The 57,671-nt window shown below is 73.2% G+C and carries 43 protein-coding genes and 2 pseudogenes (1 of these 45 running past the window's edge); 25 read left to right on the forward strand and 20 right to left on the reverse strand.

Translation table 11 applies throughout. The annotated features are described in order from the left end of the window. Window positions 1-149: 149 nt before the first annotated feature. From HW837_RS36135 to HW837_RS36150, 4 genes and pseudogenes are all read right to left on the reverse strand, one after another. Window positions 150-389, reverse strand: a complete 240-nt coding sequence (locus HW837_RS36135) for a hypothetical protein (RefSeq protein WP_193381178.1) — start codon at window positions 387-389, stop codon at window positions 150-152. A gap of 211 nt (window positions 390-600) precedes the next feature. Continuing rightward, complete coding sequence (locus HW837_RS36140; RefSeq protein ID WP_193381179.1) at window positions 601-1,260, reverse strand: dihydrofolate reductase family protein; 660 nt, start codon at window positions 1,258-1,260, stop codon at window positions 601-603. A gap of 238 nt (window positions 1,261-1,498) precedes the next feature. Beyond that, window positions 1,499-1,762: pseudogene (locus HW837_RS36145) on the reverse strand (hypothetical protein); the annotation flags it as partial. A gap of 130 nt (window positions 1,763-1,892) precedes the next feature. Continuing rightward, entirely contained in the window at window positions 1,893-3,698 is a 1,806-nt protein-coding gene (locus HW837_RS36150) for an RICIN domain-containing protein (RefSeq protein WP_256255031.1), read from the reverse strand. Window positions 3,699-4,144: 446 nt separating this feature from the next. Here HW837_RS36150 and HW837_RS36155 point away from each other — a divergent pair, with 446 nt between their 5' ends. The 7 genes and pseudogenes from HW837_RS36155 to HW837_RS36185 all read left to right on the forward strand — a co-directional run bounded on the left by HW837_RS36155 (window position 4,145) and on the right by HW837_RS36185 (window position 14,534). After that, window positions 4,145-5,347, forward strand: coding sequence for a cytochrome P450 family protein (locus tag HW837_RS36155; protein WP_193381180.1), 1,203 nt, complete (start codon window positions 4,145-4,147; stop codon window positions 5,345-5,347). A gap of 166 nt (window positions 5,348-5,513) precedes the next feature. Further along, window positions 5,514-6,080 carry an MSMEG_1061 family FMN-dependent PPOX-type flavoprotein gene (locus tag HW837_RS36160; RefSeq protein WP_193381181.1) on the forward strand — a complete coding sequence of 189 codons (567 nt, stop codon included), beginning with the start codon at window positions 5,514-5,516 and terminating at the stop codon, window positions 6,078-6,080. A 56-nt stretch (window positions 6,081-6,136) separates the two neighbouring features. After that, the gene (locus HW837_RS36165) at window positions 6,137-7,006 is read left to right on the forward strand and encodes an ABC transporter ATP-binding protein (RefSeq protein WP_093789950.1); all 870 of its coding nucleotides are present in this window, start codon (window positions 6,137-6,139) and stop codon (window positions 7,004-7,006) included. After that, a complete protein-coding gene (locus HW837_RS36170; protein WP_193381182.1) occupies window positions 7,003-7,980 on the forward strand; it encodes an iron-siderophore ABC transporter substrate-binding protein in 978 nt (325 codons plus the stop codon). The genes HW837_RS36165 and HW837_RS36170 overlap by 4 nt, the downstream gene beginning before the upstream one ends. Window positions 7,981-8,028: 48 nt before the next feature. Then, window positions 8,029-10,101: pseudogene (locus HW837_RS36175) on the forward strand (iron ABC transporter permease); the annotation flags it as partial. A 126-nt stretch (window positions 10,102-10,227) separates the two neighbouring features. Then, window positions 10,228-13,632: a hypothetical protein gene (locus HW837_RS36180; protein WP_193381184.1), complete on the forward strand. Its 3,405-nt coding sequence runs from the start codon at window positions 10,228-10,230 to the stop codon at window positions 13,630-13,632. Next, a complete protein-coding gene (locus HW837_RS36185; protein ID WP_193381185.1) occupies window positions 13,629-14,534 on the forward strand; it encodes a GNAT family N-acetyltransferase in 906 nt (301 codons plus the stop codon). The genes HW837_RS36180 and HW837_RS36185 overlap by 4 nt, the downstream gene beginning before the upstream one ends. A 7-nt stretch (window positions 14,535-14,541) precedes the next feature. Here the strand turns inward: HW837_RS36185 and HW837_RS36190 are convergent, their stop codons facing one another. The 3 genes from HW837_RS36190 to HW837_RS36200 form a co-directional block, all read right to left on the reverse strand. Beyond that, a complete protein-coding gene (locus tag HW837_RS36190) occupies window positions 14,542-15,765 on the reverse strand; it encodes a PP2C family protein-serine/threonine phosphatase (protein ID WP_052683023.1) in 1,224 nt (407 codons plus the stop codon). 102 nt (window positions 15,766-15,867) lie between these two features. Further along, window positions 15,868-16,632: an IclR family transcriptional regulator gene (locus tag HW837_RS36195; RefSeq protein WP_045560376.1), complete on the reverse strand. Its 765-nt coding sequence runs from the start codon at window positions 16,630-16,632 to the stop codon at window positions 15,868-15,870. A 60-nt stretch (window positions 16,633-16,692) separates the two neighbouring features. Continuing rightward, window positions 16,693-17,547: a glycoside hydrolase family 16 protein gene (locus tag HW837_RS36200; RefSeq protein WP_234442685.1), complete on the reverse strand. Its 855-nt coding sequence runs from the start codon at window positions 17,545-17,547 to the stop codon at window positions 16,693-16,695. A 253-nt stretch (window positions 17,548-17,800) separates the two neighbouring features. Between HW837_RS36200 and HW837_RS36205 the strand changes: the two genes are divergently transcribed. After that, window positions 17,801-18,790, forward strand: a complete 990-nt coding sequence (locus HW837_RS36205; protein ID WP_193381186.1) for an SDR family oxidoreductase — start codon at window positions 17,801-17,803, stop codon at window positions 18,788-18,790. 74 nt (window positions 18,791-18,864) lie between these two features. Here the strand turns inward: HW837_RS36205 and HW837_RS50485 are convergent, their stop codons facing one another. Next, window positions 18,865-19,638 carry a cytochrome P450 gene (locus HW837_RS50485; RefSeq protein WP_390623612.1) on the reverse strand — a complete coding sequence of 258 codons (774 nt, stop codon included), beginning with the start codon at window positions 19,636-19,638 and terminating at the stop codon, window positions 18,865-18,867. Window positions 19,639-19,700: 62 nt separating this feature from the next. Here HW837_RS50485 and HW837_RS50490 point away from each other — a divergent pair, with 62 nt between their 5' ends. Next, window positions 19,701-19,868, forward strand: a complete 168-nt coding sequence (locus tag HW837_RS50490) for a hypothetical protein (RefSeq protein WP_408995502.1) — start codon at window positions 19,701-19,703, stop codon at window positions 19,866-19,868. 554 nt (window positions 19,869-20,422) lie between these two features. Beyond that, window positions 20,423-20,911, forward strand: coding sequence for a DUF5709 domain-containing protein (locus HW837_RS36215; RefSeq protein ID WP_045560379.1), 489 nt, complete (start codon window positions 20,423-20,425; stop codon window positions 20,909-20,911). Between the two features lie 402 nt (window positions 20,912-21,313). Here HW837_RS36215 and HW837_RS36220 read toward each other — a convergent pair whose 3' ends face one another. The 3 genes from HW837_RS36220 to HW837_RS36230 form a co-directional block, all read right to left on the reverse strand. Next, a complete protein-coding gene (locus HW837_RS36220) occupies window positions 21,314-23,638 on the reverse strand; it encodes a S9 family peptidase (protein WP_193381187.1) in 2,325 nt (774 codons plus the stop codon). Then, window positions 23,611-25,395 carry an N-acetylglutaminylglutamine amidotransferase gene (locus HW837_RS36225; RefSeq protein WP_045560380.1) on the reverse strand — a complete coding sequence of 595 codons (1,785 nt, stop codon included), beginning with the start codon at window positions 25,393-25,395 and terminating at the stop codon, window positions 23,611-23,613. The genes HW837_RS36220 and HW837_RS36225 overlap by 28 nt, the downstream gene beginning before the upstream one ends. A 242-nt stretch (window positions 25,396-25,637) precedes the next feature. Next, window positions 25,638-26,828, reverse strand: coding sequence for a carboxylate-amine ligase (locus HW837_RS36230; RefSeq protein WP_093789942.1), 1,191 nt, complete (start codon window positions 26,826-26,828; stop codon window positions 25,638-25,640). A 396-nt stretch (window positions 26,829-27,224) separates the two neighbouring features. Between HW837_RS36230 and HW837_RS36235 the strand changes: the two genes are divergently transcribed. Genes HW837_RS36235 through HW837_RS36255 form a run of 5 tightly spaced genes read left to right on the forward strand, consistent with a single transcriptional unit; the run spans window position 27,225 to window position 31,402 of the window. Further along, a complete protein-coding gene (locus tag HW837_RS36235; RefSeq protein ID WP_045560382.1) occupies window positions 27,225-27,785 on the forward strand; it encodes an RNA polymerase sigma factor in 561 nt (186 codons plus the stop codon). Continuing rightward, entirely contained in the window at window positions 27,782-28,618 is an 837-nt protein-coding gene (locus HW837_RS36240; protein ID WP_045560383.1) for a zf-HC2 domain-containing protein, read from the forward strand. Before HW837_RS36235 ends, HW837_RS36240 begins: the two co-directional genes overlap by 4 nt. Next, on the forward strand, window positions 28,615-29,448 hold the full coding sequence (locus HW837_RS36245; RefSeq protein ID WP_045560384.1) for an ABC transporter ATP-binding protein: 834 nt from the start codon (window positions 28,615-28,617) through the stop codon (window positions 29,446-29,448). The genes HW837_RS36240 and HW837_RS36245 overlap by 4 nt, the downstream gene beginning before the upstream one ends. After that, window positions 29,445-30,827, forward strand: coding sequence for a hypothetical protein (locus tag HW837_RS36250; protein ID WP_045560385.1), 1,383 nt, complete (start codon window positions 29,445-29,447; stop codon window positions 30,825-30,827). The genes HW837_RS36245 and HW837_RS36250 overlap by 4 nt, the downstream gene beginning before the upstream one ends. Then, window positions 30,824-31,402 (forward strand): hypothetical protein, encoded by a 579-nt coding sequence (locus tag HW837_RS36255; protein WP_193381188.1) that lies wholly within the window; start codon window positions 30,824-30,826, stop codon window positions 31,400-31,402. Before HW837_RS36250 ends, HW837_RS36255 begins: the two co-directional genes overlap by 4 nt. A gap of 63 nt (window positions 31,403-31,465) precedes the next feature. On the opposite strand, the gene HW837_RS36260 is transcribed toward HW837_RS36255, so the two are convergent. Beyond that, a complete protein-coding gene (locus HW837_RS36260; RefSeq protein ID WP_237270528.1) occupies window positions 31,466-33,118 on the reverse strand; it encodes a dolichyl-phosphate-mannose--protein mannosyltransferase in 1,653 nt (550 codons plus the stop codon). A gap of 178 nt (window positions 33,119-33,296) precedes the next feature. On the opposite strand from HW837_RS36260, the gene HW837_RS36265 reads away from it, so the two are divergent. Continuing rightward, entirely contained in the window at window positions 33,297-34,151 is an 855-nt protein-coding gene (locus HW837_RS36265) for a GNAT family N-acetyltransferase (protein WP_193381189.1), read from the forward strand. Window positions 34,152-34,331: 180 nt separating this feature from the next. Beyond that, complete coding sequence (locus HW837_RS36270; RefSeq protein ID WP_045560389.1) at window positions 34,332-34,895, forward strand: hemerythrin domain-containing protein; 564 nt, start codon at window positions 34,332-34,334, stop codon at window positions 34,893-34,895. 117 nt (window positions 34,896-35,012) lie between these two features. Here HW837_RS36270 and HW837_RS36275 read toward each other — a convergent pair whose 3' ends face one another. From HW837_RS36275 to HW837_RS36285, 3 genes are all read right to left on the reverse strand, one after another. Next, complete coding sequence (locus HW837_RS36275) at window positions 35,013-35,183, reverse strand: hypothetical protein (protein ID WP_177261872.1); 171 nt, start codon at window positions 35,181-35,183, stop codon at window positions 35,013-35,015. A gap of 87 nt (window positions 35,184-35,270) precedes the next feature. Continuing rightward, window positions 35,271-36,155, reverse strand: coding sequence for an SDR family oxidoreductase (locus tag HW837_RS36280; protein ID WP_093789939.1), 885 nt, complete (start codon window positions 36,153-36,155; stop codon window positions 35,271-35,273). A gap of 407 nt (window positions 36,156-36,562) precedes the next feature. Beyond that, complete coding sequence (locus HW837_RS36285; protein ID WP_234442686.1) at window positions 36,563-37,249, reverse strand: GAF and ANTAR domain-containing protein; 687 nt, start codon at window positions 37,247-37,249, stop codon at window positions 36,563-36,565. Window positions 37,250-37,445: 196 nt separating this feature from the next. Here HW837_RS36285 and HW837_RS36290 point away from each other — a divergent pair, with 196 nt between their 5' ends. From HW837_RS36290 to HW837_RS36315, 6 genes are all read left to right on the forward strand, one after another. Next, entirely contained in the window at window positions 37,446-38,603 is a 1,158-nt protein-coding gene (locus HW837_RS36290; protein WP_078853716.1) for an aromatic acid exporter family protein, read from the forward strand. A 177-nt stretch (window positions 38,604-38,780) separates the two neighbouring features. Further along, window positions 38,781-39,248, forward strand: coding sequence for a hypothetical protein (locus tag HW837_RS36295; RefSeq protein WP_093789937.1), 468 nt, complete (start codon window positions 38,781-38,783; stop codon window positions 39,246-39,248). Window positions 39,249-39,301: 53 nt separating this feature from the next. Continuing rightward, window positions 39,302-41,086 (forward strand): hypothetical protein, encoded by a 1,785-nt coding sequence (locus HW837_RS36300; RefSeq protein ID WP_193381190.1) that lies wholly within the window; start codon window positions 39,302-39,304, stop codon window positions 41,084-41,086. An 11-nt stretch (window positions 41,087-41,097) separates the two neighbouring features. Continuing rightward, window positions 41,098-41,430, forward strand: coding sequence for a hypothetical protein (locus tag HW837_RS36305; protein WP_193381191.1), 333 nt, complete (start codon window positions 41,098-41,100; stop codon window positions 41,428-41,430). Beyond that, window positions 41,427-41,990 (forward strand): hypothetical protein, encoded by a 564-nt coding sequence (locus HW837_RS36310; RefSeq protein ID WP_045560394.1) that lies wholly within the window; start codon window positions 41,427-41,429, stop codon window positions 41,988-41,990. The genes HW837_RS36305 and HW837_RS36310 overlap by 4 nt, the downstream gene beginning before the upstream one ends. Window positions 41,991-42,017: 27 nt before the next feature. Next, window positions 42,018-43,586, forward strand: coding sequence for an AAA family ATPase (locus HW837_RS36315; RefSeq protein WP_045560395.1), 1,569 nt, complete (start codon window positions 42,018-42,020; stop codon window positions 43,584-43,586). A 34-nt stretch (window positions 43,587-43,620) separates the two neighbouring features. Here the strand turns inward: HW837_RS36315 and HW837_RS36320 are convergent, their stop codons facing one another. Next, a complete protein-coding gene (locus HW837_RS36320; RefSeq protein ID WP_193381192.1) occupies window positions 43,621-48,636 on the reverse strand; it encodes a CHAT domain-containing protein in 5,016 nt (1,671 codons plus the stop codon). A 166-nt stretch (window positions 48,637-48,802) separates the two neighbouring features. Here HW837_RS36320 and HW837_RS36325 point away from each other — a divergent pair, with 166 nt between their 5' ends. Then, window positions 48,803-49,573, forward strand: coding sequence for a DUF3168 domain-containing protein (locus HW837_RS36325; protein WP_193381193.1), 771 nt, complete (start codon window positions 48,803-48,805; stop codon window positions 49,571-49,573). Window position 49,574: 1 nt separating this feature from the next. Beyond that, window positions 49,575-50,258: an RES family NAD+ phosphorylase gene (locus HW837_RS36330; RefSeq protein WP_045560398.1), complete on the forward strand. Its 684-nt coding sequence runs from the start codon at window positions 49,575-49,577 to the stop codon at window positions 50,256-50,258. Window positions 50,259-50,565: 307 nt separating this feature from the next. Here the strand turns inward: HW837_RS36330 and HW837_RS36335 are convergent, their stop codons facing one another. The 4 genes from HW837_RS36335 to HW837_RS36350 form a co-directional block, all read right to left on the reverse strand. After that, the gene (locus tag HW837_RS36335) at window positions 50,566-51,741 is read right to left on the reverse strand and encodes a macro domain-containing protein (RefSeq protein WP_045560399.1); all 1,176 of its coding nucleotides are present in this window, start codon (window positions 51,739-51,741) and stop codon (window positions 50,566-50,568) included. 93 nt (window positions 51,742-51,834) lie between these two features. Then, window positions 51,835-53,331 (reverse strand): family 43 glycosylhydrolase, encoded by a 1,497-nt coding sequence (locus HW837_RS36340; protein ID WP_193381194.1) that lies wholly within the window; start codon window positions 53,329-53,331, stop codon window positions 51,835-51,837. Then, window positions 53,328-56,618, reverse strand: coding sequence for a discoidin domain-containing protein (locus HW837_RS36345; RefSeq protein WP_193381195.1), 3,291 nt, complete (start codon window positions 56,616-56,618; stop codon window positions 53,328-53,330). The genes HW837_RS36340 and HW837_RS36345 overlap by 4 nt, the downstream gene beginning before the upstream one ends. A gap of 207 nt (window positions 56,619-56,825) precedes the next feature. Further along, a protein-coding gene (locus tag HW837_RS36350; protein ID WP_045560402.1) for a PP2C family protein-serine/threonine phosphatase crosses the window boundary here: on the reverse strand, window positions 56,826-57,671 show its 3' portion. 288 nt of this gene lie beyond the right edge of the window; the window shows 846 of its 1,134 coding nt (coding positions 289-1,134); its start codon lies off the right edge, out of view — the gene reads right to left on this strand; its stop codon occupies window positions 56,826-56,828.

Below are 57,671 nucleotides of genomic sequence, written 5' to 3' on the forward strand. Positions count from 1 at the left end.
GCACTTCGGGGTCTGGCCCACCACCATCTCCCGACTTGAACGAGGCCTCAGCCGAGACGACGACCTCGCTCACGCCTACCGCGACTGGATCCAGACCGCTTGACAGCAATAGGAGCTTCAATCGGCCGTCCGTTTCGGTGCGGCAGGGGTCAGCGCGTCTCGGTCTCCTGGTCGCTGGCCCACGCGGCGACTTCGGCGTCCGTCAGGTGCAGTACCCGCGTGGGGTGGACGGGCGCGCCGTGGCCATCCGGCACCAGGGCCACGCCGGTCTCCTCCCCGTCCGCGGCCGCCTCGATGTTGCACGGCGGCAAGCCAGCCACCAACACAACCCCGAGGACTGCCCATGCCAGTTGCTCCTGCGCCTCGGCGAGCGCCACGCCGTCGATCACGGCCCTGGGCGCGAAATGGCGTGCCTGCTGTCCGTAATTCCCGCCGCGTGGGTCCGTGACGTTGCTCCCGCTTCCCGTCTGTCCGATGTGCGACCGAGTGGTCAGGAGACAGAAGCGGTGATCTTGTCACCGCTGCCCAGATGAGGGCACACCGTGTATTCACCGTCCGGAGACAGCCGGTGGGGCCCCGTCCTCGGTCCCTCCCCGCGCCTCACCGCCTGATCCGCAGGTCGGTGTGCCCGACGCCGCGATCGGGAGCGCTCATGTCCCCCGTGCCGGGGGTGCCGTCGGCGAGTCCGTAGCGCAGGTACACGGTGCCCTTGGGGCCGGCCGCCGGTGGTTCGAGGAGTGTGAGGTTCGTCGGCACCTCGCCGCCGTCGAACACCTTCTTCCCTACGCCGAGCACGATCGGGTGCACCCAGAGGTCGAGACGGTCGAAGAGCTTCTCGCGCAGGAGGCTCTGCACCAGGTCCAGGCTCCCGACGACCTTCACGTGCTCGTGCCGGTCACGGATCTCGCGCACCGCGGCGGCCAGATCCGGGCCGAGCTGTGTGGACCCGGCCCATGAGAGGTCGGGTTCTCCGCGGGAGGCCACGTACTTGGGCACTCGGTTGAAGAGGTCGGCGATCGCGCCGTCCTCGCCGCCCTTCTGGTGCGGCCAGTAGGCGGCGAAGATGTCGTACGTCCGCCGGCCGAGCAGGAGTGCGTCCGTGTCCTCGTACGCGGCACCGATCTGTGCCCCCGCCACCTCGTCCAGCAGGGGGGCCTGCCAGCCGCCGAACGGGAAGCCCTCCGGGTCCTCGTCGGGGCCGCCGGGCGCCTGTCCGACGAGGTCGAGGGTCGCGAACAGTTCGATGTGGATGAGGCCCATGGCTTACTCCCGATGAGATGGTCGTCCCGGTCACAAGGTAGCCCTCCGGCAGCGGCAGCACCGTGCTCCGTCGGCAGCCGCGCGGGGTGTCGTCGCCCGCCGATGGTCCAGATGGACGGCCGCACACAGCGGGCGGGGACGGCCCCGTTCGGCCGGCGGACGCGCTCGGCTCCAGGGTCGAACGGCGTGCGGGCCAGCGATGCAGATGCCTTCCGTTGACCCAGACGTCCGCGACCTGGTTGACCCCCGCGAACTGCAGGTAGAGCCGCTTGCCGGCCAGGTCGGAGGGCACGGTGCAGTGGCCGCGGTACCAGCCCGTCCCGCGGTGGTGGTCGTTCCCGCCGTCGGCACCGTCGGCACCGTCGGCCGCGTTCCACGTGTGGGGCGTGTTGACCGCCGTCCAGGCGGAGTCGTCGGTGCCGTGTACGTGGCGGCCGAGGAGGCGGCGCGGGCCTGCGGCGGTCCCGCCGGCGAGGCCAGCAGACCTCCTGCCGTACCGCACAGCAGCTGTCTGCAGTGGCGGGGATCCCGTCGTGCGAGAACTCGCCTCCGCGAAGGGGGAGTTGAAGGGGGATGGAGGGGTTCAAGGGGAGGGGAGGTGCTCCCCGCGGGCGCGGGGAGCGGGTGGGGCCTTACTGGACCAGCTCCCAGTCCTGCGAGCCGTCCGTCGACGCCGCCTGCAGCGTCAGCGGGGCCCCGGCGGACGCGCCGGTCAGGTACAGGCTGGTGTTCTTGACGGACCGCAGCCGGTAGAAGCCGTCAGCGGTCTTGACGAGGGTCCAGCTGCCGGTGCCGCTGTTGTCCACCCACTGGCCGATCCGCTGCCCGGCCGTCGCGTTCCCGGTCCAGACGGCCGCCGCGCGCCCGCCCGCCTTGTTCAGCAGGGTCACGCCGCCGTTGGGTTCGGTGACCACGTGCCAGAACTGGGTGTCCGCGTTCGCCGCCGAGCCGGGGGCCTCCAGGCGCACGTCGGGGACGTCGCCGTTGCCGAGGTTGGCGTCGTTGGTCTTGTTGCCGGTGCCGATCACCTGATCGGTCCTGCGGTTCACCAGCTGGTAGTAGGCGCCGTCGCTGCGGCCGAGGTCGACCTCGGCGAACTTGAGGGTGGAGGTGCCCTGGTTGTTGAGGATCGAGACGCGGCCGGTGCCCTCGACGTACTGGAGGCTGCGGCTGTAGCCGGCCTGGGAGGTGGTCTGGTACTCCTTCCACGTCCCGTCGCTGCGCCCGGTCTCGTTGACCCAGACGTTGCCGCTGCCCGCGGCGTTGTAGAGCAGTCGGCCACCGGGGAGTCGGATGATCACGGGGCTGCCGTTCATCGAGAGCGCGCGCGAACCGGTGTCGACCGGCAGCGAGTTGACACCCGTTCCGGTGGGTGAGCCGGTGTAGAACTTCAGCGGGTCGTCGGCGATCCGGTACCGGGTGTTCGCTCCGCCGCCCCAGTACTCGTAGGTGAGCAGCCACTTGCCGTCCGTGGTGCGGACGACGTTGGTCATGCCGGGCCGGCCGCCGCCGATCTCCGTCTTGCCGCCGCCCATGTCCTGGGTCAGCCCGGCGATGTCGACGACAGGTGCGCTCCAGTTCGCACTGCGGCCGTCCCAGGTCTTGTGCACCAGGATCTGGCCCAGGGAGTCCTTGGCCGTGTCGTTGGCGGGGTCGAGGGTCGGGACGCCCGTGGTGGCGTTGAAGCCCGTGTAGTCGTTCTCGTCGGAGTAGTAGCAGACGAGTTGGCCCTTGTGGACCATCAGGTACGGCTCCCAGAGCGGGTCGACCTGCTTGTCGGTGTTGGCGGCGGCGATGTTCTGGCCCGTGGCGCCCGCGCTGCCGCCCTGCCAGCCGCCGGTCGCGACGATGTTGAGGATGGACCAGGTCGCGCCGTCGTCGGTGCTGGAGTACAGGGCGATCGCCAGGTCCTTGCGGTCACCGTCGTTGGACGGCGTCCAGTTCGGGTCGGCGGCCTTGTGCTCCTTGTAGTAGTGGTCGTCGCCCGAGACGACACTCGCGAGGAGCAGGGTGCCCTGCTTCAGGTCCCCGACGTCCTGGGGGAGGACGTAGAGGTACGGGTTGGTCCAGTTGCTGGTGTACTTCGTGTACCTGGCGTCGCCGGAGAGGTACGCCGGTGCCTTGACCTCCGACAACGGCTGCCAGGACGTGCCGTCGTCGTCGCTCCTGTAGACCGGGAGGGTCTGTCTGTCGGCGCTGCCCGTCGCCGTGACGACCGTGGACTTCTCGAACGCGGCCACCAGTCTCCCGCTCGGCAGCTGCGCCGACTTGGGGTAGACGGCGCAGTTGCCGCGGCCCTTCAGGCACGGCTCGCTGCCGAGCTGGTACAGGGTGCCGCCCGTCGGGTTGTACGCCTGCGCGCCGGAGGCGGGGACGGCCAGCAGCGCGGACGCCGCGGCGAACGTTCCCAGCGCCTTTCTCACAGTGCGTCGTTGCACGGTTCCTCCTTCTGGGGATGCACACGGTGGTGCCGGGGCTCGGCCACGAGGCGAGGGTGGGGCGCCGGTGTCGGCGGGAACGGGGACACGCATGTCTCACGGGTCCGGGGCCGAGGCGACGTAGGACGGACCGGATCGTCGTCGCGACGTCGGTCGGTCCACCGGAGTCGGGCACGTGTGCGTTCCCGGCCCCGGTCGTGCGGGATGCGGACGCGGGGGCGTTGTCAGCCGTTCCTCGTCCTGACTGCGCTGTCATGTCTACGCAGTCACAAGGGGTGCGTCAAGTGGTGCGGAAGATATTGGTGAGGTCTCGCGATCCGCCGTTTGACCTGCCGAACAAACACCGCGCCCGACGGGTTCCGAGCGGCCCGGACGACGGACGGACCGGTCGAACTCCTGCCGTCGCGGCGCCGTTTCCGGGCCGGTCCTCACTAGGGTGGAGACCCATGTCCACCACCACGCCCGAACAGCCGCCCCTCGTCGACCCCGCGGAACTCGTCGCGGACCCCTACGCGGTCTACGCGAGGCTCCGGGAGGCCGGCCCCGTGCACCGGATCACCGGGACGGACGGGCTGCCGGCCTGGCTCGTCACGCAGTACGACGACGTACGCCAGGCCCTCGCCGACCCCCGGCTCTCGCTCGACAAACGCAACGCGACCCCCGGTGGCTACCACGGGCTCGCGCTGCCGCCGGCGCTGGACGCGAACCTGCTGAACATGGACCCGCCGGACCACACCCGCATCCGGCGCCTGGTGTCCCAGGCGTTCACCCCGCGCCGCGTCGCCCGGCTGCGCGACCCCATCAGGCGGACCGCCGACGCACTGCTCGACGCCGTCGCACCGCACGGGCGCGCCGACCTGATCGCCTCGTACGCCGCACCCCTGCCGATCGCCGTGATCTGCGACCTGCTCGGCGTCGCCCCGCACGACCGGCACGACTTCCGTTCCTGGACCGACACCCTGATCGCCCCCGACCCGGCACGACCGGAACGCGCGAAGGAAGCCGTCCGCGACATGCTGGGCTTCTTCACCCGGCTCATCGCGGGCAAGCGCGCCGAGCCGTCGGACGACCTGCTCTCCGCCCTGATCGCGGTGCGCGACGACGAGGACCGGCTGAGCGAGGACGAACTCATGTCCCTCGCCTTCCTGATCCTCTTCGCGGGATACGAGAACACCGTCCACCTCATCGGCAACTCCACCCTGGCCCTGCTCACCCACCCCGGCCAACTGCGCGCGCTGCGCGCCGAACCCGGTCGACTGGGCGACGCGATCGAGGAGTTGGCCCGCTACGACGGTCCGGTGCCGCTGGCCATCCGGCGCTTTCCCGTCGAGGACGTCACCCTCGGCGGGGTGGTCGTGCCGGCCGGTGAGACCGTGCTGCTGTCCCTGGCCGCCGCGCACCGGGACCCGCACCGCTTCGCCGACCCCGACCGGCTCGACGTCGGACGCGACGCGAGCGGGCATCTCGCCCTCGGCCATGGCATCCACTACTGCCTCGGCGCGCCGCTGGCCCGGATGGAGACCGAGATCGCTCTCGCCGCGCTCCTGGACCGGTTCCCCGACCTGGCCCTCGACATCGCGCCGGACGAGGTGCGTTGGCGACCGTCCATGCGGGCCCGTGGCCTGCTCGACCTGCCGGTGCGCTTCTGAGTGCCATCGCGGGCCGTGTCCCTCCCGCCCCGCACCGGACGCCCGCGCGTCTCTCCCGTGCCGGCCTCCTCGACGACCCCGACCCGCCCTGAGGTAAGGCTGCCCTAACTTCGGTTAATGTGCGAGGTGCGTCTATCGGTGCACCTACACACCTTGGGGGTCGGCCTTGCCGCGCACGATCGAGACCGGCGCCGGGCGGAGCGGGGACGGGTGGAGTGAGGAGGGGTGGGTCGGGCTCGAGTCGCGCGAGGCCCTGCGTGAACTGCTGGGCGAGCCCTGGCCCGTGGTGATCGAGAAGGTCCACGACCGGCTCACCGACCAGGACCGGGACATCCTGGCCCGCTCCCCGTTCTGTCTGCTGGCCACCTCCGACGCGCGGGGTGGCTGCGACGTCTCCCCGCGCGGGGACGCGCCGGGCTTCACCCGTGTCGTCGGCCCCGGAGTGATAGCCCTGCCCGACCGGCCGGGCAACCGGCGCGGCGACAGCCTCCACAACATCCTCGACAACCCGCACGCCGGCCTGCTGTATCTGATCCCCGGCTCCAAGGAGGTCCTGCGGATCAACGGCCGGGCGCGGATCCTCACCGACGCCCCGTTCTTCGACGCGATGACGCTGGACGACCGGCGGCCCGTCCTGGCGCTGGTCCTGGAGATCGACGAGATCTGTCTGCACTGCCCGCGGTCCCTGCGCCGCTCCGGTGTGTGGGATCCGCGATCGTGGCTGACCGGCTGAATCCGGCCTTCGGGGCCCTCTGTCGGCCATTAATTAGGTTAGGCTAACCTTTGCTTGTGAGATCAGGTGAGGAAGCAGCCGACACCCCGAGGCTCCGCGGGCACGCACTGTCGGCCACGGGCGTGACCGTGTCGTACGACGGCGTCGACGTCGTGCACGATGTCGCGATCGCCCTCCGGCCCGGCGAGGTGACCGTCCTGGTCGGTCCCAACGGCAGCGGCAAGTCCACGCTCCTGCGGACCGTCGCCCGGCTGCAACGGCCGCGCCGGGCCACGCTCAGGATCGACGCCGACACCGACGGACTCGCCCTGAGCTCCCGTGAGTTCGCGCGACACGTGGCCCTGCTGACCCAGGGGCGGCCCACACCGAGCGGACTGACCGTGCGGGACCTCGTCGAGTTCGGCCGCTACCCCTACCGGGGCCGCTTCGGCCGCAGGGACCCCGACGCCACCGCCGCCGTCGACCGGGCACTCGCCCTGACCGGCGTCTCCGACCTCGCCGAGCGCGGCGCCGACCATCTCTCCGGCGGGCAGTTGCAGCGGGTGTGGCTCGCCGGCTGTCTCGCCCAGGAGACCGGCGTGCTCCTGCTGGACGAGCCCACCACCTATCTCGACCTGCGCTACCAGGTCGAACTCCTCGACCTGATCCGCGACCTGGCGGACGACCACGGGATCGCCGTCGGCGTCGTCCTGCACGACCTCGACCAGGCGGCGGCCGTCGCCGACCGGATCGCCCTGCTCGAAGCGGGCCGGATCGTCGCCGAGGGCCGCCCCGAGGACGTCCTCACACCGGAACGGCTCACCGCCGTCTACGGCATCCGCATCGATGTCGACACCGACCCCCTCACCGGCCGACTGCGCACCCGCCCGATCGGTCGTCACCACACCCGCACCACCCGAAGCGAAAGGCTCCGCTCCACCTCATGAGACGTCTCCTGCTCCCCGCCGTCACCGCCGTCGCGGCACTCGCCCTGGCCGCCTGCGGCACCACCGAGCCCGCCGCCGACAAGACCGCGAAGGCCTCCGAGGCCATCACCCTCACCGACTCCACCGGCAAGAAGGTCGAACTCGACGGCCCGGCCACCAAGGTCGTCGCCACCGAGTGGAACGAGGTCGAGTTCCTCCTCACCCTCGGCGTCGACCCCGTCGGCGTCGCGGACGTCAAGGGGTACAGGACCTGGGACCAGGCGGTCCCGTTGAAGAGCGAGCCCAAGGACATCGGCACGCGCGGCGAGCCCAGCATGGACACCATCGCCTCCCTCGAGCCCGACCTCATCGTGGCCTCCTCCGACCTGGCGCCCGCCGCCGTCAAGCAACTGCGCGAGATCGCCCCCGTGCTGGGGATCCAGTCCGCCGACGCCTCCGACCAGATCGGGCAGATGCTGGACAACCTCGATCTCATCGCCAAGGCGACCGGGACCACCGACAAGGCCGAGACCGCCCGCAAGAGCTTCGAGGCCAAGGTCGCCGAAGGCAAGAAGGCCCTCGCCGACGCCGGTCTCGACGGCACGGACATCGCCTTCGCCGACGGTTACGTCGCCTCCAACCAGGTCTCCCTGCGCCCGTACACCAGCGGTTCGCTGATCGGCGCCGTCAACGAGCGGCTCGGTCTGAAGAACGCCTGGAAGGTGAAGGGCGACGCCGACTACGGACTCGGCACCACCGACGTCGAGGGTCTGACTGGCCTGCCGAAGGACGTCCAGTTCGCCTACATAGGCAACGACGAGGACGAGACCAGCAACCCCTTCGGTAACGAGCTGGCGAAGAACGCCGTATGGAAGTCCCTCGCCTTCGTGAAGTCCGGTGACCTGCACCGACTGCCCGACGGGATCTGGATGTTCGGTGGCCCCGGGTCGATGGAGGCGTACATCGACGCCCTCGTCGAGGCGCTGACGAAGTAACAGGGACCGGGCGGCAGAGAAGCAGCAGAAGAGACGAAGCAGAAGCACGGAGCCATGGCCGTCACCGCGACTTCCCCCGCCACCCGTCCGTCGACAGCGGCGACCCGGACGGGCGCGGCCGCGGTGACGGCCACGCTCGTCCTCCTGGTCGCCGCCCTCGCCGTCGTCGACCTCACCCAGGGCACCGCCGCCGTCGGCCCCGCCGAGGTGCTCAAGGCCCTGACCGGGCGGGCCGACCCGGGCGACGCGTCCGTCGTGATCGCCTCCCGGCTGCCCCGGATGACCGCCGGCATCCTCGTCGGCGTCCTGCTCGGTGTCGCGGGCGCCGTGCTCCAGGCCGTCAGCCGCAACGTCCTCGCCTCGCCCGACACCCTCGCCGTGAACGCCGGGGCCTACCTGGCCCTCGGCATCGTCGGCGTCACCAGCGTCTCGCTGCCCCTGCTCGCCTCCTCCGGCGTCGCCTTCGTGGGCGGACTGCTCGCGGCGGCCGTCGTGCTCTCCCTCTCCGGCGTCGGCACGGGCACCGTACGGCTCGTGCTCGCCGGCACCGCCCTGATGCTGGGCCTGAACTCCCTCACCGAGGGCCTGCTGCTGCTCTTCCCGCAGCAGACCGAGGGCCTCTACCAGTGGAACCAGGGCAGCATCGGCCAGAACGGCTTCGACGGCGTCCTGCAGATGCTCCCGGTCGCCGTGACCGGGCTCACCGGACTGCTGCTGACGGCCCGTCGGATCGACGCGCTCGCTCTCGGCGACGACACCGCGCGCGGCCTCGGTGTCCCCGTCCGTGCGACCCGGGTGACGGTCGTCGTCCTCGCGACCCTGCTGTCCGCGGCGGCCGTCACCCTCGCCGGACCCATCGGCTTCGTCGGCCTGTGCGCACCGGCCCTGGTGCGGCCCCTCGCCCGCCGCTTCCGGGGCTTCGCGCGCACCCGGGGCTCCCTGCCCGTGGCCGGCCTGGTGGGGGCCGGACTGGTCCTCGGGTCGGACGTCCTGCTGCGCGCCCTCGTCCCCTCCGACACGGCGGTCGCCGTCCCCACCGGTGTCGTCACCAGCCTCGTCGGCGCCGTGTTCCTGGTGGTGATGGCGCTGCGGCTGCGGGACACCTCCGGAGCCGAGGCGCCCGACCGGCTGCGCATCCCCAGCCGTACGACGTTCCTGGTCACGCTGGCCGTCCTCGTCGCCGTGACGGCCGGCGTCACCGTCGCCGGCGTCCTGCTCGGCGACACCAAGCTCCTGCTCGGCGATGTCGCGAACTGGGCGCAGGGACGAGCCGGCCGGACCGTGTCGTTCGTGCTCGACACCCGTGTGCCGCGGGTCCTCGCTGCCCTCTGCGCGGGCGCGGCCCTCGCCCTGTCCGGAACGCTGGTGCAGGCCGTGACCCGCAACCCGCTCGCGGAACCGGCGATCCTGGGCGTCTCCGGCGGCGCGGCCCTCGGCGCCGTTCTGCTCGTCACCACCGTGCCCGTCGTCGGCGGCTGGGGCGTCGCGGGCGCCGCGTTCGCGGGCGCCGCCCTCGCCTCGGTGGTCGTCTTCGGGCTCGCCGCCCGGGGCGGCTACCAGCAGAACCGGCTGGTCCTCGTCGGGATCGGCGTGGCCGCCGCCGCGACGGCGCTGATCAGCCTGCTGATCGTGCTCACCGACCCCTTCAACGCCACCAAGGCGCTGACCTGGCTGTCCGGTTCGACGTACGGCCGGACCCTGCCGGACGTGCTGCCCGTCGCGTGCGTGGTGGCGGTGGGACTCGTCGTCGCGGTCGCCCGCCGCACCGAGCTGGACCTCGTCTCCCTGGACGAACACACCCCCCTCCTGCTGGGTCTGCGGGTGTCCCGCGCACGCCTCGGGTTCCTGGTCGTGGCCGTCCTGCTCAGCGCGACCGCCGTCGCCTCCGCCGGCACCATCGGCTTCGTGGGTCTCGTCGCACCGCACGCGGCGCGGGCCCTGGTGGGCCGGCGCCATGTCCGGGTGGTTCCCGTCGCCGTGCTCCTCGGGGCCACGCTCGTCTGCACGGCGGACCTCCTCGGCCGCACGGTGATCGCCCCCGCCCAGCTGGGCGCCGGCCTGATGACCGCGGTGATCGGCACGCCGTACTTCCTCCACCTGCTGATACGGAGCCGACGGTAGCCGGCGGCGAGGCCCGCGAGGCGGGCGCGAGGTGCCGCGCGATCCCCGTCCGCAGCCACGGGCAGGCCCGTCCCGGCCGCGCATAATCGATCGCGGGAGCGGATCGTGCCGGGCACAATCGGCCGCATGCCGACCACCGCGGAGCAACTGCTGTCCGCCCTCGCGCCGTTGCCGTTCCCCGCACGCCTCACCCTGACGGCACGGACCGCCCGCGGGCTCGCGGACGAGGGGACACTCGCCCCGCTCCTGGCCGACCTCGACGGACGTGGCCCCTACGAACGCCGGCTCGCGGCACTGGCCGCCCTCGTCGGACGGGACGCGGAGTTCCTCGCGGCACGGCTGGCCGACCCGGACCCGGTGGTCGCCGGGTACGCGCGGCGCGCCGTGCGCGACCTGCCCGTACCGGACCGGGCCGTGGAGGCGGCCTACGACGACGCGCCCGCCGTGCTGCGGCAGCGGCTCGCCCGTCTGCCGGCTGCCGGAGGGCGCACCGCGCTCGCCGAGCGGATGGTGGCCAGGCTGCGCGCCGAGTGGGGCGACGCCGAGGCCGCCCGGCTGCTGCCGGCCTGCTCCGCCCCTTTCGTGGCACGGGAGTTGCCCGCCCTCGCCCACGCCGTCGACGGCTGGACCCGGCTCGCGTCCCGGCACCCCGACCCGGTGCTCGACCACGCCGAACGGACCCTGGCCGACCGGGCGGGCGGAGAGCAGCGCGACCACTGGTGGCGGCTGCACGCCACCACGGTCGCGGCGCTCGCGCCCCTGCGCCCCGAGCGGGTGCTGACCCTGCTGGAGCGGCACGGCCCCGGTGGCCTGCCGCCCGCGCTGAGCCGCGGACTCGCCCCGCTCGCCACCGCCGACGCCGAACGCGTCATCCGCTGGCTGACCCACCCCGACCGTGAGAGCCGGCACCAACAGCGGGTGCCGCCTCCCGCCGCGCTGCGCGCGCTCGTCCAGGCCGAGCCCGCCTCACTGATCGCGCTGGGCCGGCACTGGCTGAATCGCGGCCCCCGCTTCGCCGCCCTGGTCAGAGCCATGGCCCCCGGCCGACGCCCCGCGTTCGTGGACGCGGTCGGCGGGGGCGCCGCGGACGCCGTCCTCGGACTGCTGCCGCGCGAGCGCCGCTGGGCGGAGGTGCGGCGCTCGGCGGCCGCGTTCGACGGCACGGACCACTGGTGGGAGGAGCTGGACATCCTCGCCCACGGCCCGCTCGACGAGGCACGCCCCGCACTGCTGGCCGCGATCGGCCGGTCCGAAGCCGAGGACCGGGCCGCCGCCTGGCCGCTGTTCGTGGCCTGCGCCGCCCGGGACGGCAGCCGTACGGCGATCACCGAGGTGCTGACGACGGCCGGACGGCGGCTGCGCAACGAGCGGGACCCCGTCCGCGCCGCCGCGCTCGGCGCGCTCGCCGAAACGCACCCGCGCGTCTTCGCCCCGGACGACACCCCGCCGCTCGACGCGATCGCCACCGGCGTCCTGGAGGCACGGGACACGTCGTCGGACACCTTGACGGCACTGCGCACACTGGCGGTACGGCTGCTCGTCGAACACGCCGGGGGCGGTGGGACCGGTGCCGACGGGGGCGTGGGACCCGAGGCCGGTCCACGCGAGTGGGCCCTGCGGGTGCTGGTGCGCATCACCGAGCGGGTCGGGGTGCCCGACCTCGGGCCGCTCCGTCGTCAGCTGCGCAGAGGGCAGGAGCACCAGGTCCTCGACGCCCTGCGCCCCTGGCTCGACGCCGGGGCCGGGCGGGCCGACTTCCGGCTGTTGCTGGGGCTGGCCGCAGCCCTGGGGCCGCGCGCCCGGCGCCTGCCCGAACTCCAGGACCGGCTGGCCACGGCCGTGGCACACGGCGACGACGAGACCGTCGAGGCGGCGGCCCGGCTGTGGCTGGCCGCACCGGCCACCCGCGACGAACGGGTCGCCCGCATCGTCGCCCGCGAACCGTCGGCGGCCGTCCTCCCTCCCGTACGCCAGGTGCTGTCCCGGCGACGCACGGACCTGCTGGACGTCCTGCTGGCAGACACCCCGCCCCACGGCCGCTTCCTGGCGGACGGCGCCCGGCGCCCGCTGCCGGACCTCGGCGACAGCGACCGCTGGCTGCCGCGCCAGCAGCGGGCGGCGGTCCGGCTGGCCGGAGAGGCGATCGCGGACCGTTCGCTGCCGCTCGACGAGCGGGCCGCCCTGATCCTGGCCGCCGCCCCGGTGCCCGAGTTCGGGCGGGCCCTGGCGCTCGCGCACACGGACGCCCCGGACGTGGTCGTCGTCGAGGCCGCCCTCGCCGCCCTGCCCCGGACCGACCGGCCCCACGACGCCCTGCCGGCACTGCTCGACCGGGCCGACGGCGACCGCGCCAGGGTCGCCGTGTACGCGGCGGCCGGCGCCGCCCGCTTCACCGCCCCGACCCGGCTCGCCCACGCCCTGGGCCCGTTGCTCACCGGGGAGCAGCCCGCGAAGGTCACCTCCCGCAAGGAGGCCGTACGGCTCGCCGCCCGCTTCCTGCCGCCCCGGCTCGCGGTGCCCCTGCTGGCGCGCGCCTTCCACGCCCCCGACCGCCACCCGGACGTACGGGCCGCCGTCGTCCGCGCCCTGCCCCCGCTGCTCGACGAGCCGGAGGCCCGGGCCCTGCTCGAGGACGCGGCACGCGACGACGCCGACCCCGTGCACGAAGCCCTGCTGACCGTCACCCCCTGGGAGTTGGCCGAGCCACACCGCCGCGCGTACGCCGCCGTGGTCCTCGCGGGGTACGACAGGTCCCTCGCGCACGCCGACGGTTACCTCGGCCTCTTCGTGCTGAATGCCATGGGAGTGTGGTGCCGTTACTCACCCGAACTCGCCCACCGCATCTCCCGGACCGTCAGCGATCTCGACGACCGGACGAACTGGAGCTACGCCGCGCGGACCCTGAGGGATCTGGCCGTCTCCGGACTACCGCACCCCGTGGGCGGTGCCGCGCCCGGCAGCGTGTTCCACGGCGCGGTGGCCGAGCTGCTGGCGGCGGCGCACACGCCGGAGGGCGGTGGTGAGGCGGAGGAGGGCCGGGACATCCCCGCGGTGCAGAGGCTGCGTCATCTGACGTCGTTCGCCTACATCGCGGGCGTCCGCGCGGAGTTGCTGGAGGCGATCGCCGCGCAGCTCGCGGACGAACCGCTGCTGGCCCCCGAACGTGCCGATCTGCTGGGGCAGTTGGCCGACCGCGCCGTGGAACCGACCGTGCTGCTCGCGCGGCTGTTGGACCTCGCGGCGGCGTTCGAGGGCATCGGGGTGAGCGCCGCGCAACAGACCTCCGACCTGCTGCGGATGTCGTCGGCGCATCGCTCTCCGCAGTGCGCCCGGACCCTGCTGACCGCCGCCGAGGACTTCGCCCGCGACGGCGGCACCGCGACCGGCCTCCTGGCCGTCGGCCTGGTGCGGGGGAGGGGCCTCTCCCTCGGCTGGACCGAGGAGTGGCGCTCACTGCTGCGCCTGCTCCGGCGCCACGCCGACCCCGATGTGCGCCACCAGGCGTACCGGACGACGACACACCACGAATGACGCCCCCGGACGACGGCAGCCGCGCCGACGACGACGATGACGGTGTCGGTGTCGGTGCCGGCTCCTGGCATCTCACCGACGACGTCGACGACTTCCTCGCCCGAGCCGGGGACTTCCTGCGCTCGCGTCCCGCCCCGCACACCGTGCAGTTGACGGTCACCGAGACGCTGCGCGTCTTCGGGGCGGACACCTACGGCGCCGAGGCCCCTGTTCTCGGCCGGCTGGAACGGGCGGGCGAGGTCCGCGCCACCTGCTTCCGCACGCCGCCCCACCAGCTGAACCTCACCCCGCTCACTCCTGAGGAGGCCGACGCCCTCGCCGCCCGGCTGGCCGCCCTCGGCCATCGCCTCCCCGGTGTCAGCGCGGACCTCGACACCGCGTCCGCCTTCGCCCACGCCTGGCACCGGCACACCGGTGCGCTGCCGACACTGTCCGCACGCCGACGTCTGTATCGCCTCGGTGCCCTCACCCCGCCGCGGCCGCTCCCGCCGGGCCGGAGCCGGGTGGCCGGGCCGCGGGACCGTGAGCGACTCGTCCGCTGGTACCACGAGTTCGCCGCCGCCGTCGGACAGGAGCGCTCCGAGGCCGCCCCCGCCCGCTTCGCCGACGGCCGCGTCACCCTCTGGGAGACCTCGGACGGCGAACCCGTCTCCGTGGCGGGCGTGACCCCGGTGATCGCCGGCCAGGTGCGGGTGACGACCGTGTACACACCGGCTCACCTGCGCGGTCGTGGATACGCGGGTGCGGTGACCGCCGAGGCGAGCCGTGCCGCGTCGGCCGCCGGTGCGCGGGAGGTCCTGCTCTTCGCCGACCTGGACAACGCCACGAGCAACGCGCTCTACGTGCGCCTCGGATACGTCCAGGTCGGCGACTTCGCCGTGTACGACTTCTCGCCGACGTGACGCTGAGTCAGGGCAGCCGCGATCGGGTGCCGGGGCCCAGCACGGCCGTCGGAGCCGCCGGAGTCGCCGAGGGCGCCGGGGCCGGCGTGGGCGGCTTGCGGAGGAGGAGCAGGGCCGCGTCGTCGTGGAGGCGGCCGCCCACGTGTTCCAGCAGTTCGTCGTGGAGGCCCGTGAGCGTGTGTGCGGGCTCCTCGGACAGATGGTGGGCCAGCCGCTCCGTGAGCGGATAGAACTCCCGGTGCCGGTCCCGGGCCTCCGTGACCCCGTCGGTGTAGAGCAGCAGTTGGTCACCGTCGGCGAAGGGCAGCGTCTGGAGCGCGGGGGTCTCGCCCGAGAGGGCCCGCAGCCCGAGGGGCGGCGCCGGACGGGCCGGCTCCACGGGCACCACGTCGTCGCCGTGCACCAGCAGCGGCGGCGCGTGCCCGCAGTTGACCAGCTCCAGCCGATCCGGCTCGGGATGCCCGGCGACCACGGCGGTGACGAAGTCGTCGCACCGCAGGTTGCGGGCGAGGCTCCGTTCGATCCGGTCGACGACGGCGAGCAGATCGGGCTCCTCGTACGCCGCCTCGCGGAACACCCCGACCACCAGGGCGGCGACCCCCACCGCGGGCAGCCCCTTGCCGCGCACGTCGCCCACGATCAGCCGCACCCCGTAGGGAGTGGGCACGAGCGCGTACAGATCCCCGCCGATCCGGGCCTCGGCGGCGGCCGCGCTGTAGCGGACGGCCACCTGGAACGGGCCGACGACCGCCGGCACCGGCTGGAGAAGCGCGTGCTGGGCGGCCTCGGCCACCGAGCGGACGGCCGCGAGGACCCGCTCCCGGCGCCCCCGCAACGCGCCGGCCAGGCCGCTCGCCAGGGTGACCGCCGCCAGCGCGGACAGCACGGCCGCCAGCTCACGGCCCGGCGCCCCTTCGCGGACCCCGAGCGTCGTGCCCGCCACCCCGGCGAGCAGCCCGACACAGAGGACGCCCCCCGGCCCGCTGGTGGTGGCGGCCAGCGCCGGCCCGGCGGCGAGCAGCGGCAGCCAGGTCAGCCCGGCCGCCCCGCCGAACAGTCCGACGACCACGACGGCGGAAACGATCAGTACGGGAAGTACGGGCAGTACGGGCGTCCCGGAGGCCAGCTGCCCGGCGATCCGGCTCCGGGCCGCCGTCCCCCGGGCGGCGGGTCGTCTCCTGGACGGCCGGATCGGCCCGTGGTCGCCGCCGAGCTCTCGGGTGTGACTCATGTTTCGCCCGCAGTCCTCACCTGTGCGTGGAGCATGCACTCCGTAATTGTCCGTTTCATCCAGGAAAGGCGATCGGGCTCCGGTGCCACAAGGAGGTGATTTTCAGATAGTGAGCGACAGGCCCCTGGTCACCCGGCTCGCGGTCGGCAGCAGCCGGGCCCTGACCTCGTCGAGCCGGGAGAGCCGGTCCGCCCGCAGCGAGACGCCGAGCGAACCGAGCGTGTCCCCGCTGTACACGGGGACCGCGACGCAGACCGTGCCGAGGGCGTACTCCTCCAGGTCCGTGACGGCCGGCGCGACGGGAGAGGAGTCCAGCCGGCGCAGCAGCTCCGGGGCGTCGGTGATGGTCCGCGGGGTGAGGTCGGCCAGGCGGTGCCGGGAGAGGTAGTCCTTGCGGGACTCCTCGTCCAGTTCGCGCAGGACCGACTTGCCCAGCGCGGTGGCGTGCCCGGCGTCCTCGAACCCCACCCAGAGGTCCACCCGGGGCGCCCGGGCGCTGTCCACGATCTCGGCGACCCGGATCTCACCGTCCTCGTAGAAGGTGAGGTACGCGGCGGTGGTCAGCTCGTCCCGCAGGGCGGCGAGCGTCGGCCGGACCCGGCTGAGCAGCGCCTGCCCCCTGCCGGTGGTGTGCAGCGCCGTCACCTTGTCGCCGAGGACGAACCCGCCGTCGGCCAGTTTCCGCAGGTAGCCGTCGTGAACGAGGGTCCGCAGCAGGTGGTAGGCGGTCGCCAGCGGCAGCCCGGTCTCCCGTGCGAGCTGTTTGGCCGGCGCGCCGTTCTCATGGGCGCTCACCGCCTCCAGCAGGCGGAAGGCCCGCTGCACGGAGGTGATGAGCGTGGGGCCGGGGCCTTCGTGCGCAGCCATACGACCAGCGTGCGCCGGGCGCGCGGCCCGGGCAAGCGCCGCCCGGCCGGGACGGGGCGGTCACTTCCATCCGTACGCGTAGGCCGCGACCCAGGTGATGTCGAGCTGGGCGCTGCTGCCCGGGGCCGCGCCCGGCCCCTCCAGGGCGCTCTCGTTCTGCAGCACCCACGACAGCGGCCGGTCCGGCACGCCCCGGGTGTCGTGCCCCACCAGCCGCCCGTCCACGTAGAACCGCACATGGCCGGGCGTCCACTCCGTCGACACGGTGTGCCAGTCCGTCCAGTCGTCGCCGCCCGGGAAGTAGCCCTGCTCCCCGCCGCCGCAGGGATGGTGGAAGGCGGTGAGACCGCCGGTCCACTCACCCTCGGGATGGTCCATCTCGCAGCCGCCGCCGTAGTGCAGCCAGGCCGACTTGTACCCCGGCGCGAGCTTCGTCACCTTGATACGGGCGCTGTACTTGCCGTACTTCATCTGCATGACCGCACGGGGTACCACCGCCGCAGCGTGCACGGGACCTCCGTCGGCGGGCCGCCACATCCGGATGAACATACGGCCGTCTCCGTTCTCCGCAGGGCCCACGCGCACGGTGTCCTCCGGGTGGTAGACACCCACGACGTCCCGGCCCCGGTCGTTCGCCGTGTCGCGCCAGCCCGTCGGGTACGCCCACCAGGTGTCGCGGTAGGCGCCGCGCAGGCCCCCGCAGTGCGCGGCGGAGGTGTCGACCCGGTGCTCGCAGTCGCTGAATCCGCCGAGCGGCACCCGGTCGCCGTCGAAGTCCTCCGCGAGGACCTGCCAGAACGGCCCGCAGTCGCCCCGGGGCAGCTCGGTGCTCGAGACACGGCAGGCGTCCGCCGACACCGGCGCTCCCTCGGCACGGGGAACGCCGACGAGCGCCACCAGCAGCAGGAGAACCACGGACGGCCCCAGCGCCCGTCCACGACGTTTCGGTGCCGCGTGCGAACCCATCAAGAGCCCCCTTCGACCCACCGCGGGATGCGTGGTGCGAGGGAGCATCCTCACCGCCCGCCCGCTCCCGCGCCATCCCCACGAGGGGCTGCCTACCGGAGGGGCGCGCTCCGCCGCCGCCGAGGTGAATCGACGGTTTCGGGTACTCGGGGCCGGAGCCGGACGCGACACGTCCGGGACATCGGAACCGAGGAGGTACGCCATGCGGCTGCGGGAACACGTGGTGGTGGTGACGGGAGCGTCCGGCGGGATCGGCAGGGCCACGGCCGAGGCCTTCGCGCGCAAGGGGTGCGCCGTGGTGCTCGCTGCCCGCCGGGAGGAGGCGCTGGAGGCGACCGCCCGGGAGTGCGAGACGCACCGTGGGGTGCGGACGCTGGTCGTGCCGACCGACATGACGGACGCCAAGGCGGTCGACGACCTGGCGAGGCGCGCGGTGGAGGAGTTCGGCCGGATCGACGTCTGGGTCAACAACGCGGCCGTCAACGCCTTCGGCCGGTTCGAGGACGTACCGCTGGAGGACTTCCGCCGGGTCCTGGACGTCAACGTGATGGGCTATGTGCACGGGGCGCGCGCGGTTCTGCCGGTGATGCGGGCGCAGGGGCGAGGCACGCTGGTCAACATCTCCTCGATCGTGGGAGCGGTCGCCCAGCCCTACAGCCACCCGTACAGCATGTCCAAACACGCGGTCCAGGGCTTCGGATCGAGTCTGCGGCAGCAGCTGCGGGTGGAGGGGGTGAAGGGCGTGCGGGTGTGCACGGTGATGCCCGCGACCATCGACACCCCGCACTTCGAGCAGTCGGCCAACTACACCGGGCGCAAGGTGGTCGCCATGCCGCCCGTCCACAGCCCCGAGCGGGTCGCCAGAACGGTCGTCGACCTGGTCCGTCACCCGCACCGGGAAGTGGTGGTCGGCTCCGCCGGGCGGGCCCTGGTGCGCCGGGCACGCAGGAATCCCGCGCTGGCGGAGCGGGTGATGGCCCGGCAGACCGACAGGACACATCTCTCCCACGACGAACCGGCCCCGGCCACCCACGGAACGCTGCACGTGCCCGCTCCCGGCGAAGGAGCCGTGCACGGCGGCTGGGGCGGCCGACGGCGCACGGCGCTGCGCAGGACGGCCGTCGTCGCGGTGCTGGGCGCGGGTGCGGCCGTCGCGGGCCGCAGGATCGCCCGCGAGACGACCGCGGCCTGACGGGAGGACCGCGGCCTGACGGGAGGACCGCGCCCCGTCGGGTCCGGGAGGCGCGGTCGCGCGTCGTGTGCTGCCTACTCGGGTGCGGGCACCCGAGTAGGCACCCGCACCGACTCCATGACGAAGCCGCTGCGTACGCGCGCCGGCATCCGGGTCAGCGGGATCCGCAGGTCCTGGGCCGGCACCTCGTACGAGAGCCGGGCGAGCCTCGGCCCGAGGGCCCGCAGCAGCGCGACGGTGACATCCTCGCCGGGGCAGCGATGACCGGTGGTGCGGTCGCCGCCGCCCTGCGGCACCAGGTCGTCGCGGCGGGGCGGCCGCTCCAGGAAGCGCTGCGGCTCGAAGGTGTACGGGAGATCCCACAGGTCGGGGTCGTGGTTCTGCCCGTACAGGTCGAGCAGGACCATGGCGCCCGCCGGGATCGGCTCGCCCCGCCACTCCAGGTCGGTCACGGCCAGTCCGCCGACGAAGGGAGCGAACGGGTAGAACCGCCGCAGCTCGTGGGCGAACGCCACGGCGTACTCGGTGTCGTCCTCGGCGAGCCGCTCCTTGACGTCGGGCCGCAGCCGCAGCGCGTGACCGGCGTAGGCGACGAACCAGCACACCGCGACGGTGGGGCGCACGATGTTGAGGAGCTCGACCGCGGCCGTGTGCGGGTCGAGGGGCAGGCCGTCGGCGTCCTGGTGCCGGACCACCGTGTCCAGCGGCGATCCGGGAGGCGCGGTGGCGGCGCCCTCGCGGATGTCGCGCACCAGTCCCTCCAGCCAGGCCTCGCTGCGGTCGCGGGCCCGGCGGGCCCGCCAGTGCCGGCGCCCCGGTGTGGCGAACCCGTCGACCATGGCGACCATGTCGCGGGCCGTGTCGGCGGGCCCGCCAGTGCCGGCGCCCCGGTGTGGCGAACCCGTCGACCATGGCGACCATGTCCCGGGCCGTGTCGACGGCGGCGGCCTCGTCCAGGGGGATCCCGGCCCACCGGCAGACACCCAGCGCGAGCACCCGGCTCGCCTCGTCGAACAGAACGACCGAGCGGCGGCCGGGCCACGACTCCGCGGCCGCGTCCCAGGCGGCGCCGACGTGATCCACCAGGTCGGAGACCGCCTTCGGGCCGGTGAGCTGCGACAGGAACATCTCCTTGCGCACGCGATGGGCCGGACCGTCCAGGGTGTGCACGGCGCCGTGGCCGAACAGGGTGCTCAGCACCGGGCCGGGCAACGCCGTCGCCCGTTCCACGTGCCGCTCGTCGTAGAAGAACCGCACGGCCTCCGGGCCCCACAGGGCGACGGTGTGCCGTCCCGTCAGTCGGGCGCGGACCAGGGGACCGGCGGTGCGGCGCCGGCGGTCGGGCAGCCAGGTGTAGCCCTTGACCAGGGCCGCGAGAGAGCTGTCGGCCAGGGGAGTGCGAGGACTCGGTTTCATGCGGACCCGAGTGCCCGCCCGGGTCGGCCGGTAACGCGGACGGAACGGCCACCGCACGGACGGCCGAGGCCCGTACTCCCCGGACGGCCCTACCTGTCCCGAGCCGACGCTACGAGGGGGGCGAGGGTGGCGATCACGGCACGGAGGTGTGACACCCCGTGGAACCCGGTACTCCGCACGGAGACACGAACCGGCCGACCACCCCCGGAGGCGATCATGAGCGAGGAGAACATGGCGGACGATGCCTACCAGCCCACCGGTGGCAACGAGGAGCAGGAGGACGCCACGCCCCTCGATCTGCAGGACGCGATCGACGAACGCACGTACGACGACATGCTGGACGAGGGCTACTCGCCGCCGGAGAGGCCGCTGGGCGTCACCAAGCGCGGCACCACGGCCGCCGAGCAGCACGAGGGCGAGTCCCTCGACGACAGACTGCGGCAGGAGGTGCCCGACGTGGAGGTCCCGGCCGGGGACGGTATCGGCGACCTCCCGGGCGGGGAGGGCGAACCCGTCGATCCGGAGGCCGGATCGGATCGCGCGGGCCGCCTCGTGGCACCCGACGAGGGCGTCCGGACGGACACCACCAAGGAACTCGTCGCCGAGGACGAGGGCATCGACGGCGGAGCGGCGGGCGCCGAGGAGGCGGCCATGCATGTAGTCCCCGACGACCGGCTGCCCCCGGCGGCTCCGCCGGAGGACTGAATGGCCGGGTGCCCGGCTGGCACCCCACGCCGGATCCCCGGCCAGCACCCCACGCCCAAGCCGCCTGAGCCGGTCGCTCCGCCCCTGTGCCTCGCACGGCCTCGACCGACCGCGGCGCGGCCGAGCCGGGCGGGGCACACCTTGAGCACGAGAGTGTCGGCCGGGCTGCGCGCGGGGGACCGATGGCTCGCCAAGCGACTGGCGGCCCGGGACCCCGTCCGTGGGACGTTCCTTCGGTGGCCGACGCCGGTCGATCAACTGCTTGCCCAGCGCGTTGGAGCACACCTGCGCCAGCGCCATCGTGCCAGGACCCGCCTCCCGTGCCTGCTGTTCCTCGCGATGCGTCGGCTGCCCTGACCCAGGCGGAGCGGAGGCCGCGTGGTGGGCCGGGGCGGCGGTGGTCTACTCGGCGATGTGGCGCTGGAGCCAGTCGGCGGCGGTCCGGCGGAAGAGCCTCCGGCTGTCCGCGCGCAGGAAGTCGTGGCCCTCGTCGCGCAGCAGGAGCAGTTCGGCGCGCAGCCCGCGTTCGCGGGCCGCGCGGACGAACTGCTCGGATTCGCCGAGCGGCACATTGGTGTCGTGCTCGCCGTGGACCGTGAGGACGGGGACGCGCAGGGCGTCCACGCGGGTCATCGGGGACAGCGCGTGCAGCAGTTCGCGGTCGTGTTCCGGGTGGCCGTACTTGTGCGCGGCCGACTCCGCGATCCACGGCTCGGTCCCGGCGTAGAAGGTCGCGAAGTCGGACATGCCGCAGGCCGCGACGCCGGTGCGGAAGAGGTCCGGGTGCCACACGAGCGAGGCCATCACCAGATAGCCGCCGTAGGAGCGTCCCATGACGGCCAGCCGCCGTGGATCGGCGAGACCGGCGACGACGACATGGGCCGCGCAGGCGGCGACGTCCTCGATCGCGGCGAACCGGCCCGTACCGAGGTCGGCGTCGACGAACGACCGGCCGTGCCCTGAGGAGCCGCGCACGTCCGGAGCGAAGACGTCGAGCCCCCGGCCCAGCAGCTCGTGGTAGAGCGGGTTGAACACCGGGCGTTCCTGCTCCTCCGGCCCGCCGTGCAGATGGATCACACAGGGCGCGGGCTCCCCGGCGCCCCGGTCCGGAGCCCGGTAGTACCAGCCGCTCAGCGGCAGTCCGTCCCGCGCGACGGGCCGCAGCGGCACGGGGCGCACGGGCGGCCGGCCGGGCGGGACGGCGTCCTCGTCCCGGGACGACCACGGAGTCCGCCGGGCGGTGCCCTCGGGGAACCACCACACCCCGGGGCGGCGCTGTGAGCCGGACAGGGCCAGCACCAGCCCCGCCCGGCCGTCGACCCGCGGGATGCGCGTCACCACCTCGTGCGGCAGCGGCACCGACCGGGACGGCCCCACCCGGGCCTGCCCGGCGGACGTCGGCGACACGGAGGTGACCTCCAGCTCGGTGGCGCCGCGGACGTTCCAGGCCAGGGCGGCGGTGTAGCCGTCGTGTCCGAGCGCCAGCAGCTCGAGTCCGCAGTCCGCGCGCTCGGCGGCGACGGTCAGACCCGGCGACGCGCCCTCGGCGTCGAGCCGGACGGCGAGCAGCGCGGCGAACTCGCGTGCCGCGTCGCTGCGCAGCCACAGCGTCGTACCGTCCGGGGAGAACCGGCCGATCCACGGGTCGCCGTCGGCGACGTGCAGGGCGAACGTGGTCCGCAGATCACCGGTCCGTACGACAAGGGCCTCGCGCCGGCCGCGCGGCCCCCGGCGCAGCAGTGCCAGCCGCCCGTCCCTGCTGATGTCGCACACGCGCAGCGTCGCGGCGCCGCGTTCCACCGCCAGCAGGACGGGTGCCGCCACGCCCAGGGGGTCGACGAGATAGGCGGCCAGGCCTCCGCCCGACGCCCTCTCGCGGGCCGCCTCGCCATTTTCCCTGGTCCGGGCACCGGGCATCCCCGTACCGTGCGCCTCGGGGCCCTCCGTGTCGCGGTCGGCCGAGGGGCCGGCGTCGCCGTGGTGCGGGCCGCCCAGCAGCACGGCACGGCCGTCGCGGGTGGCCCAGCCCGCCGGCCGGGGGGCGGTGTAGGTGTCCGGATCGGCGAGGCCGGGTCCCGTGGGCACGGCCCCCTCCTCCCCGTCGGTGCCGCCCGGGGTGAGGACCGGCTCGGCGACGGTGACCGCGACGGCCGTACCGTCGTGCTGCCAGCAGCCCAGGTGGGCGGAGCTGCCCGGTTCGGCACCGGCCAGGATGCGCCGTCCGGTGCCGTCGGGCCGTACGCACAGCACTCTGGTGTGCTCGCCGCCGCCCGGCGCGGTGGTGTAGGCGATCCAGCGGCCGTCGGGCGACCAGGCCACCTCCTTGACGGGGTGGGGATCGGAGTCCAGCAGATGGACCTCGTCCCCGCCGACCGGCCCCGTCCACAGCTGGGGCACCCCGCCCCGGTCGCAGATGAACGCGACGTACCGGCCGCTCGGATCCACCGACGGGTACCAGCAGCCGTGCGACCGCAACGGCTGGGGGGTGTCCAGCGGCGCGGCGGTGTCGGGCAGCGGGACCGGCACCGGGGCCGTGGGCGCCGGGACGACGAGCGTGCGGGCGCTGCCGTCGGCCCCCGCCGCCCAGGGGGCCGACGGGGCGGCGGGACCGTGCTCCTCCGGGCGCCACGGCGCCCCGTCGACGAGGCCCTCGCCGACGGGGGAGGGGCGGGGGGAGCCCGTGCGGGGGTGCTCCCCGGTCACCTGATTCCGTGCGTTTGCAGCCATATCTCCAGCAAAGCTACCTGCCACAGCTCGTTCGCCCCACGCCTGGCGCGGTGTTCTTCCGGGGCCGCCAGCAGCTTGGCCACGTACGCGTCCTGGAAGACGCCGCGCGACCTGGCCTCGGGCGCGGACAGGGCCTCCCGGACCCGTCCCAGCACGGGGCCCGCCATGTGCTTGACGGCGGGGACCGGGAAGTACCCCTTCGGCCGGTCGACGACCTCGGCGGGCAGGACCCCGCGGCCGGCGGCCTTGAGGACGCCCTTGCCGCCGTCGGCGAGCTTCAGCTCCGGCGGGCAGACGGCGGCGAGTTCCACGAGCTCGTGGTCGAGGAACGGGACCCGGGCCTCCAGACCCCAGTCCATGGTCATGTTGTCGACCCGCTTGACCGGGTCGTCGACGAGCATCACCTCGGCGTCCAGGCGCAGCGCCGCGTCGAGCGCGGTCTCGGCGCCGGGGCGTGCCATGTGCTCCCGCACGAAGCGGTCGGACACGTCATGATCGGGCAGCATGTGCGGTTGCAGGAGTGCGGTGAGGTCGGCGTGCGACCGGTCGAAGTACGTCTCGGCGTACGTCGTCGCCGCCCGCTCCCTCGGCGCGGCGGCGATGTCCGGGTACCAGTGGTAGCCGGCGAAGACCTCGTCGGCGCCCTGGCCGCTCTGCACGACCTTCACCTCCTTCGCCACCTGTTCCGCCAGCAGGTGGAAGGCCACCACGTCATGGCTGACCATCGGCTCGCTCATCGCCTCGATCGCCCCGTCCAGGGCCGTCGAGACGCGGTCCGAGGGCACCATCAGCTGGTGGTGGTCGGTGCCGAAGTGCCGGGCGACCAGGTCCGAGTAGGGGAACTCGTCGCCCTCCTCGCCGCCCTCGGCCTCGAAGCCCACGCTGAACGTGGCGAGATCGCGCTGTCCCTCGTCGGCCAGCAGCGCCACGATCAGGCTGGAGTCGAGGCCGCCCGACAGCAGGACGCCGACGGGCACGTCGGCCACCATGCGCCGGCGCACGGCGGTGCGCAGCGCGTCGAGCACCGCGTCCCTCCAGTCGTCCGCGTCCATCGCCGCGTCCTCGGGCCTGCGGGTGTACGACGGCTGCCAGTAGCGGATGTCGCGGTGGCTGCCGTCGGGCTCCACCACCCGCACGGTTGCCGCGGGGAGTTTGCGCACGCCCGTGAGCACGGTGTGCGGTGCGGCCACCGTGGCGTGCCAGCTGAGGTACTGGTGCAGCGCGACCGGGTCGAGCGAGGTGTCCACGCCGCCGCCCGCCAGGATCGCGGGCAGCGAGGAGGCGAACCGCAGCCGCCCCGGCGTATGCGCGAGGTACAGCGGCTTGATGCCCAGGCGGTCGCGGGCCAGCACCAGGCGTCCGGTGGCCTGTTCGACGATGGCGAAGGCGAACATGCCGTAGAAGTGGTCGACGCAGGAGGTGCCCCACTGCTGGTAGGCCTTGAGCACCACCTCGGTGTCGGAGTCGGAGAAGAAGCGGTGGCCGAGGCCGCGCAGTTCCTCACGCAACTCCTTGTAGTTGTAGACGCAGCCGTTGAAGACGCCGGCGATGCCGCCCATGGGGTCCGTCATCGGCTGGGCCCCGCACTCGGACAGGTCGATGATCTTCAGCCTGCGGTGACCCAGGGCCACGGCGTTCTGCGACCACAGGCCCCTGCCGTCCGGGCCCCGGGGTGCGAGTCGGTCGGTCATGCGCTCGACGGCGGCCAGATCGGGCCGTCCGCCGTCGAAGCGGATCTCTCCGCTGAGACCGCACATCAGACCGCACCTCCTCGCAGGGGGTGTCCGACGGCCGGGCCCGGAGGTGATGCCTCCGTCGAGCACGGGCCGGTGCGTTTCGGATGCGTCTGCGTCTTGCTGGGCATGCGAGCCACTCCTTGATCACGGTGGCACCGGCACCACGGGGCGGACGACGCAGATCCGCGTCGGTGTTCTCCGCTCAGTGACGTGTCGCGGGGGGCGGGAGCCGGTGCCTGCCTCTCGCCCCGCCGCATGGGGTGTCAGCCGCCGACGGACTCCACCGAGTACGCCGCCGAGGTCCCCGCGGGGCCGGAGCCGCCGGCCGCGGTCACGGGGCGGCGGACGGCTCCGGGGCCGGTGCCGGGCCCGTACTCGCCCCGGGTCTCGGCGACCGCCGCCCGGACGCAGGCGAGCATGCCCTCCTGGTCGGCGACCTCGCGCAGCCGGTGGGCCGCGCTGCCCCGGGCCAGGGCCTCCTCGGTCAGCGCGTGGACGGTGTCCCAGTCGCCGTAGGCCTCCAGGGTCGGGCGCAGCCGGTGCACCATGGCGCGCACCACGTCGGGGGCGGGGGTGGCGGCGCGGGTGACCGGGTCGACGAGGGTGCCCTCCAGCCCCGACTGGGCGGCCCGCCAGACCGCGGCCCGCAGCCATTCGTGCCTGCCGTCGCAGCCCGCGCCGGGCCGTTCCAGGCCGGCCCTGGCGTCCTCGACGAGCGCGCGGAACAGGCCGGTTATGAGCACGACCGTGTCGGCGCGAGGGCAGGCGTCGCAGATGCGCAGCTCCAGGGTCCGCTGGTGCTCGCTGGGCCGCAGGTCGTAGTAGACCATCCCCGGGTCCTTGATCACGCCGGAGCGGATCAGGTCCTCGACCGCCGCGTCGTAGTCGTCGGCCCCGGCGAAGCAGCCGACCGGTCCCGCGGTGGGCCAGCGCTGCCACTGCATCGTGCGCCAGCTCGCGTAGCCCGTGTCCGAGCCCAGCCAGAACGGCGAGCTGGCGGACAGGGCCAGCAGCGGGGGGAGCCACGGCGAGATACCGCACATGATCCGGACGGCCGTGTCCCGGTCGGGCACGTCGACGTGGACCTGCGCGCTGCACACGAGCTGTTCGTCGGCGACCTTGCGGTACTCGTCGACGAGGGCCCGGTAGCGGAAGTCGGGCGTGGCGTCACCGGGGGTCACCCGCGCGAACGGGACGGTCCCGGCCGCGACGACGGCCAGGCCGAGGCCGGCGGCCGCGTCGTCCAGGCGCCGCCGTGCCCCGCGCAGATCGGTGTGCAGGGAGTCGAGCGCGGAGTGCACGGGGCTGTTCCACTCCACCGCCGACCGCTGGAGCTCGGCCTTGAACTCGGGCCCCGGCAGCCGGCCGAGGACCGCGCCGGCCCCGGGGACCAGCCGTCCGTTCTCCGCGTCCAGAACATGAAACTCTTCCTCTACGCCTACACGAACGGTCACGGCTTCTCCCTCATCCGTACCCGAGATCGCCCGCCGGGCCTGAGCCCTTCGACGACCGCTGCGTGGTGCGAGTTCCCGACAAACGCACAAATAGTCCCATCTCTGCACTTCCGCCGCCAATGCGCGTCGTGAGAGCGGCGCCGAGCCGGTCGCGGCGACGGATGTGGCGGGCGATGTCGAAGGCGGCGGTTGCCGGTCGACATGAGAGTGAAGGTGGAACGACCCAGGACTTCAGGAGTACCTCACCGCGCCCGCGACCGTGACTGCGGATTTGGCCATCTCCCTCGACCGGCACCGTGTGTCGGCGCCGTCGGGGTCGTCCGGCGTCCCCAGTCAGGTGTGACGGGCATCACGTCGACGGGAAAACCCGTCGCGCGGACCCCGCGTCTAGGGGGTGTGAGATCAGTCAGGAAGGCAGCGGACGAGCCGGACGAGGAACGCCTCGTCCGGCTCGTGGCCAGAGGCGACCGCGCGGCGTTCGACGAGCTGTACCGGCGCACCGCGCCATGGCTGGCGGTGCGGCTGCGGCGCCGCTGCGCCGACGAGCAGATCGTGGCCGAGGTCATGCAGGAGACGTACCTGGCGGTGTGGCGCGCGGCGGGCGCGTTCGCCGGGGCCGCCGTCGGAGGGACCGCCGTCGGCTGGCTGTGGACCATCGCCGCCCGCCGTCTCGTCGACGCGTTCCGGCGCAGGGCCCACCACGCCGAACCCCCGCCCGCGGCCGCCGCGCACCCCGTGGCGCCCGCCGCCGAGGACGAGGCGCTCGCGGCGACCGTCGGCGGCGACGTCGGGGACGCGCTGCGCCGCCTCGCACCCGAACTCAGAGCGGTACTGCAGGCCATGGTGCTCGACGGACTCACCGTCCGGGAGACCTCGGTCCTGCTCGGCGTGCCCGAGGGCACGGTCAAGACCCGTGCCCGCCGGGCCCGGACCGAGATGCGGAGGGCCCTGGCATGAGTGTGGAACACGCGTCGACGCGACTCATCGACGGTTACGCCCGCGGCGACACCGGCCTCGCCGCCGACGACGTATGGGCCCTGGAGGCCCATCTGGAGGTCTGCCCGAGCTGCCGGGACCGGCTGGCGGCCGCCGTCACGGTGACCGCGCCCGCCGTCACCGCCCTGGTCGGCACCGTCTGGGCCGGCCTCGAACCCCGGCTCGCCATCACCGCCACGATGCCCCGCCGCCGACGGCTGTCGGCCCGGCTCTCGACGTGGCTGACACCCACGACGGTCCCGTGGCTCGCCATGGTCGTCAGCGTGACCCTCCTCGCACTGCTGTTCGACCTCGCCGATCCCGGCACGGGAGACGGCTCAGGCGCCGGAGAGGTGTCCCTGGTGCTGCTGCTCTCCCCGGTCCTGCCCGTGCTCGGCGTCGCCGCCTCGTGGTCACGCGGCCTGGACCCGGCGTACGAGCTGACGGCCTCCGTGCCGAGGGCCGGGCTCCCGCTCGTGCTGCGGCGCACCGTGGCCGTGCTCGTCCTGGTCGTGCCCGCGCTGTTCGCCGGCGGCTGGGCGACGGGGGTGACGGCCGCCCAGTGGCTGCTGCCCTGTCTGGCGTTCACCTCGACGACCCTGGCGCTCGGCGGAGTCGTCGGCGTCACCCGCGCCGCCCTCGCGCTGGTCGGGGTCTGGGCCGCCGTGGTCGTGGCGCCGGCCCTGGCCACCGGCCGCACCCCCCTCGCCCTCAGCGCGGACGGACTGCCCGTGTGGGGACTGATCCTCGCGCTCGGCATCGGCGTCGTGATCGCCCGCAGGGGCGCCTACTCCGTGCTGGGAGCCCATCGATGACCAACCGGAAGGACCCCCTCGTGATGACCGCGGTGACCGCGGCCGACCTCGCGCCGACGCCCTACGCCTGGGAGATCCGGGCCACGGGGCTGAAGGTGAGGGCCGGTCGGAGACGCATGGCCGTCGACGGGCTCGACCTGTCGCTCGGCACCGGCGTGCACGGCCTGCTCGGACCCAACGGCGCAGGCAAGACCACCCTCATCCGGGCCCTGGCCACCGTGCTGCGCCCGGCCGAGGGCACCCTGGAACTGCTCGGCGAGCACGCGGGAGGCCTCGGCGAACACCGGGCGCTGCGCCGCCGGATCGGCTATCTGCCGCAGGAGTTCGGCTACTACAAACGGTTCACCGTGCGCGAGTTCGTCGAGTACATGGCGTGGCTGAAGGAGGTGCCGAAGGCGGACATCCCCGGTGCGGTGCAGCGGGCGATCGAGCGGGTCGGCCTCGCCGACCGCGCCGACGAGCGGATGAAGGCGCTGTCGGGCGGCATGGTGCGGCGCGTCGGCATCGCCCAGGCCATCGTCAACGACCCGGCGATCCTGCTCCTCGACGAGCCGACGGCCGGCCTGGACCCCGCCCAACGGCTGCGCTTCCGCGAGCTGTTGCAGGAGCTGGGCACGGACACCTGTGTGGTCGTCTCGACCCATCTGGTGGAGGACGTCGCCGCCGCCTGCACCGACGTGGTGCTCTTCGCCGAGGGCCGGCTGGTCTTCCAGGGCACCCCGGACGAGCTGGCCGCCGCGGGCGGCCCCGACCACGTGGGCGACAGCCCGCTGGAGCGCGGCTACTCGGCCCTGCTGCTCGACCCCCGCCAGGAGAGGGGCACCTGGTGAACGGCCGCGTCCTGCGCATCGAACTGAGGCGCTCCGTCGCCCCCTGGGCCGGCGCCGTCTCCCTCTGCGTCGCCCTGGCCTTCCTGTACCTGGCGAGCGGACCGTGGTGGAAGGGCGCCGCCCTGTGGACGAGCCAGTGGACGTCCATGGCCCTGTGGACCCGGTTCCTGCTGGCCGTCCTGTGGCCGCTCGCGCTGGCTCTCGGCGCCCTCCAGGGGTTGCGCGACCACCGCTCGCGCATGTCCGAGCTGCTGACGAGCACCCCGCGCCCCGCACGCCACCGCGCGGCCACCACCGCGGGCGCCACGGCGATCACGGTGACCTCGGCCTTCGCGCTCGTCGTGCTCCTGGGCGCGGCCCAGGTGGCCGGCGCCGCCGAGTACACGCACCTCGGCTGGCTGCCGATCTCACTGGTCGGCGTGCTCGCGCTCGTCGCGGGGGCGCTGCTCGGCATGGGGATCGGACGGAACCTCCCCTCCCCGCTGACCCCGCCCGCGCTGGCCGTGGCCGCTTTCGTGTTCGTCAACCTGCTGCGGATGTCGACGGAGTCGGCGGTGCCGACGGCCAGTTGGGGACCGAGCGGGGTCACGCTGCTGTCACCGGCCGTGGACGAGGTGCGCGACGTGTTCGTGACCCTGTCCACCCCCGTCCACCTGGGCCAGACCGTCTGGCTGCTCGGCATGGCCGTGACCGGCTTCGCGCTGCTCGCCGCCGCGACACCGCGCGCCCGGCTGCTCGCCCTCGCACCCGTCCTCGCGGGCGCGGTGATCGCCCTGCTCGTCCTGCCCGCCGACCCGCGCCGCGTCTACGTCGTCGACGAGGCCGCCGCGGCCCAGGTGTGCGACGGACCGGTGTGCGTGGCGGCCGCGCACCAGGACCGGCTGGCCGCTCTCGCCGGCCCCGGGAAGAAGGCGTTGCGCCTCATGAAGGGCGCCCTCGGCGGCGAGGCGCCGACGTCCGTCCGGGAGAGCACCGCACGGCGAGGGATCTTCGACCCGCCGGAGCGCTCCCGTACGGCCGTGCTCGTGGACTTCGGCGACGACGTGTTCGGCGACACGGAGGGTGAGCAGCTGACGCGGGCCCTCCTCGGGCAGGGCATCGCGCCGAACTGCTTCGCCCGCAGCGCCGGCGAGAGCGGCACGGCCAGCGAACTCGCCGCGCAGGGCGTCGTCGCGGGCTGGGTCCTCGGGGACCTGCGGCCGTTCACCGGCACCGTCCACACACCGGCTGACCAACTCGCCACGGCCCGCCCGGTGTTCACCGAACTCAAGGCCCTGCCGTGGTCCGAACAGGTCGCCCGCGTCAAGGACGCGCACACCGCCGCGGTCTCCTGCTCGGGCGACCCGCTCGACATCCTGGACGGCGGTACGGCCCGATGAGATGGCTGACCCTGTACGCGCGCTCCCGGCAGGTGCCCGCGTCGCTCGCCGCGGTGGTGATCGGAGCGGTGGCGGTCTGGGCGCTGGCCGCCCGGGACGGCGGGGGCCCGGCAGATCCGAAGACGCCCGTGTTCGTCCTCGTCGCCGGGGTGACGGCCGCCTCGATCGGGCTCGGCGGGCAGGATCTCGCCCTGGACCGCACGGCCGCGATCGGCTGGCGGCCCCGCAGGGCGGCCCACGTGCTGCTCATCGGCGCGGTCGTCGGCGCCGTCCTCCTCGCGGTGGCGACGACGACGGACACGGACCTGGCCACGACCGCCTTCGTCGTCCGCGACAGCGCCGGGCTGGCGGGGCTGGTCGCGCTCGGTGCGGTGGCGTGCGGGGGAGCGTACGCGTGGACCCCGGCGGTCCTCTGGCTGTCGTTCTCCGCCTTCGCGCCGGCCCCGACCAGCCTGCCGATGGAGGTCGCGACCTGGATGCTGCTGCCGCCCGGCACACCGGCGGCCACCTGGACGGCCCTCGCCCTCGCGGTCACCGGCACGACGCTGTACGCCTTCGTCGGCCCGAGGCGGTAGCCGCTCCGGTCGGCGGCGGGTCTGGACGGGGGTGTCCCGGCGGCGGGTGCACGGCGGCCGGGCTCATATCCAGGTGTCGAGCCACATCCGGGCCTGCCAGTCGGGATACGGGATCGTGAGGCCCGTGTAGATCGGGAAGAAGTAGATGAAGTTCCAGGCGATGAGCAGGACGAGCGTGCCGACCGCCACCGCCCCCCGGTTGCGGCGGTCGGCACCCGCGCCCGGCGGACCGAGCAGCGCGCCCAGCGTCATGGCCACGGCCAGACACAGGTACGGCACGAACACGACCGCGTAGAAGGCGAAGGTCGTACGGTCCTGGTACAGGAACCAGGGCAGATACCCGGCGGCCACCGCGCACAGCACGGCTCCCGCGCGCCAGTCCCGGCGCAGCGCCCAGCGGAACAGCAGATACCCGAGGGCGCAGCACGCCGTCCACCACAGCAGCGGCGTCCCCAGGGCGACGATCGCCTGGGAGCAGCCGGTCAGCGCGTGGCACCCCGCCTCGCCGGGCTCGGGCGAGCGGTACGAGAAGAGCACGGGACGGCCGAGGACCAGCCAACTCCACGGATTCGACTCGTACTTGTGGGAGGCGTCCAGCCCCACGTTGAACCGGTAGACCGCGGACTCGTAGTGCCACAGGCTGCGCAGCGGGGCCGGGATCCACGACCAGACACCGCCGCGGCCGTCCGCCCAGTGCCGCCCGTAGCCGTCGTCGGTCAGGAACCAGCCGGTCCAGGTCACCAGATACGTCACCACGGCGACCGGGGCGAGCGAGAGCACCGACCGGCCGAGGTCCTTGCGCAGCACCGCCCGGTACGGGTGCCGGGCCCCCGCGACGCGGCGGGCGCCGACGTCCCACAGCAGCGTCAGGACCATGAAGAAGACCAGGAAGTACAGGCCGTTCCACTTGGTCGAGGCGGCGAGGCCCAGACAGACCCCGGCCGCGAGCCGCCACGGACGCCGTCCCGTACCCGCCCGGTCGCCGGTGTCCCCGTCCGGGCGGACTCGCCCGTCCGGGGCCACCGGCAACGCCGCCGCGAGCCTGGCGCGGGCGTCGTCCCGGTCGAGCAACAGACAGCCGAACGCCGCCAGGACGAAGAACATGACGATCAGGTCGAGCAGCGCGGTCCGGCTCATCACGTAGTGCAGACCGTCCACCGCCATCAGCGCGCCCGCCAGACAGCCCAGGAACGTGGAACGGAACAGCCGGCGTCCGACGCGGCACAGCATCAGCACCGACAGTGTTCCGAGGAGGGCCGTCATGAAGCGCCAGCCGAACGGATCGAGACCGAACATCCACTCGCCGACGGCGATCACCCACTTGCCCGTCGGCGGGTGCGCGACGAAGGAACCGGTGTCGGAGAGCGGGATCACCTGCGGGTCGGCCAGGAGCTGCGGGTCGGCGATCTTGCGGTCCGGCCAGGTGCCCTCGTAGCCGAGCCGCAGCAGCGACCACGCGTCCTTGGCGTAGTACGTCTCGTCGAAGGCCAGTTCGTGCGGCTGTCCGAGGCGCCAGAAGCGGATCGATCCCGCGAGCAGGGCGACGAGCAGCGGCCCCAGCCACCCCATCGCCCGCGCGATCCGGTACGCGGGCTCCGGCCCGAGCCCCAGGCACTCCCAGATCCGGGTCCCCGGCTCGGGGAAGGGCGGCACCAGCCGTTCACGCGGGTCGGTCCGGTCGACGGACACCGTCGTCGGTCGGGGGCCGTGAAGCATCGCGATGACAGAGTCCTTCGAGCGTGTGCACGAACATGGCCCTGGAGATCGTAATAGGCGCACGCGTTCGACCGGCTCGGGCCGGCGCCCCGTGTCGTACGGCGACGGCCCCCCGGCGGCCAACTGCCCATCGACAGCCGGGAATCCCGGATGCGGGGCGGCGCCGCCCCGTGGTGGGATGCGGCACGTGAGCGAGACGTTGCAGACCCGTATCGAGCGGTACTACACCACCGTGCCGTCGCTGTTCGCGGACGTCGAGGAGTTCGGACCGCTACGGCTGTTCGTACGCGGGGAGCCGGGCGCTCCCTACTACGGTGGGCCCGGCCATGCCCAGCCCGCCGTGGGAAGGGCCGCCGCGATCGGTACGGCCGACATCGCGCGGGTACGGGCCAGGCAGCGGGAACTCGGTGTCCCCGAGGCGTTCGAGTGGCTGGCCGAGTCGGCGCCGGCGCTGCGGGCCGCCGTCGAGGAGTCCGGACTGCCGGTGCTGGAACGCCCGTTGATGGCGCTGGATCCGTCCCACCGCGTCGACCCGCGCCCGGTGCCCGACGGGGTCACCGTCCGGGCGCTGACAGCGGATGATCCGGTGCTGCCCGCGGCCCTCGCCCTGCCGAGGCTCGCCTTCGCCGCCGAGGGCTCCGCGGTGGGCGACGCGGGGCCCGCGCGGTTGGCGGAGGTGGCCGCGGAACTGGCCGTGGACGGCACCGTGGACACGGTCCGCCCCGTTCTCCGCGCCGGGCACAAGGCGCTGGTCGCCGCCGTCGCCCCGGACGGTACGCCGCTGGCCGTCGGCCACTACCACCCGATGGACGGCACCACCGAGATCGGCGGCATCGGCACGCTCCCCACCGCCCGCCGCCAGGGCCTGGCGGCCGCCCTCACGGCGGCCCTGGTCGCGCGCGCCCGCGACCACGGGGTGACCACCGTCTTCCTCGCCTACGCGCAGGAGAGCGTCGCCCGCCTCTACGCCCGACTGGGCTTCCGCCCCGCCGGCTGCACCCTGCTGATCGCGGACCAGCCCGCCCGGTCGTGACCGTCGAGCGGCGATGACGACCGGGTCCCTCCTGAAGCTCCCCGGGAGGGCCGCGTGGCTGGGCCGTTCGCGGGTACTCGGGGTCGCGCCGAGGGCCCGACGGGGTCCGCCGGGTACGGATGGCCGAAGCGCGACGCATCGCCCCCAGGGAAGCGGTGCACGAGGAGAGGAGCGGGAGACATGGGACACGGCGGAGACGTCATCGACGAACTGACCACGGACCACGGGGAAGTGGAGGAGATGTTCGGCCGGATCGAGGCACTGCCCTCCGGGGACCCCCAGCGCAAGCAGCACATGGACCAGGTCACCATCGAGCTGGTGCGTCACTCGGTCGCCGAGGAGGCCTACCTCTACCCGGCGGTCCGTGAGCACCTCCCGGACGGCGACGCGATCGCCGACCGTGAGCTGGAGGACCACGCCGAGGCCGAGCGCACCATGAAGGCGCTGGAGCGGTGCGAGGCCGACGACCCCGACTTCGACCTGTTGGCCACCCAGCTGATGAGCGAGATCAGGTCGCACATCCAGGACGAGGAGAACAACCTCTTCCCCAGGCTGCGCGCGGCCTGCTCGGCGGACGACCTCAACCGCCTGGGCGACAAGGTCCGCACGGCCAAGAAGACGGCACCGACCCGGCCGCACCCCTCGGCCCCCGACACCCCGCCGGCGAACAAGCTGCTCGCCCCCGGGATGGGACTGGTCGACCGTATGCGCGACGCGCTGAGCGGCCGGGGCAAGGACGACTGACGAGGCGGACGGCGGTGGCCGGACGGGCGGACGGCGGTGGCCCGCCCGGCCACCGCCGTCTTCTGGTCCGTTCGGCCACCGCCGTCTTCATGGTCACCCGCCCCTGACGCGTCGTCGTCAGTCGTCACCCCTGACGATGTGCGAGTCCGTCCCGGGTCCCACCGCCCCGGCGCGGTCCCGCTCCGGCAGGGCGGGAAGGCACAGACGCACGCCTTTCCCGCGCCGGCGCCGGGCCTCGGCCCAGCCGCTCTCGCGGACGACGAGCTTCTCGACGGTGTGCGTGCTCACGGCGTCTCATCTTCTTTCCGAACCCGGTGACGAACCGCTACTGGTGTGCGCCCACGGGTGCCCGGTGCCGGCGCGGCCAAACGGCCCTCAGGGCAGCGGGGTGCCGCCGGTGGCGTTGAGGATCTCCGCCGTGACGAAACTCGCCCGGTCGGAGGCGAGGAACACGTACGCGGGTGCCATCTCGGCGGGCTGGGCGGGCCTGCCCAACGGAGCCTGCTTGCCGAACTCCTTGGTGTCCGGGAGCGTCGCCGGGATCAGCGGTGTCCACACCGGCCCCGGCGCCACCGCGTTCACCCGGATGCCGTCGGCGGCGACCATCTGCGCCAGGCCCTGGGTGAACGTCACGATCGCGCCCTTGGTCATGGCGTAGTCGAGCAGGTGCGGACTGGGTTTGTACGCCTGCACCGACGTGGTGTTGATGATCGAGCCACCCGACGGGATGCGCGGCAGGGCGGCCCGGCACAGCCAGAACATGCCATAGAGGTTGGTCCGGACGACCCGGTCGAACTGCTCGGTGGTGATGGCGCCGATGCCGTCGGCCTGCGCCATCTGGTAGGCGGCGTTGTTGATCAGCACATCGATCCGGCCGAACTCGGCGACCGCCCGCTCCACCAGGCGACGGCACTGCTCCTCGTCGCGCACGTCGCAGGGCACGGCGACCGCCTTCCGCCCGGCCTCCTCGACGAGCCGGGACGTCTCCCGGGCGTCCTCGGCCTCCTCCGGCAGATGGGTGAAGAGCACGTCCGCGCCCTCCCGGGCGTACGCCAGGGCCACCGCGCGGCCGATCCCGGAGTCCCCGCCGGTCAGTACCGTCGCCCGGTCCTGGAGCAGGCCGCTGCCCCGGTAGGAGTCTTCCCCGTGGTCGGGCGGCGGGTCCATCGCACCGGTCCAGCCGGGATGCTCCTGATCCTGCTGGGGCAGATCGGGCTGAGGGTAGCGCTCGACCGGGTTCCGCACGTCGTCGTCGTTCATGGGGACGGCCCTTCGTCGGGTGGGGTGGGTGGGCGGAGGGCGGAGGGCGCCCCCGCGTGGCCCGTGCCGGGTACCCGCTCCCACCTGCTCGACTCCGTGCGGACCATGGGCCCCGGGCGCGACCCGGACCCGAGCGCAAGTGGTCGCGATCCCGGAGTGTGGGCGGGCGAGGCGGGGGGACTTGGTGAGGAGGCCGGGTTCGGCGGCGCTCCCCTGGGGGTCGGCCCGGCCAGGCTTCTCTGGTTCTGACTGTGTGCCGGAGGAGCCGTCCCCCTCACACACGGCGGCGCCGCCTGCCGTGGGCCGCCGGCGGGGCCACCAGCCGTGCGGCCGCCGGTGGGGCCACCAGCCGTGCGGCCGCCGGTGGGGCCACCTGCCCCGAGGCCGGGCTACGACGCGCTCCCGCGTCAGAGGCTGCCCTGCTCGCAGACCCGGCGGGCGACCTCACGGAGCTTGATGTTGTGCTCCTGCGAGAAGCGGCGCAGCACGTCGAACGCCTCCTCCTCGCTGAGGTGGTGGCTGCCCATGAGGATGCCCATGGCCTCGCCGATCAGATGGCGGGTGGCGACGGCCTGCTGCAGCTGCGCGTGGGTGCGCGCGCTGGAGAAGGCGACCGCCGCGTGCGAGGCCAGCAGCCAGCCCGCCAACTCGCTGGCCTCGGTGAACGCACCGGGCCTGCGGGAGTAGAGATTCAGGGCGCCGAGGTCCTCGTCCTCGGTGAACAGCAGGAAGCCCATCATGCTGCCCACCCCGAGCCGCCGGGCCTCTGGGGCGTAGGCGGGCCAGCGCGGTTGCCCGACGGAGAAGTCGGAGATACGGAAGACCCGCTCGCCCTCCGATTCCCGGGCGGCGTCGAAGCACGGCCCCTCCCGCAGCCGCTCCTGGAGCCGGTCGCTGTCGACGACCAGCTGTTCCGTGGGGGCGAGCGACTCCACCGACGTACCGTGCAGCACAAGGATGCCGGCCGCGTCACAGCCCTCCACCAGTTCGGTGGCCGAGGCGGTGATCCGTTGCAGCGTGGCGTCGACCGAACGCTGTGCCAGCAGGTCGCGCGCCATCGACGCCAGCTGCTGCGCGAACCGGTCCCAGCCCACACCGTCCTCCGTTCAACGCGGCCCGGAAAAGTGCTCGTACCCAGCCTTGCACGGGGCCCGTGCAGAGGCGGTCACGACAGCCGCCTTCCCGAGCCGGGGCGAGGTACGCCACCGTCGTCGCGGCGCGCGGCGTCACCAGGGGCCGGCATCGCGATCGGCAGGTGCGGCGCGCCGCTGACGTGGCACTTGGTGAGGCATGGAGTGGACCGACAGGGTGATGCGGGAGACGCGGCGGCGCGCCGCCGAAGCCGTACGGACGGTGCGGTGGGCCTGGGCCGGACCGGGCCGGGAACGGGATCTGGTGGCGCAGGCCGGCAAGGCGGCGCTGGCGGCATGGGTGGCGTGGGCGGTCGCGGGCTGGTGGCTCGCCGCCCCCATGGCGTTCGTGGCGCCCTGGGTGGCGGTGGTCCTGGTGGAGTCGACGGTGTTCCGGTCGCTCGCCCACGGGTTGCAGCAGCTCGGCGCCATCGCCGTGGGCACGGTGGTGGCCACCGGTGTGGCCCTGGGGGTGGACCACACGATGGTCACGATGGCCCTGGTGCTGCCGGCGGTGCTCCTGCTGGGCCAGTGGCAACGGCTGGGGAGCCAGGGCGTCTACGCCGCCACCGGCGCGCTCTTCGTGCTGACCGGCGGCCAGGTCACCGTCGCCGCGTCGGCCGCCCGTATCGCCGAGGCGGTCTTCGGCGCGGTGGTGGGCGTCGCGGTCAACGCGCTGATCAGGCCCCCGGTGTATCTGCGGGACACCCGCGCCGCGCTGCGGGACGCGGCGCGGGAGGCCGAGGCGATCCTGGACGCGGTGGCGGAGGGGCTGGCCGCAGGCGAGTGGGAGGCGTACCAGGCGGGGGAGTGGCACGAGCGCGCCCTGCGGCTCGGGCGGCTGGTCGACCAGGCCCGGCAGGCCATCGGCTGGAGCCGGGAGAGCATGCGGGTCAATCCGTGGGGACGCCGCAGGCACGCCGTCACCCCTCCCGGCAAGGCCTACGCCGACGCGCTGTCCGTGCTCGACCACGTGGCCGTCCACACCTCGGGCGTGACCCGGACGGTGTGGGAGGCCGCCGAGGGCGGCGGGAAGGCTGCCCGGCCGGACGCGGCGGTCGCCCGGCCCTACGCGGACTTCCTGCACCGCACCGCCCGCGCCGTCAGCCTCTACGGACAGAGCCGGTTCGCCCCCGGCGGCCAGGACGACGCAGGCGCGGAGGAACTGCGCGAGACCGTCGCGGAACTCCGTCGCGGCCTCGACGAATTCCGGGTGCGGCTGCCGGGCGCCGTCGCCGACGACCCCGACGCGCTCGTGACGTACGGGACGCTGCTGGCCCAGGCGCATCGTCTCGCCGATCAGCTCGTCCCGCGCTGAGGAACCGTGGTCACGACGCGATGTCCGGTAGTTATCCGGTACTTATCCGGGTAGTAAACGGTCATTGTCGATAGATACCGCTCAACTTAGGCGCTGTTGACGAGGCGTCACTACCCTTCGGATACCGAGCGTCACCGATGGGGCGTCTGTCGGTCCATGTTCAGCAGGGGGGCATTCATGGGTTCCGTCGAGCGGCCTCGCCGCGTCGTCGTTCCGCCGGGCACGCCCGTCGCGCACGGCACCGCCCGGACCGTCGCGCCGTACACGCCGGGACCGGCCGCGACCCGGGCGTTGTACGCCACCCGGACGCCGGAACTCTGCGGCCGGCTGCGCCGGTTGGACGCCGCCGTGGACGACGCCTCGGTCCGGGACATCGCCGCCTGGCTGCACGAGGAGTACGTCGTCCGGGGAGCTCCGGTGCCCGTGGGATTCGTCGCGCCCTGCCTGCTCGGCGCCCCCTACGTGGACCACCGCCTCGGCCTCGACGGGCGCATTCTGGGGCACTGCGCGGCACATGACGTGATGCCGCCCCCGTTCGACGGCGCCCGCATGCTGGCCCGCTCGGACGCGTACGCGTTCGTCGAGGTGTACGCCGACGGACTGGTCCTGCCCGTGCTGCCCGACGGCACTGTCGTCAGGCCCTGAGACGACGCATCACGGCACAGCGAGAGACCGCACGGCACGGAACGGAGACCCGCGTGAGCGAGATCAACCTCGGCCCCATCGTCAACGGAATCAACAACCTGCAGAACCAGTTGGAACAATCCGTCACCTTGCTCGGCAATCAGATCGAGAACGTGGACGGCAAGGTCCGTGAGGTCAGAGCCGACCAGGCGGAGACCAAGGCCCGCCTGGCGGCGTTCCACAACCGGTTCCTGGAACACGTCGCCAGAACCGAACGCCTCGCCGCCGCCCAGCGCGCGGAGACCCGGATCGTCCGGATCAACGACGAGATCGAGCACACCTACGGCCACCACAAGGTCGTCCGCCGCTCCGCCACCGGCATCCTCCAGGCCTTCGACACGGGGCTCGTGCAGGAGGAGACGGTCCGGCAGGTCAGCGAGGAGCTGATGATCCAGACGCCGCGCTACTGGCTGGCCCCCGCGCTGGTCGCGATGGCCGCCTGGGCGGGCGACGACGAGGCCCTGTGCGCACGGGCGGTGGAGGAGGCGTTCAGTCGCTCGACGCCGAAGACCTCCCTCTTCTTCGCGCTGATCCTGCGCAGACAGGGGCGGCAGGACGCGTCCGTGCGCTGGCTGCGGCACTACCTGGAGGGCCAGGACCCCCGGGTGCTCGGCCGGGAGTTCCAGGTCGTCCTGGAGTGCGTCTCCCAGGGCGCTTTCGGGGCCTCGGGCCGTCACCTGCTCGGCGAGACCCTGGAGGAGTGGCGGCAGCGCCTGCTCGACGACGACACCGTGCGCGCCGCCCAGGTGGGCCGCTGGCGTCAGGAGATCGACTCCCTGCGGGCCCCCTCGGCGGCCGACGACTTCCCGCGCCTGGCCGGCGTGAGTCCCCAGTGGCCGGTGCTGGACGACCTCCTCGCCCGCGCCCGCGCGCACGAGGCGCTCCTCGCACGCTTCCGCACCCTCATGGAGAGCGAACTCCTCCCCGCCTCCCACCTGGAGGACACCGTCGACGACATCCTCGACGGCCTGGTCCGCAACTCGGACGAGGAAGAACTCCCGTTGCTGCGGCAGTTGGCGCTCAACGAGGCCATCGTGCGTCACGAAGGGGACGAGGAGGCCGCGCGCCAGGAGGTGGACATGCGGTCCGAGGCGCTGGACGAGACCCGCAACTACCTGAGTGTGCAGTCGGTCGCCGCCCTCGACCCCGCGGCCGTGGGCGCCTCGCCGGCCGCGCAGCGGATGGCCGTCGCGTCGTGCCAGGAGTGGTTCGCGCAGGCGCACGCCGGCTTCAGCCGCGACTACCGCGCCGCCATGCCCCCGAAGATCGAGATCTCGCTGCGCAACACCTACGGCGTCAGCCACGGCACCCAGCGCTTCAAGCTCACCACCTGGACCAAGCCCCTCACCGACGACCTGCCCGATCTGGAGGCGTCGTTGACCCGGCACTGGAGCGGCTACGTCGACCTGTACGTCAAGTCCCTGGCCTACAACTACACCTCCCAGCTCGCCCTCCTCGGCGCCACCGTCGCCGCCATCCTCATGGTCTTCCTCGGCGTCAGCGTCGGTTTCGCCTTCCTCGCGGCGATCGCCGTCGGCGGCATCTGGGGGATCGTCCTCTACAAACGCGCCGAGGACGGGCGCACCGCACAGGAGAACGCCCGTGAGCTGCTCAGTCGGCACATGGCGGACGCCCTCGCCCGCCTCCGCGGCGCCCACGCCGAACTCACCGACTGGCAACAGCAGTACTGGGCGGCCGACTTCGTCGAGGCCGAGGCCCGCACCTTCATCGCGTCCCTGAACACCGCCGCCCACGCGCCCTCCCCGTTCGAGGGTCGCGTCGTCGGCACGGCCGACTGAGAGGAACGACCATGAGCGACGACCCCGCCTTCTCGTCGGACGCGACACCGCCCTGGCTCAGACCGGAGATCCCGGAGCACCTGCGCCCGTTCGCCGCGCCCCCCAGGCCGGCCCAGGCCCCCACCGTCCCCGGCCCGCGCGACTCCGACGGCGCGGCGCCGTCCGAACCTCCGGCGCCGCCCGCCGCACCCGCCCCCTGGGCCTCGGAGCCGGCCCATGCGCCGGGGCAGCCCGCGCCGACGCCCGTCACCAGGCGGCTGCGGCGGACCGTGACCGACCTGCCGGCCTGGGAGCCCCTGCCGCCCGGCGAACAGCTCGTACGCCGCCCCGCGAGGGACCTGTGAACGCCCGGTGGGGCGGCGGCAGCGACTACCGGAGCTGGGCCCGGACCCTGGACGAGTGGGCCGACGGCACCCGCACCGGCCCCCTTGAGCTGCCCTCGCTCTCCCCGGACGACCTGCCCGCCGACACCTGGCAGCGGCTGCTGACCCGTATCGCCTCCGCCGTCGACCGGCGCCTCCAGGCCGGACTGGACCTGATGGTGCGTGAGGTGAACGCCGCGGCCGACGAGTTCTCCGTCGGCCGGGCCCTCACCCGCGGCCGCGACGTGCTGCGCTCCGTCCGCTCCGTCGTCACCCACCCGAGCCTGCCCGCCGACTTCCGCGCCCGCATGGCGACCCTCATGGACGAGCACACCCGCCTGCTGCAGGAGGAACTCGAACGGGGTGTGCAGGCGCTGCTCGCGGAGGGCGCCGATCCGCACGCCGTCGAGACCCGGCGCCGCACCCTGCGCGACAACCCCCTCACCGCCGTGCTGTCCGAACCCACCGCGGAACCCTCCGCCCCGCCCCCGGCCGGCTGGTACGAGCCGACCGGACGACGGCGCATCGTCACCCCCGACTGACGGCAACGGCACCCCGGAGAACCCACCATGTCGAACTACTCCGACAGCAAGCGCGATCTGGACCACTACCTCACCGCGCGGGTGCCCGTCGTCGGGCTGCGCACCATCGAGCAGGCCCGCGCGCTGCGCATGCTCAAGGAGGTGGCCACCCAACCGCGGCGCGCCAACCAGCAGTTCTGGATCCACACCAGAGCCACCGGACTGCGCGACCTCCGGTCGGGGGCGGCCGTCCTCGACGACCGTTCGCTGACCGGCGCCATGGACTTCGCCGCCGCCCAGTTCGCCGCCCGCCCCCACGCCACCCTCGTCCTGGTCGACCCCGGCGAGCTGGAGTCCGACACCCCCTTCACCCGCAACGTCGCCGAACTGGCCAGGATCGCCGACAGCCACGCCGGATGCGTCGTCCTCATCACCGACAACCCGATCTGGAGCGGTCTGCAACGGCTCGGCATGAGCCTCCAGCTGGACCTGCCGAACGCCGACGAGATGTACGCCACCATCAGCGCGTTCCTCACCGACCACCGGGGCGTGGTCTCCATCGCCTGGACCGAGCACGACGCCCGCCGGGCCGCCGAGTTCCTCCAAGGAGTCACCGAGGGCGAGGCGGTGAACCTCATGGCCACCCTCATCGCCAAGGGGTCCGTGGAGGCCGCCGACGTGCTCACCCTCGCCAGCTCCAAGGACCGCATCTTCAACAACCTCGCCGGACTCGAACGGCTCGCCCTCAAGGACGTCGACTACTCCGTCGGCGGCCTCACCAACCTGCGCGGCTGGCTGGAACGCAAACACCGGCTCATCCACACGGACCTGCGCGGCACCCAGCTGCGCCCGCCGCGCGGCGTCCTGCTCGTCGGCGTCCCCGGCTGCGGCAAGTCCCTGTCGGCGAAGGCCATCGCCCAGCAGTGGCGACTGCCGCTCTACCGGCTGGACATGGCCAGCATCCACGGCCGCTACCTGGGCGAGTCCGAGGGACGGATGCGGGAGGCGCTGGACGCCGCCGACCGGGTCGCGCCCTGCATCCTGTGGATCGACGAGATCGAGAAGGGACTGGCCGGCAGCCACGACAGCTCCGGCGTCCAGCAGCGCATCATCGGCCAGTTCCTCTTCTGGCTCCAGGAGTCGGACTCCCGGGTCTTCGTGGTCGCCACCGCCAACGACGTCCGCAGCCTGCCGCCCGAGCTGCTGCGCAAGGGCCGTTTCGACGAACTGTTCTTCGTGGACCTGCCGGACGACCAGGACCGCAGGGAGATCATCACCCTCTACTACCGGCGCTACGTCAAGGCCGAACCCCACCCCGACCAGGTCGACCGTCTCGTCGAACTCTCCGAGGGCTTCGCGGGCTCCGACATAGAGTCCGCCCTCCACGACGTCGGCGCCGAGATCCTCCTCGGTGGCGGGGTGGAGCGGCTCGACCCGTCGTTCGTCGAGGACACCTTCGCCAACACGGCCCCCCTCAGCCGCAGCAACCCCGAACAGATCGAGGAGATCCGCGCCTGGGGCCGGGAACGCGCGGTGCCCGCGGGACGCTCCGGCCTCGCCGCCACCACCCCCGGCGCGGGCAGCCCCCGCAGGGTGGTCGTCCTCGGCGACACCTGAGGGGCCACACCAGTACCGGACCGTCCGTCCCGCCTCACCGGCCGTGGTGCGTGAACGACGCCCAGATCTCCAGTTCGTCCGGCGGCCCGTACGCGGTGTCCGCCAACAGCGCCTCGCAGAAAGCGAGTTCGGGAGGCAGGACCCGGTCGGGGTCCAGCATCCACAGCTGGGCCGCCCGGAGCGCCTCCCGGGGCGGTGTGCCCCGCCTCATGTGGTGGTGGACCAGCAGCACCAGCAGCGTGGTCCGGGGGTCGTCCGCGATGGCCCAGCGGGAGCCGACGACCGCCGTGGCGCCCGCGCCCAGGAACGCCGTCGCCAGGGTCAGGGCCTCGTCGTGATCGCTCAGGGTCAGATCGCTCGTGCAGTTGGCGAGCAGGACCGTACCGCCGGGCATCCCCGGATCGCGGCCGGCGGCTCCGGTCAGCAGGTCCTGCACCGAGACCGTGTGCGTGGCGTCCAGCTTGAGGACCGAGTCGTTGGAGGTCGGGCCGGTGTCCGCGTGGCAGTTGACGTGCAGCAGCGCGGTCGGCGCGGGCCCCCGTCCCGGCAGGAACGGTTCGAGCGACCGGGGCTCCGGCGGCAGCGCGCCGCCGGTGTCCGTGTCCCCGCCCATGCCGCCGATCACGGTGACCCGCGGGTGGAGCGAGGCGACGAGCGCCGCCTCACGGTGCATCGTGGGGGACCCGCCCGGGTCCACGACCACGGCGACGGCGCCCTGGCCGAGGACGGCCGCGGGCCGGTCGGCCACCTCGATGAGCTGACGGGCGCTGGCGCAGTACGAGACGACGGCCCGCGCCAACGCGTGGTCGGTCCTCGCGGCCTCCTGCCCGGCCGGCGTCGAGGGCGCGGACACCGGGCAGCGCGCCGCGTGCCAGGGGACGATGCCGAGGGCGCCCACGGGCGCGAGGACGATCCGCGGCGCCCGGCCCGGCCACCAGGACTCGGTGGCCGCCAGGAGGGGTCCCATAGCGACCTCGCCGGCCCACGCGCACAGTCCCTCCAGCGCCGTCCGCCACCTCCCCTCCAGCAGGAGCAGAGCCCTCCGGCCGCGCTCGCGCATGACCAGCGGGGCGTGCGGGCCGGGCGGCTCCCGACGGCCCTCCTCCTGGAAGGCCCGCAACGCGGCGTCGTACGCGCCGACGGGGCCGGCCGACAGCGAGGTCAGTCCGGGCAGCCGCAGCGAACGGACCGCACCGGTCGCCGTGACGATCACCGCATGGCCGCACGCCCCGTCCTCACCGGGCACCAGATAGGCGAGCGCGTCGGTCCCCAGCCGGCGCAGCGTCCGCCCGAGCACCCCCGGAGAGGGCGCGGACACGAGCCGCTTCTCGGCGGCGCTGCCCGCCAGCGCCTCCAGCACACGGCGCCGCAGATCGTCGGGCACCTCGCTCAGCCGGCCGCCGTCGAGGGCCGCCCCCACCCACTCACCGGCCAGCTCGTCATGCCCGGCGCCGCGCAGCAGATCGGGGACGGTGACGTTCGTCGTCGCCGCGTTCAGCACCAGCCCCCGGCCCAGTTCGAGCGCCTCGAACGCCGCCTCGGGCAGCTCGTCGGCAAGGCTCCAGCGGACCAGCCGCAGCATGTCCGGCGCGACGGCCCGCGCGGCTTCGAGCCCGTGGCCCGCGCCCGACTGCAGCAGTACGGAACGGCCGTACGCGGTCAGGGCCGATCTGCCCGTCTCCCGCGCCTGCCGCCGATGGTCGGCGTCCTGCGGGCCGAAGGCACGGTGGGCCAGGGCGATCGTCCGGATCAGCGCGATGGCGAAGGGGTCGCCGGGGCTCGCGTTGAGCACCACCCGCGCCTCGCGCAGGACGGTGACCGCCTCCTCCAGCTCCTCGCGCCGGCCCGACTCCAGGTACCGGGTGAGCAGCAGGGTGCCCAGCCCGTACAGACACCGCCCGCGCGACCCGTGGAACTCGTGCGGACCCTCCTCCGCGGCGCCCCGCAGCAGGGCGACGCCCTGACCGAGAGCGTCCAGCCGGGCGGGCGCCGCCGCGGGGCGCCCCTCGTCCACGGTCCACCGTGCCAGGGCCGCCGCCGCGCGCAGTCGCAGCGCGGGGCGGTGCGGACTCGTGGCCGGGCAGGCCGTCGCCGCCGCGACGAGGGCGCCGACGGCGGCCGCGACGGCCTCGCCGTCCCCCGTCTCGCGTGCCTCGCGCAAGGCGTGCGCCGCCAGTTCGGTACGGACGGCCGGCACCTGGGGATGGTCCGGCGGCAGCATGCGGCCGGCCTCCTGCCAGGCGCGTACGGCGTCGGCGGCCGGCATCGGGGAGGGGCGTCGGCGGGAACGCGCGAGCAGCAGCCACGCCGTCCCCGCCGAGGCCAGCAGCTCACCCCGGAAGGGGGCCCGGCCCGTCGGCTCGGCGGTGCGGAAGAGGTGCGGCGGGACCCGTGGATCGCCCGCCTCGGCCAGCAGGGTGTGCAGCGGCGGACGGACGACGTCCTCGGGCGTGCGGTCGAGCAGCAGGTCGTACTCGTGGACGGCGGCGTCGAGATCGGCGTGGTCGCCCAGCAGGACGTGCCGGTCGAGGAGAAGACGCGCCAGGAACTCGGCGCACCGGTCGGCGAGCGCGGTGGTGGTCGGGGCGTCGAGCACCTGTCGTACGAGGGCGATCGCCCGGGTCAGATCCTGGCCGTCGCGTTCCCGGAGCCAGCGGCGGTGGTGCACGAGAGCCTGCGCGGCGGCCACGGCCGGGCTCGCCGGGGCGTCGTCGCCGGCCAGGATCTCGGCGACCCGGCCCGACGGAAGGGCGAACGGGTCGGGCGTGCCGTCGCCGAGCAGCACGGTCGCGGCCGGGTCGATCGTGGGCGGGGTGAGCACGTCCTCGTCGTCCTGCGGGTTCGGGGCGGCGGGGCTCCGCGCGGAGACGGGACCCTCAGGCCCGGCCCCCGGCGCCCGGCCCGGCCGTCCCTGACCCGCGGCCGTCGGGAACAGCGTGCGCAGCAGCGCCTGGAAGTCGGTCACCGCTCCGTGGCGCAGGGCGGCGTCGATCAGGCCGTGGGTCGTGGAGCCCGGCGGCAGCAGGGCGCGGGCCTGACGGAGGGTCGCCGTGGTGGTGGCCCGGTCCGCGAGGGTGGCCTCTCCGGCCCGGTCGAGGACGAGTCCCAGGGTGCCGGCGACGGCCAGCATGATGGCCTTCATCCCCCATGCCTCGGGTTCCAGCAGCGGGACGGCCCGCCGTAACCGTTCCGACCACGCACGGCAGTCCGCGGCCGACGGCGTCCCGTCCGGTGCCCGCAGGAAGCCCACCATGACGGAGAGGAAGACGAAGTACGGCTCCCGCTCGATGGCGGCCGGGTCCAACAGCCCGGCGAGCAGGTGCAGATCGTCCTCGACGGTGGGGAAGCCGCTGACGTCCGGGAGCGGTCGCTCGGGGTCCTGGGGCGCGGTGAACGGGTCCGTGTACCAGACGCGGTAGAGCATCGCGGTGCGGAAGGAGCCGAGGAGGTCCTCGTCGCGGAACTGGCTGTCGGCCGGGGCGCGTTCGAGCACCACGCGCAGGATCCGCAGAGCGTCGCGGAGGGAGTCGTGGCGGACCTCGGGCAGTGTGCAGGCGAAGTCCAGCAGCAGTGCGACGCCCAGCACGCACTGGGCGCCCAGATGCAGTTCGTCCTCGTGGTGGTAGAGACCGGTCGCCGTGCGCAGCAGGTCGATGGCCTCGCGGAGGTCCGTCATCATGCGGGGCTCGGCACGGGCCGGGGAGAGGGCCGGGTCCGCGGTGCCGGTGAGGAGCGCGCCGTGCGACAGGTCGTACATGTGGGGCGTGCCGCGGTCGATCGCCCGCCGGTTGAGGGTGATCGCGGTCCTGAGGACGAGTTCGGCCCGGTCGGTGTCGTCCGGCGCGATGAGGGAGGCGAGTTCCCGCGCGCGGGTGGCGAGCCGGTCGACGCCGTCGTCGGCCAGTGCTCCGTCCGACAGCTCGATCCAGAGCAGGTCGACGATCCCCGCCAGACACGCCGCCCTCTCCTCGCCGGTGGCTGGGAGCCGGGTCAGTGCCTCCTCCCACAGGGCCCCCGCCTCGGCGCGGTCGACGGCCGGGGCGGGGTCGTCGGGATGCTGGGCCCTGCGGTTGCGCTCGGACCGGTCCCCCAGGGCCAGCCCCAGGTTCGTGGCGATCCGGTGGGCGGCCTCCTCGGGCAGCGCGGGATGAGTGAGGGCCGTCCGGTACCAGTGCACGGCCATCGCCTGGGCCCGCTGCCCCGAGTCGTGCTGCATCAGCCCGTCGCACACGTCCGCACCCAGCTCGGCCGCGTCGGCACCGACCGGGCCGGTGTCGGCCAGCAGCGGCCGCAGCACCTCCAGTACGGCGCCGAACTCCGAGGCGGCGTCGGGGGATCGGCTTCCGGGGCGGTCCTCCTGGTCGTAGCGGTCGTACAGTTCGAGCGAGGACAGCAGAGCGAGGTCGAAGGCGACGGCGGGGCGCAGGTCCGGGTCGAGCTCGACGGCGTCGTACGCCGTCCGCAGGTGTCCGACGGCGGCGCGGCGGTCCGCGAGCCGTTCCGGTGTGGCGAACTCGGGGCAGCGGCAGCGGTCCGAGAGGACCAGGCCGAGCACCGCCCGGCACAGGGTGACGTCCGGGACGTGGAGCTGGTCGGTGCCGCCGAGGATCGGACCGAGCAGGTCGACGACCCGGTCGGCGTCGGCCGACCGCCGGGTCCCGGCCTCGGTCGTACGCCAGCGTTCCGCGAGGTCGAGGGCGAGTTCGCACCGGAGAAGCACCAGATCGGAGCGGTCGGGCGGGGTGCCCGGGCCGGCGGCGTGGTACGCCTCGGCGGCCAAGGCGTGCGCGCGGTCCAGGCGGGCGATCGTGTCGTCCAGGTCCGAGGGTGCCTGTCCGTACGTGTAGCGGAGCCGGGCCGCGTCCGCCGACATCCCGAGCAGCAGCCGCAGTTCGTCCGGGCCGGTGGGGGAGGCGCACAGCTCCGCCAGGTTCCGCTCGACCTCGTCGAGGAGGTCCACGACGTGTCCCCGGTCCTCCTGCTCCAGGGCGTCCTCGGCCGCTTCGAGGAGCTGGACCACGAGGTCGATCCGAGCGAAACGATCGGGCATCCCGGATTCCCCGGCGTGATCTTCGATTCCGTGATTCTCGGCGTACACGAATTCCCCCTGCCCGTTTCGGGGAATGCTTCCCCGTACCGGCTCCCGAATTGCCAACCGGATCGTAGCTCACTAGCGTACGGCCGCATCCGGATTCCGGATTCCAGGAGGGGAACGAATGGACGAGTACGAGCAGCATCTCATCGCCGCGCTCGTGTCGGAACCGCAGTCGATCCGGGAAAGGCTCTCCCCGGAGGACCGTGAACAACTCGACGTCCTGCTGGACCTCATCGCCGAGGGCGGGAGCGCGGAGCGGCTGAGAGGCATCGCCCGTGCCGTCGCCGCCCATCTGCGCGCCTCGTTGCCGGGCGAGGAGGGCCATGCGATGACCCGGCGCTACACCTCCTCGTCGTTCGTCCTGCGGCCGCCGCACGACGTCCTCCTGGAGCGCTTCGCCTCGGGCGGGACAGGGGTCACGGGCGGGAGGGGGGTACCGGGCAGGGCGGGGGTGCCGGGCAGGGCCGGTGTGCCGGGCAGGGCGGGGGTGCCGGGCGCCGGCGGAGAGCCGGGCCGGGGGGACGGCGGCGCGCCGGCGCCCGCGGCGCGCTGGGCCTCCGCGCGGGAACGGCTGCTGGCCGAGCCCGCCCTGACCCGGACCGACCTGACGGAATTCTTCGGCGTCGCGGCCGACCAGCCCGGGCTGATCAGGCTCCGCGCGTCCGGAGGGCCCGAGCAGCTGCCCGCGTTCCAGTTCGACGGCGAGGGCCGCCCCCGGCCGCTGGTGCTCGCCATCAACACGATGCTGGGCGCGGCGGTCGACCCATGGGGGGTCGCCGACTGGTGGCTGGGGCCCAATCCGTGGCTGGACGCCGTGCCGGCGACCCTGCTCGGCACGGGGCTGGACGATCAACTGCTCGCCGCCGCGAGCGTGGTGGGGGAGGACGACTGACATGGCTCGTGGAGCGAGACTGCCGGAGAAGGGCACGGCGAACGCGCGGAGGGTGGTCCGCCGGGCGGGCGAGGTCTTCTACCGGGTGCACTCCCGGCGCCGCAGGGCGCACCACTTCAACCCGGAGCCGCAGGACCACCACTTCGGCGGCGGCCGCTTCGACAGCACTCCGAACGATACCTACGCGTATCTGTACGCGGCCCCCAAGCCCGAGACCGCGATCATCGAGCGGTTCGTGCGCACCCTGCGCTTCGACGGCCAGGGCAACTCCCGGGTCCTGCCGCTGAAGGAGCTGGAGGGCCGGCTGCTCTCCCAGGTGCGGCTCACCCGGGACGTCGAACTGGTCTCCCTGTGCAGCATCGTCCACCTCAACGCCGTGCTGCAGAGCGACTGGTGGCTGGTGGAGTCGGACCCCACGGAGTACGCGTTCACCAGGCGCTGGGGGCACTGGCTGCGCGCCGAGGCGGACTGGGCGGACGGCTTCGTCTGGCGGTCCCGGCTGGACGGCCCCAACGAGTCCCTGGTCCTCTTCGGTGCAGCCGCCGAGAACGACCTGCTGGCGGAGACGGGCGAGCCGCCGAGGGCCCTCGACGACGAGGACGGTCTGCGCTGGCTGGCCGAGACCCTGGAGGACTACCGCGTCGAGATCGGGACGGTCGACCCCGCGCCGGGCATCGGCTCCTGACCCCCGCCCGCCCCTGCCCGGGCGCTTTCCGGGCGGGAACCGGGCGCTTTCCGGATTTCCCCGGGGGACCGGCAGAAGGGGTTCCGGCACCCGCGGTGTCCGTGCATACTTCTGAGCGAAAGGCCGCAGGGGAACTCGGGGGATCGCGGGGGAAAGTCGGGGGAATGCGGCAGGAATAGAGCACGGTATTCGAGATTCCCGGGCGAGAGAATTCGAATACCGTGCTCCCTCGCGTCGGCCGTCCGTGGGGCCGGTCACGGGCACGGTGACGGGACGGATTCAGGGACGGTCACGGATTCAGGGACGGTCACGGATGGGGACGCCTGTCGCCCAGCACGTCGAACACCGCGCGGGCGCTGACCGGATTGCGGGTCACCAGATGCACCGACCAGTCGGGATCGGCCTTCAGTACCTGCTCCAGCGTTCCGACGACGGTCTCGGCGCTGGTCCGCGCGTCGAGTCCGCCGCGGCCCGCCCCGAGCAGGGGCAGGGCGACGGACCGCAGCGGGACGCGCCCCGCACGGCGTTCCGCCGCCGCCAGCTCGAACACGCGCCGTACGGCCGCCGCGACGGCGTCGGGCGCCGTCTCGTAGCCGTCGCCCGTCGCCGAGGGTGTGGCGACCGCCGCGTGCAGGATCCGCCGCACCCCCTGCGCCGCCAGGGCGCCCGGTGAGGTGACGGCCACCGTGCCCGCCGCCACCGGCAGGCCGGGCACCCCGAACGTCCGCACCCAGGCGGCGAGTTGGCGGGCTATCACGTCGTCCGTGATGCGGCCGACGGAGTCCGTGGTGGCGCCGGCCCGGCGCAGACTGCCTGAGACCGTGCGACGGAACGTCTTGGACATCTCGAAGTAGATGTTCTCCGAGGAGACCAGCACGTCCACCCCGGTGACGAGTTCGATGGGTGCCACGTGCACGGTGAGCAGGACGTCCCCGTGGGGGAAGGCGGTCCGCACCACATGGCGTCCCGCCCGGACGGGAACGACGGCGTCCGGCGGCGGCGCCACGACGGTGCTCCGGGAGGGGACCTCACGCGGGCCCGGTACGGCCGTGCCGTCGCCGTCCTCCCCGTTCAGGAGAGCCCGCGCGACCTGCTGGAGCATCAGTTTCTCCTGATGCTTGCGGAACCGCTCCGCCCCGACCCGGTAGACGTGCGCCGCCCGTTCCCGGCGTTCCTTGCCCGACAGGTCACGGGTGCCGGAGGCGAAGCCGAACGAGTGGAGGGCCGCGTCGCGCAGCAGCGCTCCGTCGAGCCCCAGCACCACGGTGTGCAGCACACGCTCGACGGCCTCCGGCGGCACGCGGACGCCCGGTGCGGATGTCTCCGTACCGGGCGTCCTGGCCGCGACGCAGGCGTACAGCGTCTCCAACTTCGCCTCGTGCAGCCGCAGCAGCCCCAGTGCCCGGACCCGGCCCAGTTCGTCGACCAGCTTGTGCACCGCCGACGGGACGTCGGGGCCGGCCTGTTCCTGCTCATCGGTCACCGCTCAAGGATGGGCAGGGTGTCCGCACCGGGCAAGCGGTTTGGGACGATCGGGAGAAAAGGGTCCAGGCGTTCGAATCCGGCTACTCGCCCTTTACTCGCCCGACGGTGCGGTCAGCGTGACGCCCAGACCGACCGGGGTGCCGAAGTTCGGGGTGCCGTCGGCGTTCCAGGTGAACTTCTGTGCCCGGGTGGACCGGTTCATGTCGCAGCCTCCGGAGGCGGAGTTGTTGGCGTGGTAGACCATCCAGTCCTCGGTCCCGTCGGGCGACTTGAAGAAGCCGTTGTGGCCTGGCCCGTACACGCCGTTGGCGTTGGACCGCTGGAAGACCGGGTTGGGGGACTTGACCCAGGAGGACGAGTTCAGCGGGTCGCCGCCGTTGTGGGTGAGCATGCCCAGCTTGTAGTCGGGTGTGGAGCAGTGGCTCGCCGAGTAGACGATGAAGGTCTTTCCGCCCCGCTGGAGCACCTCGGCGCCCTCGTTGACCGCGCCGCCCACCGTCTCCCAGCTGTAGGTCGGCGTGGACAGCACCCGGCGGGTGCCGCTCGCGGTCCACGGGTTGGACAGCGGCCGGATGAACATGGGCTGCGAGCCGTTGTAGTAGGTCCCCAACAGGTAGAGCCTCCCGTCGAGTTGCAGGATGCCGGGGTCCAGCTCCCAGGTGTTGTCCTGGGTCGGGTCGAGCAGGTCGGCCTTGAAGCTGTACGGGCCCATCGGGTCCGAGCCGGCGCTCTCCAGGACATGGATCCGCTGGGTGCCCAGGTCGAACGGCTCCCGGCCGGCCGTGTAGTAGAAGTACCAGCGCTTGCCGCCCGGTCCGTCGAGCAGATGGAACTCCGGCGCCCACATCGTGCCCGCCCCGTTGGGCCGGGTCAGGTTGAAGATCACCTGTTCCGTCGCGCCGGACAGCCCGGCCAGCGTGCTCGACCTGCGCATGGTGATCGTCGAGTTCCAGGTCGTGGTGGCGAGGTAGTAGAAGCCGTCGTGGTACGTCAGCCAGGGGTCGGGGCCGCGCGGGACCAGCGGGTTGGTGAACGTCTTCGGCGCGGTGCCGCCGCCGGTGAAGCCGGGCAGCCGCCACACCCTCCCGCTCGCGGTGGCGCACGGCAGCTGCACCAGGTTGGTGTCGGACGCCGACGAACCGCCGCTCGGCGTGACGCACTTGCCCGAGCCGACGGAGACCAGGTTGAAGGTCCTGTCCGTGCCGGAGACCGACACGGGGGTGAGCCGCCACTGCTGGTTGGCCGCGCCGTGGCAGGGCCACTGGATGATCGCGGCGTTGTCCGCCGTGGAGGCTCCGGACACATCGACGCACTGCCCGGACCGGGTGGTGATCGTGTAGACGTCGGACGTGCCCGCGACCGGGGCGAAGGAGAGGCTCTGGTTGGCCCCGCCGGCACAGGCGAGGGCCCTTAGCTGTGTCCCGTTCGTCGTCGAACCGCCGGGCAGGTCGACGCAGTTGCCGCCGTTCTGGTTCACGCCCGTCGAGGTGAAGGAGACGGCGGCGGCCGCCGGCTGGGGTGCCACGAGGAAGGCGACGGCCATGGCGATGGAGGCGATGAGCGCGGACAGGGATCTGGAACGGGTCACGGTCCGTACACCTTTGCTTCGAGGAGACCGACGGAGTTGGTGCCGTTGCCGGTGAGCAGCACCCGCAGCCGGGTGGTGCTCGTGGCGTCGAAGGAGACGGTGTTGTACTGGTTCCTGGCCAGCGGATAGCCACCGGCTCCCGGCACGTCCACGTAGGCGCTGCCGTTCCAGTACTGGAGCTTCCACGAGGCGGGCATGTCGATGCCCTGGTCGTCGTCGAAGAAGTACACCTCCGCCTTGTTCAGGGTCTTCGCCGACGGCCAGGTCAGCTCGGCCCACTGCTGTCCGGTCTCCGGCCAGGTCCCCCAGCGCGGGTTCACGGTGTCGTTGGACGACGGCGGGTCGATCCCGTCGTTGACGGCGGTGACGCTCTCCCAGGGCGAGGTGTACGACGCCGTCGCCGTGGCCGAGGCCGCCTGGTTGGCCGGTGGCTGGGCCCCGCCCCGGTTGAACACCTTGACCTCGGTGAGGCCCGTCTTCGCGCCGGAGGCGTGGGTGGCCAGGACCCGGATGCGCTGCGCGTTGACCGACGGGAACTGCACGCGGTTGTAGTTGGCCCGTGGCACTGTCGGGCTCTTCGTCTGGTCGGGGACGTTCACCCACGAACTGCCGTTGTAGTACTGGATGGTGTACGAGGAGGGTGCCCGGTAGGTGGTGTTCGCCGGGCGGCTGTCCTTGAAGTACAGGCGGACCTCGTTGAGCGTGCGTGTGGTGCCGAGGTTCAGCTCGTACCAGTCCTGGCTGTTGGCCGAGCCGCCCGCACCCCAGAAGGGCTCGTTGGTCGGAAGGCCGTCGACCGCGCCGGCGACACTGCTGCCGGAGCCGGTGTGGGAGGCGGAGACGGTCGCGCCGGCGGCGAGGTTGCTGAGGTCGGCGGTGAGGTCGACGCCCGCCTTGGCGAGCATGTCGACCAGCTGCGGGCTGTCCTGCACGACCTGGTTCGGCGCCTTCAGCCCGGACTTGGCGACATGGTGGGTGACCGTGCCGCCGGTGGTGACGTCACCCGTGGCCGGGTCCCAGGTCAGGGGCACCAGCGAGTTGACCGTGGCCACCCGGTCGCCGTTGACGTAGACCGAGTAGCCCTCCGGGATGCCGGGGTAGCGCACCACGCCGTCGGCCGGGTCGTCCCAGACGACGGACAGGTCGGCGCCCCGGTAGCGGAGGTTGTTGACGGTGAAGTGGCTCCAGCCGATGTCGATCGGGGACAGCTCCACCTTCGCGTCGTTGCGCGGGCGCAGCCCGGCGACGTCCTCGATCACCGTCCAGTTGCTGCTGCCGAGGATGTTGTGGTGGATCCAGGAGCGGTAGTTGATCGAGCTGCCGTTCCAGTCGGCCCAGAACTCGTTGGCGTCGGGCCACTGGGTGTTGCCGCCGACGTACTGCGCCCAGGTGTTCCAGTACAGGAGCTTCTTGTAGTCGGTCGCGTTCATCCACGAGTTGGGGTAGTTGCGCAGCACCGACGAGTACAGGCGGAACTGCACGGTCGAGTTGATGGTGGAGAAGTTGTTGGAGCCCGGCTCCCCGGCGTCGGCCGCCGCCTTCTTGTCGACCTGGTTGGCCGTGTAGAAGGGGAAGATCGGGTACTGGGCGGGGTCGTCGTAGAGCCGCAGCGCCTGCCGGTACGTCGCGGTGTTCGGGACGGCGCCGACGGAGAACGGGTAGTAGTTGTTGATCTCCTTCCAGGGCACCCACTCGTCGGTCGACTTGAGCCGGTGCTCGAACAGTTGCCGGTTCGGGTTCCACAGCACGTTCACGATCGCGTCCTTGATCTGGTTCGCGAGCGTGCGCATCTCGGTGGCCTTGGCCGTGTTGCCGGTGGCGTCGTACGCCTGCGCGGCGGCCAGCGCGCCGCTGTACTGGTAGGCGGACTCGGCGCGGTCCATGTTGCCCGGCTTCCAGTGGAAGGAGACGGCGTCGGCGTCGTTGCCGGTCAGCGCGCCCCAGTCGTACTCGATCAGCTTGTTGTTGTCATGGTCGTAGTGCGCGAGCTGACCCTTCACGTCCCCCTCGGCGTACCGGGCGAGGCTGCCGGCGATGGCGGGCTGGCCGCCGTGGATCTGGTAGCTCTTCCACGCGGCCTCGGCGATGTACTGCGTGTAGCTGTTGGACCAGTTCTCCGGGTCGCCCGGGTTGTCGAGGAAGCGGCCGCCCTTCGACGTCTGGCCGACGCTCAGCCAGTCCCCGTACGCGTAGGCCGGGTTGCGCAGGTACTTGAGGTCGTCGATGTGCATCGGCTGGGTGAGTGCGATGGCGTTGTTGTAGCCGAGGACGCCCTCGGTCGAGGTCGGGAACTGGAAGGTCTGCCCGGGGATGTCCGCGTCGAGGCTGTTGAAGCGCATCAGCCACCAGCGGTAGTAGATGTTCTTCTTGATCGCCGGCTCGGGCACGTCGATGTAGGGCACGTTCTGCGCCCACCACAGGTTGTAGGCCTTGACGTGGGTGGCGAACGCGGTGGCGGGCGAGTACCCGGCGTAGGCGCTGTACTCGGTCAGCGACTGCGGTATCTCGTCGGTGACGAAGCCCATCACCACCTTGGCCGTCACCGTGGCCCCGGCGGCGACGGTCACGGACCGGTTCAGGCCGGCGTTGGAGACGGCGAAACCGTCGCCCGTGAGGCGCGGGCGGAGGGTGGTCAGGTTGTTGTAGGCATTGACCTGGCCGGTCAGCTCGCTGCCGCTTCCCGAGGTCGCGTACGGCGAGGTCGCCCGCAGCTGGAGCGTGGTGGACGCCGAACCGTTGTTCCTGATGGACAGGTTGGTCACGGCGACGTTGTTGTCGGTGATGAACTTCGTCTGGTCGACCGTGATCGAGCCGCTGGTGTGGACGCTCTTCCAGTGGCTGGGGGTCTGCCGCCGCTGGGCGACCTGCTCCGTGAAGGTGCCCGGGGTGATCGCCACCGTGTAGGCGCTGTTGTCGTTGATGCTCTCCCAGTAGGCGGACTTGCCGCCGAAACCGAGCTGGGCCGGGTTGTGCTCCTTCATGAACAGGGCCCGGCCGCGGCTCATCAGCCAGGACCCGGCCGGGTCGTTGCCGGTGCGGGCGAGCAGGCGGTCCATCCAGAAGTCCGTGCCCGAACTCTCCGCGTCGTAGATGGCCTTCATCATGTCGCCGGAGGTGTGGGCGACCGGTGGTGCCGGGATCGCGGGCCCGCCGAAGGTGGGGAACCCGATGGTCTGCGCCGCCGCGGCCGGGGGAGCGGCGACGACGGAACATGCGCTGAGGGCCAGGGCGACGAGGAGACACCTCGTGCGCCGGCGTCGAACCAGGAGGACGTGCGGTCTTCTCATCGGAGGCTTCCTGTCCCGTTGACGACACGTGCGCGCGAACCGGGGAGTGCGGAAAAGCGACCTAAAAGGTTTTCGCAACGTAGGAGCGGGCTGTTGAAGTGTCAAGGGAGGTGGAAGGGAGGCGAGTTCACGGGGAGCGCGGTTCAGGACACGCGGCTGTCGCCCGGGCGGCCGCCCACCGTCGCGGAAACCCTTTTCGGTCCGGGTTCAGTGGCGGGGCGACCGGCGGACCGTCAGGACGGCCACGTCGTCGTGCCGGCCGCCGCTGCCCGCGTACGCGCGGGCGTCCTCGTACAGCGCCCGGGGCAGGGCGGTGGGGGAGAGGTCGAGATGCTCGGCGAGGCGTTCGTCGACCGGGTAGAACGTGCCGTCGGCGGCCCGGGTCTCGGTGAGACCGTCCGTGCTCAGCAGCAGCGTCGCGCCCTCGGGGAACGCGAACCAGCCCACGATCGTGGGTTCCAGGGCCAGTTCGGCGAGGCCGAGCGGGACCCCGGAGTCCAGCGTGGCCGTCGTCACCGTGTTCTCGTGCAGCACGTGCGGCGGGATGTGCCCGCAGTTGACGGCCTGCACCTCCTCGCCGTGCGCGTCGATGCCGATCACGAGGGCGGTGACGAAACGCTCGTCGTCGCCGGTGTTCTCGGCGTAGGAGTTGTGCCGGACGACCGCCGCGTCCAGGGCGTCGACGAGGGCGGTGAGCGTGGGCTCGCGATGGGCGGCCTCGCGGAAGGTGCCGATGACGGCGAACGCGGCGCCCACGGCGGCCAGTCCCTTGCCCTGGACGTCTCCGATCAGCACCCGGGTCCCCCAGGGGGAGGACACGACGTCGTAGATGTCCCCGCCGACCAGCCGGTCCTCCTGGAGGGGCTCGTAGACACCGTTGACCAGGACGTCCTCGGTCAGCAGCGGCAGGGGGTGGAGGATGTGCCGCTGCATGGCCGCCGCCGTGGAACGCAGCCGGAACATCTCGTGCTCGCGCCGGATCCGCCGGTGGCAGGCGTACACCGACGCCACACCCAGGGCGAGGGTGAGCAGCACCAGCAGGAGCCGGTCGAG

The sequence above is a fragment of the Streptomyces caniscabiei genome, assembly GCF_014930365.1.
Classification (GTDB): domain Bacteria; phylum Actinomycetota; class Actinomycetes; order Streptomycetales; family Streptomycetaceae; genus Streptomyces; species Streptomyces caniscabiei.

Excerpts from the sequence above, each read along its gene's own strand:
- HW837_RS36140 (WP_193381179.1), bottom strand. The coding sequence starts at position 1,260 with ATGGGCCTCATCCACATCGAACTGTTCGCGACCCTCGACCTCGTCGGA.
- HW837_RS36155 (WP_193381180.1), top strand. The coding sequence starts at position 4,145 with ATGTCCACCACCACGCCCGAACAGCCGCCCCTCGTCGACCCCGCGGAA.
- HW837_RS36170 (WP_193381182.1), top strand. The coding sequence starts at position 7,003 with ATGAGACGTCTCCTGCTCCCCGCCGTCACCGCCGTCGCGGCACTCGCC.
- HW837_RS36180 (WP_193381184.1), top strand. The coding sequence starts at position 10,228 with ATGCCGACCACCGCGGAGCAACTGCTGTCCGCCCTCGCGCCGTTGCCG.
- HW837_RS36185 (WP_193381185.1), top strand. The coding sequence starts at position 13,629 with ATGACGCCCCCGGACGACGGCAGCCGCGCCGACGACGACGATGACGGT.
- HW837_RS36190 (WP_052683023.1), bottom strand. The coding sequence starts at position 15,765 with ATGAGTCACACCCGAGAGCTCGGCGGCGACCACGGGCCGATCCGGCCG.
- HW837_RS36195 (WP_045560376.1), bottom strand. The coding sequence starts at position 16,632 with ATGGCTGCGCACGAAGGCCCCGGCCCCACGCTCATCACCTCCGTGCAG.
- HW837_RS36205 (WP_193381186.1), top strand. The coding sequence starts at position 17,801 with ATGCGGCTGCGGGAACACGTGGTGGTGGTGACGGGAGCGTCCGGCGGG.
- HW837_RS50485 (WP_390623612.1), bottom strand. The coding sequence starts at position 19,638 with ATGGTCGCCATGGTCGACGGGTTCGCCACACCGGGGCGCCGGCACTGG.
- HW837_RS50490 (WP_408995502.1), top strand. The coding sequence starts at position 19,701 with ATGGCGACCATGTCCCGGGCCGTGTCGACGGCGGCGGCCTCGTCCAGG.
- HW837_RS36215 (WP_045560379.1), top strand. The coding sequence starts at position 20,423 with ATGAGCGAGGAGAACATGGCGGACGATGCCTACCAGCCCACCGGTGGC.
- HW837_RS36220 (WP_193381187.1), bottom strand. The coding sequence starts at position 23,638 with ATGGCTGCAAACGCACGGAATCAGGTGACCGGGGAGCACCCCCGCACG.
- HW837_RS36225 (WP_045560380.1), bottom strand. The coding sequence starts at position 25,395 with ATGTGCGGTCTCAGCGGAGAGATCCGCTTCGACGGCGGACGGCCCGAT.
- HW837_RS36240 (WP_045560383.1), top strand. The coding sequence starts at position 27,782 with ATGAGTGTGGAACACGCGTCGACGCGACTCATCGACGGTTACGCCCGC.
- HW837_RS36245 (WP_045560384.1), top strand. The coding sequence starts at position 28,615 with ATGACCAACCGGAAGGACCCCCTCGTGATGACCGCGGTGACCGCGGCC.
- HW837_RS36255 (WP_193381188.1), top strand. The coding sequence starts at position 30,824 with ATGAGATGGCTGACCCTGTACGCGCGCTCCCGGCAGGTGCCCGCGTCG.
- HW837_RS36260 (WP_237270528.1), bottom strand. The coding sequence starts at position 33,118 with ATGCTTCACGGCCCCCGACCGACGACGGTGTCCGTCGACCGGACCGAC.
- HW837_RS36265 (WP_193381189.1), top strand. The coding sequence starts at position 33,297 with ATGCGGCACGTGAGCGAGACGTTGCAGACCCGTATCGAGCGGTACTAC.
- HW837_RS36270 (WP_045560389.1), top strand. The coding sequence starts at position 34,332 with ATGGGACACGGCGGAGACGTCATCGACGAACTGACCACGGACCACGGG.
- HW837_RS36280 (WP_093789939.1), bottom strand. The coding sequence starts at position 36,155 with ATGAACGACGACGACGTGCGGAACCCGGTCGAGCGCTACCCTCAGCCC.
- HW837_RS36290 (WP_078853716.1), top strand. The coding sequence starts at position 37,446 with ATGGAGTGGACCGACAGGGTGATGCGGGAGACGCGGCGGCGCGCCGCC.
- HW837_RS36295 (WP_093789937.1), top strand. The coding sequence starts at position 38,781 with ATGGGTTCCGTCGAGCGGCCTCGCCGCGTCGTCGTTCCGCCGGGCACG.
- HW837_RS36305 (WP_193381191.1), top strand. The coding sequence starts at position 41,098 with ATGAGCGACGACCCCGCCTTCTCGTCGGACGCGACACCGCCCTGGCTC.
- HW837_RS36315 (WP_045560395.1), top strand. The coding sequence starts at position 42,018 with ATGTCGAACTACTCCGACAGCAAGCGCGATCTGGACCACTACCTCACC.
- HW837_RS36320 (WP_193381192.1), bottom strand. The coding sequence starts at position 48,636 with ATGCCCGATCGTTTCGCTCGGATCGACCTCGTGGTCCAGCTCCTCGAA.
- HW837_RS36325 (WP_193381193.1), top strand. The coding sequence starts at position 48,803 with ATGGACGAGTACGAGCAGCATCTCATCGCCGCGCTCGTGTCGGAACCG.
- HW837_RS36330 (WP_045560398.1), top strand. The coding sequence starts at position 49,575 with ATGGCTCGTGGAGCGAGACTGCCGGAGAAGGGCACGGCGAACGCGCGG.
- HW837_RS36345 (WP_193381195.1), bottom strand. The coding sequence starts at position 56,618 with ATGAGAAGACCGCACGTCCTCCTGGTTCGACGCCGGCGCACGAGGTGT.